Origin of the sequence: Proteiniclasticum aestuarii (assembly GCF_017368455.1) — a bacterium.
In the GTDB taxonomy this organism is placed as follows: domain Bacteria; phylum Bacillota; class Clostridia; order Clostridiales; family Clostridiaceae; genus Proteiniclasticum; species Proteiniclasticum aestuarii.
Map to the genome: position 1 here is coordinate 1 of NZ_JAFNJU010000004.1, position 57,223 is coordinate 57,223.

Annotated in this window: 55 protein-coding genes and 14 tRNA genes; 6 read left to right on the forward strand and 63 right to left on the reverse strand. The window is 49.4% G+C overall.

Annotated elements, in window-relative coordinates; translation table 11 throughout:
- Positions 1-548 precede the first annotated feature (548 nt).
- From J3A84_RS05950 to J3A84_RS05960, 3 genes are read right to left on the reverse strand one after another with little or no spacing between them, the layout of a single operon-like run.
- Positions 549-1,070 (reverse strand): chromate transporter, encoded by a 522-nt coding sequence (locus tag J3A84_RS05950; protein WP_207599103.1) that lies wholly within the window; start codon positions 1,068-1,070, stop codon positions 549-551.
- On the reverse strand, positions 1,054-1,608 hold the full coding sequence (locus J3A84_RS05955; RefSeq protein WP_207599104.1) for a chromate transporter: 555 nt from the start codon (positions 1,606-1,608) through the stop codon (positions 1,054-1,056). Before J3A84_RS05955 ends, J3A84_RS05950 begins: the two co-directional genes overlap by 17 nt.
- A 32-nt stretch (positions 1,609-1,640) precedes the next feature.
- Positions 1,641-3,368, reverse strand: coding sequence for an ABC transporter ATP-binding protein (locus tag J3A84_RS05960; protein ID WP_207599105.1), 1,728 nt, complete (start codon positions 3,366-3,368; stop codon positions 1,641-1,643).
- 245 nt (positions 3,369-3,613) lie between these two features.
- Between J3A84_RS05960 and J3A84_RS05965 the strand changes: the two genes are divergently transcribed.
- From J3A84_RS05965 to J3A84_RS05975, 3 genes are read left to right on the forward strand one after another with little or no spacing between them, the layout of a single operon-like run.
- Positions 3,614-4,336, forward strand: a complete 723-nt coding sequence (locus J3A84_RS05965) for a glycerophosphodiester phosphodiesterase (RefSeq protein WP_207599106.1) — start codon at positions 3,614-3,616, stop codon at positions 4,334-4,336.
- Positions 4,337-4,342: 6 nt separating this feature from the next.
- Positions 4,343-5,560 carry an SLC45 family MFS transporter gene (locus J3A84_RS05970; protein WP_207599107.1) on the forward strand — a complete coding sequence of 406 codons (1,218 nt, stop codon included), beginning with the start codon at positions 4,343-4,345 and terminating at the stop codon, positions 5,558-5,560.
- Between the two features lie 32 nt (positions 5,561-5,592).
- Positions 5,593-6,129 (forward strand): GNAT family N-acetyltransferase, encoded by a 537-nt coding sequence (locus J3A84_RS05975; protein ID WP_207599108.1) that lies wholly within the window; start codon positions 5,593-5,595, stop codon positions 6,127-6,129.
- Positions 6,130-6,233: 104 nt separating this feature from the next.
- On the opposite strand, the gene J3A84_RS05980 is transcribed toward J3A84_RS05975, so the two are convergent.
- From J3A84_RS05980 to J3A84_RS06000, 5 genes are all read right to left on the reverse strand, one after another.
- A complete protein-coding gene (locus J3A84_RS05980; RefSeq protein ID WP_207599109.1) occupies positions 6,234-7,076 on the reverse strand; it encodes a phosphotransferase family protein in 843 nt (280 codons plus the stop codon).
- Positions 7,077-7,090: 14 nt separating this feature from the next.
- Positions 7,091-7,594 carry a dihydrofolate reductase gene (locus J3A84_RS05985; RefSeq protein WP_207599110.1) on the reverse strand — a complete coding sequence of 168 codons (504 nt, stop codon included), beginning with the start codon at positions 7,592-7,594 and terminating at the stop codon, positions 7,091-7,093.
- On the reverse strand, positions 7,594-8,382 hold the full coding sequence (locus J3A84_RS05990) for a thymidylate synthase (RefSeq protein ID WP_207599111.1): 789 nt from the start codon (positions 8,380-8,382) through the stop codon (positions 7,594-7,596). Before J3A84_RS05990 ends, J3A84_RS05985 begins: the two co-directional genes overlap by 1 nt.
- A gap of 267 nt (positions 8,383-8,649) precedes the next feature.
- Positions 8,650-9,891, reverse strand: coding sequence for a DUF438 domain-containing protein (locus tag J3A84_RS05995; protein ID WP_207599112.1), 1,242 nt, complete (start codon positions 9,889-9,891; stop codon positions 8,650-8,652).
- A complete protein-coding gene (locus J3A84_RS06000) occupies positions 9,888-10,139 on the reverse strand; it encodes a DUF1858 domain-containing protein (protein WP_242694049.1) in 252 nt (83 codons plus the stop codon). Before J3A84_RS06000 ends, J3A84_RS05995 begins: the two co-directional genes overlap by 4 nt.
- Before the next feature lie 252 nt (positions 10,140-10,391).
- On the opposite strand from J3A84_RS06000, the gene J3A84_RS06005 reads away from it, so the two are divergent.
- A complete protein-coding gene (locus J3A84_RS06005; RefSeq protein ID WP_207599113.1) occupies positions 10,392-10,637 on the forward strand; it encodes a hypothetical protein in 246 nt (81 codons plus the stop codon).
- An 85-nt stretch (positions 10,638-10,722) separates the two neighbouring features.
- Here the strand turns inward: J3A84_RS06005 and J3A84_RS06010 are convergent, their stop codons facing one another.
- The 40 genes from J3A84_RS06010 to J3A84_RS06205 all read right to left on the reverse strand — a co-directional run bounded on the left by J3A84_RS06010 (position 10,723) and on the right by J3A84_RS06205 (position 36,479).
- Entirely contained in the window at positions 10,723-11,964 is a 1,242-nt protein-coding gene (locus J3A84_RS06010) for a glutamate-5-semialdehyde dehydrogenase (RefSeq protein WP_207599114.1), read from the reverse strand.
- Positions 11,961-12,767, reverse strand: a complete 807-nt coding sequence (proB, locus tag J3A84_RS06015; protein WP_207599350.1) for a glutamate 5-kinase — start codon at positions 12,765-12,767, stop codon at positions 11,961-11,963. The genes J3A84_RS06010 and proB overlap by 4 nt, the downstream gene beginning before the upstream one ends.
- A gap of 240 nt (positions 12,768-13,007) precedes the next feature.
- Complete coding sequence (locus J3A84_RS06020; RefSeq protein WP_207599115.1) at positions 13,008-14,243, reverse strand: dicarboxylate/amino acid:cation symporter; 1,236 nt, start codon at positions 14,241-14,243, stop codon at positions 13,008-13,010.
- 509 nt (positions 14,244-14,752) lie between these two features.
- Entirely contained in the window at positions 14,753-15,331 is a 579-nt protein-coding gene (locus J3A84_RS06025; protein WP_207599116.1) for an NUDIX domain-containing protein, read from the reverse strand.
- Positions 15,332-15,478: 147 nt separating this feature from the next.
- Positions 15,479-15,555 (reverse strand) — tRNA-Arg (locus J3A84_RS06030).
- A gap of 48 nt (positions 15,556-15,603) precedes the next feature.
- Positions 15,604-15,677, reverse strand: a tRNA-Gly gene (locus tag J3A84_RS06035).
- A gap of 1 nt (position 15,678) precedes the next feature.
- A tRNA-Gly gene (locus J3A84_RS06040) sits at positions 15,679-15,753 on the reverse strand.
- A gap of 6 nt (positions 15,754-15,759) precedes the next feature.
- Positions 15,760-15,844: transfer RNA gene (locus J3A84_RS06045), tRNA-Leu, on the reverse strand.
- A gap of 17 nt (positions 15,845-15,861) precedes the next feature.
- Positions 15,862-15,936 (reverse strand) — tRNA-Gln (locus tag J3A84_RS06050).
- 10 nt (positions 15,937-15,946) lie between these two features.
- Positions 15,947-16,022: transfer RNA gene (locus J3A84_RS06055), tRNA-His, on the reverse strand.
- A 6-nt stretch (positions 16,023-16,028) separates the two neighbouring features.
- Positions 16,029-16,105 (reverse strand) — tRNA-Arg (locus tag J3A84_RS06060).
- A 5-nt stretch (positions 16,106-16,110) separates the two neighbouring features.
- A tRNA-Gly gene (locus J3A84_RS06065) sits at positions 16,111-16,185 on the reverse strand.
- Positions 16,186-16,202: 17 nt separating this feature from the next.
- A tRNA-Pro gene (locus J3A84_RS06070) sits at positions 16,203-16,278 on the reverse strand.
- 14 nt (positions 16,279-16,292) lie between these two features.
- Positions 16,293-16,366: transfer RNA gene (locus J3A84_RS06075), tRNA-Gly, on the reverse strand.
- A gap of 5 nt (positions 16,367-16,371) precedes the next feature.
- Positions 16,372-16,447: transfer RNA gene (locus J3A84_RS06080), tRNA-Lys, on the reverse strand.
- A gap of 6 nt (positions 16,448-16,453) precedes the next feature.
- A tRNA-Gln gene (locus J3A84_RS06085) sits at positions 16,454-16,527 on the reverse strand.
- Positions 16,528-16,532: 5 nt separating this feature from the next.
- Positions 16,533-16,609: transfer RNA gene (locus J3A84_RS06090), tRNA-Arg, on the reverse strand.
- A gap of 35 nt (positions 16,610-16,644) precedes the next feature.
- Positions 16,645-16,720: transfer RNA gene (locus tag J3A84_RS06095), tRNA-Pro, on the reverse strand.
- A gap of 293 nt (positions 16,721-17,013) precedes the next feature.
- A complete protein-coding gene (locus J3A84_RS06100; RefSeq protein WP_207599117.1) occupies positions 17,014-17,712 on the reverse strand; it encodes a YczE/YyaS/YitT family protein in 699 nt (232 codons plus the stop codon).
- 36 nt (positions 17,713-17,748) lie between these two features.
- Positions 17,749-18,228: a metallophosphoesterase family protein gene (locus J3A84_RS06105; RefSeq protein ID WP_207599118.1), complete on the reverse strand. Its 480-nt coding sequence runs from the start codon at positions 18,226-18,228 to the stop codon at positions 17,749-17,751.
- Entirely contained in the window at positions 18,206-18,829 is a 624-nt protein-coding gene (gene rdgB, locus J3A84_RS06110; RefSeq protein WP_207599119.1) for an RdgB/HAM1 family non-canonical purine NTP pyrophosphatase, read from the reverse strand. The genes J3A84_RS06105 and rdgB overlap by 23 nt, the downstream gene beginning before the upstream one ends.
- On the reverse strand, positions 18,829-19,563 hold the full coding sequence (rph, locus tag J3A84_RS06115) for a ribonuclease PH (RefSeq protein WP_207599120.1): 735 nt from the start codon (positions 19,561-19,563) through the stop codon (positions 18,829-18,831). Before rph ends, rdgB begins: the two co-directional genes overlap by 1 nt.
- A 19-nt stretch (positions 19,564-19,582) precedes the next feature.
- Entirely contained in the window at positions 19,583-20,566 is a 984-nt protein-coding gene (locus J3A84_RS06120; RefSeq protein ID WP_207599121.1) for an AIR synthase family protein, read from the reverse strand.
- Positions 20,567-20,800: 234 nt separating this feature from the next.
- Complete coding sequence (gene gatB / locus J3A84_RS06125; protein WP_207599122.1) at positions 20,801-22,234, reverse strand: Asp-tRNA(Asn)/Glu-tRNA(Gln) amidotransferase subunit GatB; 1,434 nt, start codon at positions 22,232-22,234, stop codon at positions 20,801-20,803.
- 14 nt (positions 22,235-22,248) lie between these two features.
- Positions 22,249-23,694, reverse strand: coding sequence for an Asp-tRNA(Asn)/Glu-tRNA(Gln) amidotransferase subunit GatA (gatA, locus tag J3A84_RS06130; RefSeq protein ID WP_207599123.1), 1,446 nt, complete (start codon positions 23,692-23,694; stop codon positions 22,249-22,251).
- On the reverse strand, positions 23,694-23,993 hold the full coding sequence (gene gatC / locus J3A84_RS06135) for an Asp-tRNA(Asn)/Glu-tRNA(Gln) amidotransferase subunit GatC (RefSeq protein ID WP_207599124.1): 300 nt from the start codon (positions 23,991-23,993) through the stop codon (positions 23,694-23,696). The genes gatA and gatC overlap by 1 nt, the downstream gene beginning before the upstream one ends.
- A gap of 100 nt (positions 23,994-24,093) precedes the next feature.
- Positions 24,094-24,396 (reverse strand): hypothetical protein, encoded by a 303-nt coding sequence (locus J3A84_RS06140; protein ID WP_207599125.1) that lies wholly within the window; start codon positions 24,394-24,396, stop codon positions 24,094-24,096.
- Positions 24,389-26,395, reverse strand: coding sequence for an NAD-dependent DNA ligase LigA (gene ligA / locus J3A84_RS06145; protein ID WP_207599126.1), 2,007 nt, complete (start codon positions 26,393-26,395; stop codon positions 24,389-24,391). The genes J3A84_RS06140 and ligA overlap by 8 nt, the downstream gene beginning before the upstream one ends.
- A gap of 63 nt (positions 26,396-26,458) precedes the next feature.
- Positions 26,459-28,693: a DNA helicase PcrA gene (gene pcrA / locus J3A84_RS06150; protein WP_207599127.1), complete on the reverse strand. Its 2,235-nt coding sequence runs from the start codon at positions 28,691-28,693 to the stop codon at positions 26,459-26,461.
- 345 nt (positions 28,694-29,038) lie between these two features.
- Positions 29,039-29,761, reverse strand: coding sequence for a 16S rRNA pseudouridine(516) synthase (locus J3A84_RS06155; RefSeq protein WP_207599128.1), 723 nt, complete (start codon positions 29,759-29,761; stop codon positions 29,039-29,041).
- 89 nt (positions 29,762-29,850) lie between these two features.
- Positions 29,851-31,194 carry a glucose-6-phosphate isomerase gene (locus tag J3A84_RS06160; protein ID WP_242694050.1) on the reverse strand — a complete coding sequence of 448 codons (1,344 nt, stop codon included), beginning with the start codon at positions 31,192-31,194 and terminating at the stop codon, positions 29,851-29,853.
- A gap of 85 nt (positions 31,195-31,279) precedes the next feature.
- Positions 31,280-31,792, reverse strand: a complete 513-nt coding sequence (locus J3A84_RS06165; RefSeq protein WP_207599130.1) for a SprT-like domain-containing protein — start codon at positions 31,790-31,792, stop codon at positions 31,280-31,282.
- 23 nt (positions 31,793-31,815) lie between these two features.
- On the reverse strand, positions 31,816-32,070 hold the full coding sequence (locus tag J3A84_RS06170) for a metal-sensitive transcriptional regulator (protein WP_242694051.1): 255 nt from the start codon (positions 32,068-32,070) through the stop codon (positions 31,816-31,818).
- Positions 32,071-32,202: 132 nt separating this feature from the next.
- The gene (locus J3A84_RS06175) at positions 32,203-32,457 is read right to left on the reverse strand and encodes a metal-sensing transcriptional repressor (RefSeq protein WP_207599131.1); all 255 of its coding nucleotides are present in this window, start codon (positions 32,455-32,457) and stop codon (positions 32,203-32,205) included.
- Positions 32,447-32,752 carry a rhodanese-like domain-containing protein gene (locus tag J3A84_RS06180; RefSeq protein WP_207599132.1) on the reverse strand — a complete coding sequence of 102 codons (306 nt, stop codon included), beginning with the start codon at positions 32,750-32,752 and terminating at the stop codon, positions 32,447-32,449. The genes J3A84_RS06175 and J3A84_RS06180 overlap by 11 nt, the downstream gene beginning before the upstream one ends.
- 1 nt (position 32,753) lies before the next feature.
- Positions 32,754-34,403, reverse strand: coding sequence for an FAD-dependent oxidoreductase (locus tag J3A84_RS06185; protein ID WP_207599133.1), 1,650 nt, complete (start codon positions 34,401-34,403; stop codon positions 32,754-32,756).
- A complete protein-coding gene (locus tag J3A84_RS06190; RefSeq protein WP_207599134.1) occupies positions 34,403-34,696 on the reverse strand; it encodes a rhodanese-like domain-containing protein in 294 nt (97 codons plus the stop codon). Before J3A84_RS06190 ends, J3A84_RS06185 begins: the two co-directional genes overlap by 1 nt.
- A 4-nt stretch (positions 34,697-34,700) precedes the next feature.
- The gene (locus J3A84_RS06195; protein WP_207599135.1) at positions 34,701-34,865 is read right to left on the reverse strand and encodes a hypothetical protein; all 165 of its coding nucleotides are present in this window, start codon (positions 34,863-34,865) and stop codon (positions 34,701-34,703) included.
- A 37-nt stretch (positions 34,866-34,902) separates the two neighbouring features.
- Positions 34,903-35,337 carry a GNAT family N-acetyltransferase gene (locus J3A84_RS06200; protein WP_207599136.1) on the reverse strand — a complete coding sequence of 145 codons (435 nt, stop codon included), beginning with the start codon at positions 35,335-35,337 and terminating at the stop codon, positions 34,903-34,905.
- Positions 35,334-36,479 (reverse strand): pyridoxal-phosphate-dependent aminotransferase family protein, encoded by a 1,146-nt coding sequence (locus tag J3A84_RS06205; RefSeq protein WP_207599137.1) that lies wholly within the window; start codon positions 36,477-36,479, stop codon positions 35,334-35,336. Before J3A84_RS06205 ends, J3A84_RS06200 begins: the two co-directional genes overlap by 4 nt.
- Positions 36,480-36,686: 207 nt before the next feature.
- Between J3A84_RS06205 and J3A84_RS06210 the strand changes: the two genes are divergently transcribed.
- Both J3A84_RS06210 and J3A84_RS06215 read left to right on the forward strand, forming a co-directional pair.
- Positions 36,687-37,583 carry a VOC family protein gene (locus J3A84_RS06210; RefSeq protein WP_207599138.1) on the forward strand — a complete coding sequence of 299 codons (897 nt, stop codon included), beginning with the start codon at positions 36,687-36,689 and terminating at the stop codon, positions 37,581-37,583.
- 213 nt (positions 37,584-37,796) lie between these two features.
- Positions 37,797-38,786 (forward strand): leucine-rich repeat domain-containing protein, encoded by a 990-nt coding sequence (locus J3A84_RS06215; protein WP_207599139.1) that lies wholly within the window; start codon positions 37,797-37,799, stop codon positions 38,784-38,786.
- Positions 38,787-38,876: 90 nt separating this feature from the next.
- On the opposite strand, the gene J3A84_RS06220 is transcribed toward J3A84_RS06215, so the two are convergent.
- From J3A84_RS06220 to J3A84_RS06290, 15 genes are all read right to left on the reverse strand, one after another.
- The gene (locus J3A84_RS06220; protein ID WP_207599140.1) at positions 38,877-39,527 is read right to left on the reverse strand and encodes a TetR/AcrR family transcriptional regulator; all 651 of its coding nucleotides are present in this window, start codon (positions 39,525-39,527) and stop codon (positions 38,877-38,879) included.
- Entirely contained in the window at positions 39,520-43,311 is a 3,792-nt protein-coding gene (locus J3A84_RS06225; RefSeq protein WP_207599141.1) for an efflux RND transporter permease subunit, read from the reverse strand. Before J3A84_RS06225 ends, J3A84_RS06220 begins: the two co-directional genes overlap by 8 nt.
- A gap of 282 nt (positions 43,312-43,593) precedes the next feature.
- The gene (locus J3A84_RS06230; RefSeq protein ID WP_207599142.1) at positions 43,594-44,790 is read right to left on the reverse strand and encodes a DUF2812 domain-containing protein; all 1,197 of its coding nucleotides are present in this window, start codon (positions 44,788-44,790) and stop codon (positions 43,594-43,596) included.
- On the reverse strand, positions 44,787-45,101 hold the full coding sequence (locus tag J3A84_RS06235) for a PadR family transcriptional regulator (protein WP_207599143.1): 315 nt from the start codon (positions 45,099-45,101) through the stop codon (positions 44,787-44,789). The genes J3A84_RS06230 and J3A84_RS06235 overlap by 4 nt, the downstream gene beginning before the upstream one ends.
- Before the next feature lie 197 nt (positions 45,102-45,298).
- Positions 45,299-45,970 (reverse strand): ABC-2 transporter permease, encoded by a 672-nt coding sequence (locus tag J3A84_RS06240; RefSeq protein WP_207599144.1) that lies wholly within the window; start codon positions 45,968-45,970, stop codon positions 45,299-45,301.
- Positions 45,970-46,821 carry an ABC transporter ATP-binding protein gene (locus J3A84_RS06245; RefSeq protein WP_207599145.1) on the reverse strand — a complete coding sequence of 284 codons (852 nt, stop codon included), beginning with the start codon at positions 46,819-46,821 and terminating at the stop codon, positions 45,970-45,972. Before J3A84_RS06245 ends, J3A84_RS06240 begins: the two co-directional genes overlap by 1 nt.
- Complete coding sequence (locus J3A84_RS06250; RefSeq protein ID WP_207599146.1) at positions 46,814-47,197, reverse strand: GntR family transcriptional regulator; 384 nt, start codon at positions 47,195-47,197, stop codon at positions 46,814-46,816. Before J3A84_RS06250 ends, J3A84_RS06245 begins: the two co-directional genes overlap by 8 nt.
- A gap of 163 nt (positions 47,198-47,360) precedes the next feature.
- Complete coding sequence (locus tag J3A84_RS06255) at positions 47,361-47,996, reverse strand: sugar O-acetyltransferase (protein ID WP_207599352.1); 636 nt, start codon at positions 47,994-47,996, stop codon at positions 47,361-47,363.
- 114 nt (positions 47,997-48,110) lie between these two features.
- Positions 48,111-48,989 carry a mechanosensitive ion channel family protein gene (locus J3A84_RS06260; RefSeq protein ID WP_207599147.1) on the reverse strand — a complete coding sequence of 293 codons (879 nt, stop codon included), beginning with the start codon at positions 48,987-48,989 and terminating at the stop codon, positions 48,111-48,113.
- 162 nt (positions 48,990-49,151) lie between these two features.
- The gene (locus J3A84_RS06265) at positions 49,152-49,424 is read right to left on the reverse strand and encodes a DUF6429 family protein (RefSeq protein ID WP_342590944.1); all 273 of its coding nucleotides are present in this window, start codon (positions 49,422-49,424) and stop codon (positions 49,152-49,154) included.
- A 194-nt stretch (positions 49,425-49,618) separates the two neighbouring features.
- Complete coding sequence (locus tag J3A84_RS06270; RefSeq protein WP_207599148.1) at positions 49,619-52,198, reverse strand: FtsX-like permease family protein; 2,580 nt, start codon at positions 52,196-52,198, stop codon at positions 49,619-49,621.
- Positions 52,199-52,202: 4 nt separating this feature from the next.
- The gene (locus J3A84_RS06275) at positions 52,203-52,949 is read right to left on the reverse strand and encodes an ABC transporter ATP-binding protein (protein ID WP_207599149.1); all 747 of its coding nucleotides are present in this window, start codon (positions 52,947-52,949) and stop codon (positions 52,203-52,205) included.
- On the reverse strand, positions 52,946-53,662 hold the full coding sequence (locus J3A84_RS06280; RefSeq protein WP_207599150.1) for a glycerol-3-phosphate acyltransferase: 717 nt from the start codon (positions 53,660-53,662) through the stop codon (positions 52,946-52,948). Before J3A84_RS06280 ends, J3A84_RS06275 begins: the two co-directional genes overlap by 4 nt.
- A 16-nt stretch (positions 53,663-53,678) precedes the next feature.
- The gene (locus tag J3A84_RS06285; RefSeq protein WP_207599151.1) at positions 53,679-55,973 is read right to left on the reverse strand and encodes a PEP/pyruvate-binding domain-containing protein; all 2,295 of its coding nucleotides are present in this window, start codon (positions 55,971-55,973) and stop codon (positions 53,679-53,681) included.
- Between the two features lie 260 nt (positions 55,974-56,233).
- On the reverse strand, positions 56,234-57,151 hold the full coding sequence (locus J3A84_RS06290; protein WP_207599152.1) for a tocopherol cyclase family protein: 918 nt from the start codon (positions 57,149-57,151) through the stop codon (positions 56,234-56,236).
- Positions 57,152-57,223 lie beyond the last annotated feature (72 nt).

Consider the following 57,223-nt stretch of genomic DNA (forward strand, 5'->3'; position numbering starts at 1 on the left):
TCCTGAGCCAGGATCAAACTCTCAATTTTAAAGTTTGAACTAGCTATTCATTACACTAGCTTTGAATTCAATTGCTTGAATTCCACTTCCGTGATGGAAGTGTTTTTGCATCCGGTCACCCGGCTGCTCATCTTCTAATTGCTCGAAGATGTTTTCTCGATTTCTCGAAAAGGTACTTTGGTTTTTTACCTATATTCTGTTTAATTTTCAAAGAACTGTTGTTTTCTTTCTTGTCACTTGTCTCAAGCGACTTGTCTATAATAACACGGCTTCAAATCATCTGTCAACACATATTTGTGCAAATTTCTCAAAAGAATAAGTAAATTTACTACAATTTCCATACCCTTTGATTTTCAATGAAATACACATACGCATTGCCCGATTTCGCTTCATATCTCGTCCGTGTTCTTCTATAATACATGATTAACATTCACTTTACAATGAAAAACGGATTTGTTAATGGTCTATTCACTTTACATTTAAATCTGCTTCACAGAAACGCAGAAGAAGCCGGTAAAACCGGCTTCCTGCTCGTTCATGATTTCTTATCAGAATAGGATGAATCCTATGAACCCTGCGAGTACAATCATAAGAATCGGATCCATTTTCAGTTTGTAGCTGGCGAAGAACGCAGCGATGAAGATAAGGACACTTGGGATATTCACGAATACATCACCCATTAAGGAGAGCGCCGCTGCGGCGATGAGGCCGATGGCCCCAAGCCTGATGAACTTCAGAACGCTCTGCACATAGATCCCGTCCTTGTACTTCATGAACAGCCTTGCAATGACATAGACGATGATGACGGAGGGAAGGATCACACCAAAAGTCGCAAAGGCTGAGCCAATGACCCCTGAGGTCTTGAATCCTACATAGGTGGCAGTATTCACTGCAATGGGACCTGGCGTGGCCTGACTGATTCCGATGATGTTCAGAAAGGATTCTCTGGTGAGCCATCCGTTGATGTCCACCACTTCTCTCTGGATCATGGGCAGCATGGCGTAGCCGCCACCGAAGCTGAAAAGTCCTATTTTAAAGAAGGTGATGAATAGATCAATGAGTACTGCCATTATTTCCCCTCCTTGCTACTACTACAACCACTCCGATGACCATGAGTGAAAGGATCACATAAATCGGATTGACCTTCAGAAAAGCGACCAGCACCGCAACCGCTGCAGGAAGAATGAAATTCTTCCTGTTCACCTTGGCGGATTTGCCCAGCTTGATGACGGGCACGGCGATGAGCGCAACCACTGCAGGTCTGATACCCTTGAATATGCTCTCCACGATTGGGTTGGATTCAATGCCGATGAAAACCGATGCCACCAGAATGATAATCATAAAGGATGGCAGCGTTGCGCCAAGCACTGTGGATATGAGGCCAGGGATCCCTTTCACCTTATATCCTGTAAAGACGCTGATATTTACAGCCAATGGTCCTGGTGCCGACTGTGCCACCACCACCATATCCAGAAAATCCTCTTCCTTGATCCATTTCTTGTTCTTCACCACTTCCCTCTGAATAAGAGGCAGCATGGCATAACCGCCACCTATGGTGAAAGCACCGATCTTGAAGAAGGAGATAAACATCTCAAAAATTAATTTCATTTTGTTCTCCTTTTTTTCTTTACTGAACCAGACTAAACGACCTCAGAAGGTTTGAACTGAGAGTTATAGAGCTTGAAGTATTCACCCCGAAGCTTCATGAGCTCAGCGTGGTTCCCCTCCTCTTCTATGCCCTTCTCCGTCAGTACAATGATTCTCTGTGCGTTTCTTATGGTCGCCATTCTATGGGCGATGACGAAGGTGGTTCTGTCCTTGGCCAGTTCGCTGATGGATTCCTGAATCACCGCTTCACTCTTATTATCCAGAGACGATGTCGCTTCGTCAAGGATAAGGATTGGGGGATTCTTCAGGAACATTCTTGCGATGGAGAGTCTCTGCTTCTGACCGCCCGAAAGCTTCACGCCTCGCTCTCCGATATAGGTCTGGAACCCTTGGGGCATGGCCATGATGAACTCATAAGCGTTGGCTTTTTTCGCCGCTTCCATGACTTCTTCCTCCGACGCATCGAGATTTCCGTAAAGTAGATTCTCATAGACCGTACCCGTGAAGAGGAACACATCCTGCTGCACGATGCCGATATTTCCTCTCAGACTTTCCATGGTCACTTCCTGGATGTTCTGATCGTCAATGAGGATCTTTCCGCTGTCGATTTCATAGAACCTTGGGATCAGATTGCATAAGGTGGTTTTTCCTACACCGCTGGGTCCCACAATGGCAATGGTCTGTCCTGCAGGCACTTCCAGATTGATGTTTCTAAGAACCGCTTCCCGGTCTCCATAGGAGAAGGCCACATTTTCAAAACGGACCCGTCCTTCCACATCCATGAGATCCTGCGCATCTTCCCTATCTCTGATATCCGGCTCCACAGCCATGACTTCGGAAAATCTTCTGAATCCTGCCATCCCCCTCTGGAACTGCTCCACAAAGTTTGCCAGTCTCTTCACCGGCTGGATCATGAGCCCCATGTAGATGATATAGGCAAAGAGGTCCCCGGTCTCGATTTCTCCTCTATAAAGGAAATATCCACCGAAAGCCAGGGTTGTGAGGTTCAGGATATTAGAGAAGAAGTTGATGCCACCCGTGAAGATGCCCAGATGTCTTACACTTCGACCTCTTAGAATTTTGAAGCTTTCATTTCCGTGGTCGAACTTCTTTTCTTCAAATGGTTCGTTGGTGAAGGACTTCACCACACGCACACCGGATATGGAGTCTTCCAGCCCCGCATTGATGTCCGATAGCTTTTCCCGCATCTGGCGGAAGGTTCGTCTCAGTTTGCTGTTGTAGACGATGGCGAAGATCACCAGAAACGGAACAATGGAAAACACGATGAGCGTGAGCTTCACGTTGATGCCAAGCAGCAGCCCAAAGGACCCCAGAAGCATCAGGCCCGAGATGAAGATATCTTCCGGACCGTGATGGGCAAGCTCCGATATTTCATTCAGGTCGTTGACCAGTCTTGACATGATATGACCGGTCTTGGTCTCATCATAGTACTTGAAGGACAGTTTCTGGAGATGATGGAACATATCCTTTCTCATATCATATTCCATTCTCACGCCAAGAAGATGTCCATAATACCCTACAATATAATCCAGGAAAAACCGGAGTATGTAGAGAAAGAACAGGGCGATGGCGATTTTCACAAGTAGCTCCATATTGTTATCCGGTATGATATCATTGATGAATGTTCTTGTGACCTGGGGAAAAATAAGGTCTGTCACCGCCACCAGGGTGGCAGCGAACATATCCAGGAAAAAAAGCCATTTATGGGGCTTATAGTATTCTATAAATTGTCTGATCATTTCTTCACCTTCATTTCTTTTTCATTTTACGACATCTTTCATTATATCAAACCAGATTTTTATTTGTGGGGAAAAGGAAAAAACTGTTCTGGTTTTCAGGATATCTCCACTCTACACTCTGAAAATCAGAACGTATTGTAAATTCGCTGATAACTGTATCAAAAATAGAACAACAGAATGCAAATGCTAGTATAATGTAGATAGAAAGAAACAAAGGGCTCAGCCCCTTGAACTGGAGGTATCCTATGCTCATCTATGCACATAGAGGTAATTCCTCTATCTATCCGGAAAACACCATGTCCGCTTTCAGGTCCGCTGTGGATCTGGGTGTTCATGGCATTGAAACGGATGTACACCTGACAAGAGACGGCATCCTTGTCCTCACCCACGATGAGGAAATCAGCCGTGTTTCAAACGCCAAAGGCATGGTCAAGGACCTTACCTATGAAGAGCTTCTTCAGCATGACTTCGGTCTGTGGAAAGGAGAGGCCTTTAAAGGAGAGAAAATACCCACACTCTCTGAACTGCTGGATCTTCTGGAAGGTACTGAGATCATCCTGAACATCGAAATCAAGATGGGATTTCTTCTCTATCCGGGCATCGAGGAGAAACTCCTTGAAGTGGTGACGCAAAGAGGTCTTCTTCCGCGTATCCTCTTCTCAAGCTTCAATCACTACTCTCTGGCAAAGCTGAAAGAACTGAACCCTGACGCGAAGGTTGCACCCCTTTACCAGTCCGGGCTCTACAAGCCTTATGATTATGCCCTGACCTTTGGTGCCGACTACATCCATCCATACTACATGGCCATGGACAGGACCATTGTGGAAGAGTCCCACAGAAAAAATGTCAAAGTGAATCTATGGACCGTCAACGACCCCAGTCAGGTTCCCTACTATAAGGACCTGGGTGTGGATGGTCTCATCACGGATCACCCGAAAGAATTATTAAGCAAACTGAAGGAGCTGTAAGCAGGTATGGAAAACAGACTGGACTACAAAAAGACTTTCATTCTCGGTTTCGGATTTTTCGCCATCAGCATCACCTGGAGTGTCTACAACGCATTCATGCCCCTGCTTCTTGGCAATTACCTCAAGAGCGCGGCACTCATAGGTTTCATCATGACCATCGACAACTATCTGGCCTTATTCATTCAACCCACGGTGGGGTTCTATTCCGATAAGATCAATACCCGTTTCGGCCGAAGAATGCCCTTCATCATGATTGGTATGCCTCTGGCAGCCCTGTTCATGTTCCTCATCCCCAATACCGGAACCCTTTTCTCCCTGATCTTCGCACTCTTATTCATGAACCTGTCCATGAGCATCTATCGCTCTCCCGTGATTGCCCTGATGCCCGACATCACGGCAAAACCCAACCGCTCCAAATCCAATTCCATCATCAACTTCATGGGCGGCATCGGCTCTCTCATCGCCTACTTCATCGGCGGAAAGCTTTATGAGATGAACGAAGGGTATCCCTTCCTCCTTTCCGCAGTGCTGATCCTCTTCTCCTTCATCGTCCTCTTCACAAGAATCAAGGAGCACAGAGATGTGCTGCACTATGAAGCTGCGGAGGAAAAACGAAACCTGGCCCAGGGACTGGGCATCGCCTTCAAGGACAGAAGCACCCGGTATCTGCTTCTTGCCATCTGCAGCTGGTTCATCGGCTTCAACGGCGTGGAGACCTTCTTCACCAAATATGCCCAGAGCTACCTCAGCATCAGACCTTCCGAAGCAACACTGACCTTGTCCTTCATTTCTCTCTCCTTCCTGATCTTCGCCATTCCCGCCGGGCTCATCGGCACGAAGATCGGAAAGAAGAATACCATCCGGATCGGTATCATCGGTGCAGTGCTCCTCATGAGCACCATCTTTTTCCTGAATCCAGCCATGGATAACATGCTTCTCATCATGAGAATCCTCTTCCTGGGCATCGGATTTTCCTGGGCATCCATCAACATCAACTCCTATCCCCTCGTTGCAGATATGAGTCCCGTGGGTCTTCTCGGAACCTATACGGGCGTATACTATCTCTTCTCCTCCATCGCCAACATCATCTCCCCTCCTCTGCTGGGCGTACTCATCGATGCCATCGGCTACAAGGTCGTGTTCGCCTATGGCGCATTCTTCTTCGGCATCGCCTTTGTCTTCATCAGCCTGGTTCACGACAGAAGAGTGGAGAACGGAAACTAGAAACAGAAAGAACATTGGAAAGAAGGTGCGCGATGAATTACTTCGAAAGTGAGAGACTTCTCTTCAGGGACTGGAAAGAATCCGACCTGGAGATGTTTCAGAAAATGAATAGAGACCCCCTTGTGATGCGGTATTTTCCGAAAACCCTCACGGAAGCGGAGACCGCTCTCTTCTATAAACGAATCAGGGAGGAGTTCAAGCGGCTGGGACTTGGTCTCTACGCCGTGGAAGTGAAGGAAAGCGGTCAGTTCATCGGCTACATCGGGTTTCATGAAGCCAGCTTTCCTTCTCCGTTCACACCCTGCATCGAAATCGGGTGGAGACTCTCCTCATCCGCCTGGGGAAAGGGCTATGCCACGGAAGGAGCCAGAGCCTGTCTTGCCTATGGCTTCAGAGAACTGAATCTTTCTGAAGTCTACAGCTTCACTGCGAAGATCAATCATCCTTCCGAAAATGTCATGAGAAAAATCGGTATGACGAAGATCATGGAGTTTGATCATCCCAGCATTTTGAAAAGCAGTCCCCTGAAGAAACATGTGCTCTATCTCAGCAGGAATCCAGATCTGTAGAAGCTCCTTTTCCTGTGAGGATTCCTTGTACAAAGAGAACCCCGGATGTCATTTCTCTGAAATCCGAGGTTCTCTTTTTTTTTGCAATCTATTCCATTCCTGTCTCACGGAATCTGGATTTCCTCCAGGCGGCTGGAAAGCACCTTCGAAATCATCGCCTTTTCCCCTTCAGAAAGATGCTCAGAAAGCCTGGCTGCAAGCAGCACTGTTTCCCACACCTTCAGCTGCTTCGCTTCTTCCCTGTTCATCCCCTGAGGAAAGTAGCCTTTATGATGTCCCCTGAGGAGCTCTTTTCTTGCCCCATCCATCTGCTGTCTCTCTTCCAGAGAAGCTTCCGGAAGCAGCGCATACTTCAGAATCATCTGGGTTCTCGCCACATCCGCAAGAGGATGCCCCTTTCCTGCCGTCATCCAGTCCAGAACCGTGACACGGTCCTCGCTGACATAGATGTTCTCCGGATGGAAATCCATATGGCACACCGCTTCCCCTTCCGGCAGATGTGACAGGATCCGAAGAAGCACTTCCTTTTCCTTCTCCAGAAGATAAGCAGATCCGGTGATGATGCCGCGGATGCTTTTCCTGACGGAAGGAAGACTAGAAAGTGTGACCTGATGGATGTCACACTGGATTCTCCCCATGAGCTGGCCATAAGCGAAAATCTTCCCCGGATTCCGGAAAATCTCTGCAGAAAGACTTTCTCCCTGGACCCGTTCGTAGAGAAGTCCGATCCGCTCACCCAGTTTCTCCAGACCATAGACTTCTGCCAGAAAGGGCAGTTCCCGCTGAAGCAGAGACTGGATCTTATATTCACGGTTGACCTCTTCCAGAGACGCCCCAGGATAAAACAGTTTGATCACTCTGTTCTCGGACCATTCGTAGACCTCTGCCGTGCGTCCGGTACCGATCTTTCTTCCCATCATCTTCTCTCTCCTCGCTTCGCTAAACAAAGACTTTTCTCCACTTATTCTGCTCTACTTCTGGAATCCTTTCTTTCATAGATAGTAAAATCCACTTCGATGCCGGAAGCCACATCAAAGACGGTCTCTCGTTTCACTTCCGTGAAGGGTCTGATCTCTTCCACCGGGAAGAAGGTATCTCCTTCAAACTCCTTCTTCACCCAGGTGATGTAGAGTCTTTCACAGAGAGGAAGAAAATGCCTGAAGATCTCTCCTCCCCCGATGATGAACACTTCCTCGTCGCTTTCCAGATAGGGATCCACCTCACTGAAATCATGGATCAGCCTGACGCCTTCGGGCACATCATAGTCTTTCTTTCTCGTGAGCACGATGTGCTCTCTTCCTGGAAGCGGACTTGGAAAACTCTCAAAGGTCTTCCTGCCCATGATCATCTTCTTCCCCATGGTCTTCTCCCTGAAATAGCGCAGATCCGTGGGGATTCTCCAGATGAGGGTTCCTTCCTTTCCGATGACGCCCTCCTCCGTGGTGGCAACAATGAGGCTCAGCATTATACGGACACCTCCATTCTGATCTTCCCCAGATGTTCATAGCCTTCCAGTCTGATGTCGTCGATGGTGAAGTCGTAGAAGTCCCTGATTTCAGGATTGATCCAGAGCTTCGGCGCATCCGGAGCCTCTCCGCGGCGCAGCTGCTCCTGCATGCCCTCCACCTGATTCTCGTAGATATGGGCATTGTTGATCACATGGGTGAAGAGTCCTGGTTTGTAGCCGGTGACCTGAGCAATGAGATGCACCAGCACCGCATACTGGGTCATGTTGAAGGGCACCCCCAGAGGAATGTCTCCGGAGCGCTGCACCAGCATGCAGTTCAGACGATCATCCGTCACATCCCACATGGTCATGAAGGCACAGGGATACAGGGATCCGCCTTCCAGATGCGGGATCTGCCAAAGATTCAGCATCATTCTTCTGTTTTGCGGATCGTTTTTCAGGCTGCTGATCAGCTTGTCGATCTGATTGTACTCCTTCACCACCCACCCGTAGGATGTACCGATGGTCCCGTCTTCCTTCATCCACTCATCCCAGATATGGACATTCTCCTCCTGCAGCTTCAGGACGGAATTGGACTGGTCTCTGTAGATCCAGAGAAGCTCCTTCACCGCCGTCTTGAACCCCACGAATTTCGATGTGAGAATCGGAAACTCCCTGGAAAGGTCAAACTGCATGATCTTGTGAGGCAGTTTGTAGGTGCTCACTCCTGTTCTGTTCGTGTCATAATAGCCATGGTCCAGAATATCTCTTACAATGGCCAGGTACTGCTTATCCGCTTGATTCATTCTATCTTCCCCCTGTGTCTCTCAAAGTTCTTCTTCTCATTATATCCTAAATCCCCTCTGAAATTAACTCCAATTCGATATCATCCGCCCTTCTCTTCTCCGTGAGAAAAGGATCCATCACCTAAAACACCTGGTTTCAGATGAATCCAGATGCCAGACAAAGAAAAACGGCCAGGCAGAAATCTTCTGCTTGGCCATGATTTTTCCGTATTTGTTATTAAGGGGTTGGTATATCTTTCTAAACGAACTCCGGTGACTACTTGAGGCCTAGTCCGCCAGAATTCTCTTTTCGCCTTCCAGCTCTCTGATGCCCTTGACATTCTGAGTCACTTCCAGTGTACCCATGTACTTGCCCTGGTCATCTCGGATGGCATAGTAGGTGATGAGGATGAACATTCCTCTGGAATTGATCCAGAAGCTTTCCTCATCCTTTGCACCGGACTTGAAATCCTCCAGAAGCTTTTCCACTGTGCCTACACTCTGGGGCGGATGACAGTTCTGAACCGTACGTCCGATGACGGACTTGGTTCTTGCAAAAATTCTTTCCTTGGCCTGGTTGAAGTACTTCACCGTGTCTTTCTCATCGATGAAGGTCACATCCACAGGCAAGGCATTGAGAATCTTTTCCAGTTCCTTCACCGTCAGGAATCCGATGCCGAATCTTACATTTCCATCTGGTGTATCTTCCTTCTTCTTCTTGACGCCACCGATGAAGGATACTCTGTCCGGTGTCCATTTTCCTTCCGGAGAAACCAGGCAGTAGCCCACTTCTTCACTGTCATCGGCGATTTCCAGCCATTCATCTTCTGTGAATTTCTCGAGAATCATCGGAATGAGAATCTCTTCTTCCTTGAAGATCATCTCCTTGATTCTCTCAATGAGCGGATACGCCATCTTCTGCAGTTCTTCTCGATTCTCATCGATGATATGCTGCTTCATCTCCTTGATGGAGGCTCGGATTTCATCATCCACACCCCACATGACCTTCGGTGGTGCACTCATGCCGTATTTTTCCATGTACGGGAAGATGATGTTCTCTTTTCTGGAATAATGCTTGTCGATGTCCCAGAGCATGTTGATGTCCTGGAGAAGCATGTTCTTGATGGGCGCTTCAGGATGATTGATGAAGGTATCAAGCTTGGGCAGGATGTCCTCGTCCAGAAGATTTCTCAGAGCGTAGTTCTCTTCTCTCAGGACACGCACCGGATGACCGATGCTTTCCTCTTCTTTGCTTCTTGTATGCACTTCATCGATGGACCCCTTGAAGATATCCGCATGGACATCGCACAGATTCTGCACTTCTTCCACGGTCATGCCTTCATTGATGAGATTCTGCTCCATCTGAGTGATCTCATAGGAGGATACCCCTGTGAAATGCTCTCTGAACTCTTTCTTCACTTCTTCCGGGGATACACCCTGATGAAGCTTGAGAATCATGCCTTTTAAAAGTTCCTGCCTTTTGTCCCTGTTGCTGTCGCTCATTTCTCTGTTATTGATTACGTTACTCATATTCCCTCCACTTGTTCTTCATTGGTCGGATCTGCTACAGTAATTCCCTTTTCTCTGAAAGCATCGATGATTCTGTCCATGGGGATGTTTTTCATTTTAGACGCCTTGGGCAGTGTCATGAACTTCGCCATGGTCTTCAGCATCACTGGGTTCACGATCTGATCGAAGCCCAGTTCTTTCAGTACATCTGCCGATTCCGGACATTTCATGACAATCTCCTGGACGCTGTCCTTGATATCAATGGTCAAAACATTCACCCCCTGCTTTCAATCTGTCTCCATTATAATCTGTTCTTTATTGCGAAAACTTTGACCTAGGTCAAAATTCTTAAGTACTTTCTTCACAGTTCTTTTAAATCATACCATTTCACTCGGGATTTGTGAACAGGAAACATAAAAAAAAAAGCGTTTTTCACTTCATTTTAACCAAATAGACCCAGTAATCCATTATAATATAAATATAGATGGAATATTCTGATTCATTCGAGGAGGGATTATACGATGTCAAGAGTTGTATTTTACCACAGGAGATTCAAAGTGCTGCAGATCGGAAAGTCTTCCTATGTGGTTGTCAGAAAGAATACCGTGAACTACAGCGAGCATTCCCATCTATCCTCACTCCATGGAGCCATTTCCCTGATCCGTCTTCTGGATCACGGCCTCATGCCCCATTCCGACTATCTCAGAGAATCCGCCCGAAGGCTCCTTCGGGATAAGGAATTCAGTAAACTCAAGGTCTTAAGCTGATAATATCTTATAAAGAAAATCCCTGAAGGGAAAGCCTGGCTACTCCTTCAGGGATTTGTGCATTTTCTAGAATATTTTTCTGATGTTACGGTCTCACCTGACCGTTTCCGAAGATGATGTATTTCGTGGTGGTCAGCTCCTTCAGTCCCACAGGCCCCCTCGCATGAAGTTTCTGGGTGGAAATCCCCATCTCAGCGCCCATGCCCAGGGCAGAACCGTCGGTGAACCTTGTGGATGCATTGACATAGACCGCTGCCGCGTCCACTTCATCCGTGAAGGTCATGGCATGGTCGTAGTCCTTGGTGATGATGGCCTCGGAATGACCAGTCCCGTATTTTTCGATATGGTCCATGGCTTCTCTTAGATCCTTCACCGTCTTCAGAGACATGGCCAGGTCCAGATATTCCTTCGCATAATCCTCTTCTGTCGCCTCCAGAAACAGAGGGATGATCTGTCTGGCCTTTTCATCGGCCATGACCTTTACGCCATAGGGCTTCAGGGTCTTAAAAAGCGCAGGAAGAAAGGCATCGGCCACTGCTTCATGTACCAGGAGGGATTCCATGGCGTTGCACACCCCTGTCCTCTGGGTCTTGGCATTGACGATGATGTCAAGAGCCATGGAAAAATCAGCACTTTCATCCACAAACACGTGACAGTTGCCCACACCTGTTTCAATGACAGGCACTGTGGCTTCCTTCACCACACGCTGGATCAGCTTGGCGCTTCCTCTTGGAATCAGCACATCCAGGTATGCATTCATTCTCATGAATTCCCCTGCCGTCTCATAGGAAAGATCCTCTATGAGCTGTACCATGAAGGGATCATGGCCCAGCTCTTTCAATGTATCCTGCACAATCTCAACCAGCACTTTGTTGGAGGAGATGGCTTCCTTCCCCCCTCTCAGAATCAGCGCGTTGGATGATTTCAGGCAGAGGGCTGCCGTATCGATGGTGACGTTGGGTCTGGATTCATAGATGATGCCCACGACGCCAAGGGGCACGCTTTTCTTTCCGACCTTCAGCCCATTTGGCAAGGTCTTCATTTCCCTGATTTCGCCCACAGGATCATCCAGTTTCTCCACGGTCAGAAGACCATCCTTCATGGATCGGATGCGCTCTTCATTTAATAGCAGCCGGTCCATCAGTGCAGAGGATAATCCGTTTTCTTTCCCTCTTGAAAGATCCTCGGCATTGGCCGCAAGAATCTCTTCCTTTCTTTTCATGAGATTTTCACCAAGTAGAGAAAGAATCCTGTTCTTCTCCACGGTACCGAGTCTTGCCAGTTTTCTTGAAGCGGCTTTCGCCTGTCTGCCCAGATGTTCGATCATTTCTTCTTCCCCCCTAAAAATAAAGTGCCCAGCACCTTGCCGCCCAGAATCTCCTCGATGGTCTCGTTCCGGCTTCCATTGGCCAGAACCACATGGATGCCTCTCTCCGTGGCATACCTGGCCGCCCTGATCTTGGTGATCATGCCCCCGGTGCCCAGCTTTGTGGAAGAATCCTTTGCGATGGCTTCGATGTGCTCATCGATGACATCCACTCTGTCAATGAGTTTCGCCAGTGGATTGATTCTGGGGTCATCGCTGTAGAGTCCGTCGATGTCCGAGAGAAGAATGAGCAGATCCGCATCCACCAGGGCTGCCACCACCGCCGACAGGGTGTCGTTGTCTCCGAAGATGATCTCATCGGTGGAGATGGTGTCATTCTCATTGACCACGGGTACGATCTTGTTCTTCAGAAGCTCATTCATGGTGTTTCTGGCATGGTAGTTCATGACTTTGTCCGTCTCCACCTGCTTGGTCACCAGAACCTGTCCCACCTGATAGTTGTATTCCTGGAAGAACTTCTGATACATGTTCATGAGCACCACCTGGCCCACGGCAGCGGCCGCCTGCTTACCCTCAATATCCCTTGGTCGCTCCGCCAGGTGCATTCTCTGAGCACCTACACCGATGGCGCCCGAAGAGACCAGCACCACTTCGTATCCTCTGTTTTTCAGATCTGAAAGCATCCTGGCCAGATGCTCCATCCGATAGAGATTGATCAGTCCGCTTGGATGGGCGATGGTGGACGTACCCACCTTGATCACGATTCTTCTGATATTCTTAAGTTCTTCTCTTTTATTTTCCATCATACCGTCCTCATTTATTTCATTCATTTCAACCATTTTAATTTCAATGAAACCATTACGCAACACCTTTCTCCCGAAATTGCACAAAACCTCTTCGTAAACGATTTGACCTTCAGAAAATACAAGGAAACCGCTCCAAAACTGATAATTGCATATCCGCTGAAACCATCCCTTTCTTCCTGCAAAGGAGAAAGACATCCCATGGACTCCATTCCACAAGATGTCTTTCCCTGCCTCAAACTAGCTGCTGACGGATGCCGTCTCGGCCGCTTCCACTTCAGGCGCTCTCTTCACAATGTATTTATGGTAGATTTCATCCACGATCACTGCGATGGCATTGTCACCGGATACATTGGCCGCCGTACCGAAGCTGTCCTGTGTCAGGTACAGTGTCACCAGAAGCTGACCCATGGTTCCTGTAGGGTCGATGCCCACGATGGTCAGAAACGGCAGTGCGCTCATAATGGCTCCACCGGGTGCACCAGGGGCTGCCACCATGGCCACGCCAAGCATGGAGATGAATCCAGCCATGAGTCCGAATCCGTGTGGCATGCCATACATCAGAAGAACCGCTGTGACGCAGCTTGTGATGGTGATGATGCTTCCGGCCAGATGAATGGTCGCACCCAGGGGTACCACGAATTCTCTGATCTGCTTGGAAACACCATTCTTCTTTGCGCACTCCAGATTCACCGGTATGGTTGCCGCGGAAGACTGGGTACCGATGGCCGTGACGTACCCTGTCACCTGATTCTTCATGAGCATCAGTGGATTCTTTCCTGAGAAGGACCCTGCCGCAAAGAACATAAGGCTCACATAGGACAGATGCAGGATGACGACTACGAGGAATACCTTCCAGAAAATGGATAACACAGAGAATACTGCCCCGGAATAGCTGAGGTTCATGAAATTACCGAAGATGTAGATGGGCAGCCCCGGAATGATCAGTGTATGCAGAAGCTTGGTGATGATTTCACTGAAGTCCTTGAAGAAGCTGTACATCACGCCCCCTTGCCCTTTTCCCTTGAGATAGGAAATACCGATGCCGAACATGAAGGCAAATACGATGGCCCCTGTCACATCAAGGAGCGGACTCAGCGGAATGGAGAAAAGCGAAGACAGTCCGCTTCCGGATTCTGTGATCTTTTCCACCAGTTCAGGTCTGATGAAGGATGGGAAGAAGGTGGAAGCCACAAAATAGGCGATGGTTCCCGCAAGAAGCGTGGAGCCGTAGGCCAGAAAAGTCGTGACACCCAGAAGTTTCCCCGCACCTTCTGTGAGGTCTGCAATTCCTATGATCACATAACCGATGATCATCAGCGGAATGATGAAAGCCAGAAGGCTGCTGAAAATGCTGGAGAAGGTCACTGGAAGTCTAAGCAGAAATTCGGGCAGGAATTTCATCTGCCCAACGAGTACACCTAAAATAATTGCGATGATGAGTTTCGGGACAAGTCCCATTTTCTTTTTCTCCATAACTATTTACCCCTTTTATACGTATTTCTTTCTGTTCGGAGGATGTGGATCTGTACGAAGCATCCGACTGATCGCACCTGTCTTCGTTCACCGTTCATTAATAAATCAACCAGCGTTGTCCATCGTAAGACCCTACAACGATCCATATCCTAAGTTTTGTCCTTGTATCAAATACAGATGTTTCTCCAGCAAGAATATTTTGATTATACATGAGGTTTCAGAGGTTGACAACCCCTAAGTTCCCATGTTCACGTTTACAGTTTGGAAACATCTGAAAAAAGTCTGGAAATCAGATAAAAAGAAATAGTCCATGGAAATCAACTGTTCTCCATAGACTATCACTTTTCTATTCAGCTTACTATCGGTCCAGACTTACAATCTCCATGATGGGATCTTTTCCAGCTCCTTTTTGAGAGGTGGAGGATGAAACTCATCCTTCCTCTTGCTCCAGTAGGTGGTACCGCTGAGGAGTCTTCTCATTTTCTATTCCTCCAGTTATTGGTTCACCCTTAATCCCAGGAATCTTCCTCAAGCAGCATGCGCATCACTTCTGTTTCTCTTTCCAGCCATCTGCTTGGAAAACTGTCAGAGAAGAGGCGCAGGTTCCGGTGAAAAGCCTCTCTGAGCTCCATCCACTCCGGTGTGAATTCCAGTTGGGCCTCATATAAGCTGAGCCGCTGCCGTCCCATCTCCCCTTCACCCTTGCATCCATAATACCAGGAAACCATCTCAAAGACCGTCTTCTCATCATACTTGTCTACTCTTCTTTCAGTGACCTTGCCGACGAGTTCATAAACCTGCTCCACTTCCAGTCCTGTTTCTTCCAGAACTTCCCGTTTCAGCGCCTCCTCGTGACTTTCCTCCTCTTCAATGCCTCCACCCGGAAACTTCAAGTCTCCTTCCTTCGTTCGGATCAGAAGCAGAAGGTCCTTTCTTCTCACAAGCCCTCGCACCGCTTCTCTGCGAAAAATCTTTCTATCTCCTACTTCATTCTCTTCCATGCCCAACAGCAGATCAAACTTCATCGTATCCCCCCCTGCAGCTCCAGTTCTTTCTCTTTCTTCTTCCACAGCTCCTGCGGCCATCATTTTTATTCTATCACCGGATTCACCAGGGCTCTAGCCTCTTCTCTTACTATTCACCCAAAATTCATGATTCCTGAATGAAGGCGAAAAAGAGACCCTCCGAGAAGCAGATCGCTTCTCAGAGGGTCTCTTTTTGTGTTCCTGTCCTTTTGGTGCCCCATGGGCGACTCGAACGCCCGACCATTGGTTTCGAAGACCAGTACTCTATCCAACTGAGCTAATGAGGCATGATGGGCAGGTGATATGGAAAAAGCCTGCCACCAGGCAGGCTTTAATGGAGCGGGTGAAGGGAATCGAACCCTCACGACCAGCTTGGAAGGCTGGAGTTCTACCATTGAACTACACCCGCATGGAGCGGAAGACGAGATTCGAACTCGCGACGTTCACCTTGGCAAGGTGACGCTCTACCACTGAGCCACTCCCGCATGTCATGGTGCAGATGAAGGGAGTCGAACCCCCACGCCTCTCGGCGCTAGATCCTAAGTCTAGTGCGTCTGCCAATTTCGCCACATCTGCATGCTATATTCTCTTATTGGCTGGGATAGCTGGATTCGAACCAACGAATGCCAGAGTCAAAGTCTGGTGCCTTACCACTTGGCGATATCCCACTGAAAAAAATGGGGTGAACGATGGGACTCGAACCCACGACAACCAGAATCACAATCTGGCGCTCTACCAACTGAACTACGTCCACCATATATGGTGCGTCTTAAGAGATTCGAACTCCTGGCCCACGCCTTAGAAGGGCGTTGCTCTATCCAGCTGAGCTAAAGACGCATAAATGGAGCGGAAGACGAGATTCGAACTCGCGACGTTCACCTTGGCAAGGTGACGCTCTACCACTGAGCCACTCCCGCATGTTATGATATTTTAATGGTCGGGGTGACAGGGATTGAACCTGCGACCTCATGCTCCCAAAGCACGCGCGCTCCCAGCTGCGCTACACCCCGTAGGATTAAAATACTGGAGCGGGTGAAGGGAATCGAACCCTCACGACCAGCTTGGAAGGCTGGAGTTCTACCATTGAACTACACCCGCATAAATGGTGATCCACCGGGGAATCGAACCCCGGACACCATGATTAAAAGTCATGTGCTCTACCGACTGAGCTAGTGGATCATGAAATGGCTGGGATAGCTGGATTCGAACCAACGATGCCAGAGTCAGAGTCTGGAGCCTTACCACTTGGCGATATCCCATTAATTGGTGCGTCTTAAGAGATTCGAACTCCTGGCCCACGCCTTAGAAGGGCGTTGCTCTATCCAGCTGAGCTAAAGACGCGTAGTCTGCACTAGGATAAAAGTACCATTTTAAAATGGTCGGGGTGACAGGGATTGAACCTGCGACCTCATGCTCCCAAAGCACGCGCGCTCCCAGCTGCGCTACACCCCGTGGGTCGTCTTGTTTTCGACGACAAAAATAATTCTATACTAAAATCCGGTGCCCGTCAATACCTTACCTGGAAGATTTTTCGGGATTCTTTTTCCGGAAAGCTAAATCCCTTATGCCTCAATCCAAAAAGACGAATAATTATTTCCCCGTCTTCAGAGTCTACTACATGGCGTCATAGAATTATCCTGCTCCAGAAAAATGTCATTGCCGCTGGAAACTAAGGTCAATTATGATTATAACCCAACTGTCCTATTATTAAAAGTACAAAAGTCAAAAAAGACGATAATTTGCTTTTATTCCAGGGTGGATTTTTCTCCTGCAGGCACCTTACTGGATGCAAAAAGAGGCTGCGGTCTGCCAAGGAAAATCTGCACTTTCTCTTTCAGAAGGTTCGAGAAAATCCCCACGAATTTTCCGATAAGAAGAGCAGAGATCAGCGTGCCGATTCCAATACCGTCCATTCTCCTGAGAAATCCCAGCGAGAACAAAAGACTGAAGACCACCATGGTCAGATCAAAATACACTTTGATTCTGGAGAAGGGTTTTCCCGTCTTATAGGAGATGGCTTCTGTGAGCCCTTCTCCTGGAAGCGGCATGATTCTTGGAGCAATATAGAGAAAAATCCCAAGGCCGCAGAGGGCCGCACTGGACACCGCAAGCACCACGCGAAGAGCCATGGAAGAAGGCGTCGCGAAATCATGAAGCAGGAAATTAGACAGGTTCACGAAGTATCCGAAAGCGATGGATACGAGAATCTGGATACTGCTTAGAATCTTGAATTCCCTTCTCAGAATGAAGAGCTGCACCACAATAAAGGAGATGAACACCGCCATGGTGAAATATCCCATTTCGACGTCAGCGATTCTGCTCAGCACATAGGGCAGTGAACTTACTGGTGAAACGCCCAGATTGCTTTTCACCGAGACGGAGATTCCGAAGGCCAGCACAAAAAGGCCCAGCACATAGATCCCGATTTTCTTACCGATTGTCATATATGATTTCCCCCGAATATTCTTCAATTTCTTCAACTATAGATGCACAATCTCAAAGGAAAACGCCTTCCCTCTGATCTCGAGAAAAGCCATGCTTTTCTTCTGCCCGTTTTTCGGCAGCGCAGCGCTGCCGGGATTCAGCAGATGAACGCCACCAATGTTTTCTTCTCCCGCCACATGGGTATGGCCGTAGAGGGCGATCTTGGCCCCTTTTCTCGCAGCCTCACCCGCAAGAAGGTGCAGACTCCTCTTGACCCCCTGTTCGTGTCCATGGACCGCATAGACGGCGGTATCCTCCACTTCCATGTACAGGGCATGGTTCATGCCATAGGCATAATCACAGTTTCCAGGCACTCTTCGCACTTCCCGGTCCAAAATGGCCTCCATGGCATCCGCATCCTCCATGACATCCCCCAGATGCAGAATCAGATCCGGCTTCTCCATTTCAATCTTTTCACAGACCCTGTTGATGGCGCTCATGGATTTATGGGTATCAGAGACGATGGCGATCCTCAATCTTCCTCAGCTCCTTGATTAAATTCTGAAGCGCATTTCCTCTGTGGGAAACACGGTTCTTTTCTTCACTGGAGGCGACCCCGAAGGATTTCCCCAGATCATCGGAATGGAAAAGGGGATCATAGCCGAATCCGCCGTTTCCGGTCAGTCCATGAAGGATTCTTCCTTTGGCTTCCCCAAAGACTCTCAGATCCAGATCCTTGCCCAGAAGCACCATGGCCGTGACAAACTGCGCACCGCGCTTATCCTCCGGTACGTCCTTTAGCTCCTCCAGGAGCTTCTCATTGTTCCTGTCATCATCATGGGCAACTCCAGCGTAGCGGGCGGAATAGACCCCAGGGGCTCCCTCCAGGTGGTCCACCGCAAGACCTGAATCATCGGAGAGAACCAGTGTGTTCTCCTTTTCTTCCTCATCCAGGGTTTCATAGATCTCAAACGCCTTTTTGTAGGCATTCCCCATGAAGGTGTCCCGGTCTTCTTCCACCTCGATGTCGATGCCGGCATCTTTCAGGCTCAGAATCTCAAACTGAAACTCCTTCAGCATATCCTTGATTTCCTTCACTTTATGGGCATTGTTGCTGGCAATGATCAGTCTTTTCATTACAGAATCCTCCTCAGATCTTCTCCCATGATCTCCTTCACCTGGGCAAGCAGGTCCTCGTTCCCTTTGGAAGCCAGGGTCAGAAGTGCATTCATTTCCTTCGCGGTGAACGGTCTCTCTTCCCCCGTTCCCTGAAGCTCTATGAATTCACCTTTTTCGTTCATGATCACGTTCATATCCACCATGGCCGTGGAGTCCTCCGCATAGTTCAGATCCAGAATCGGACCTTCTTCGCCGATGCCCACACTGATGGCGGAAACCATGCCGCTGATGGGATAGGTTTCAAAAGGTGTCTCCTTATCGATGGCATTCACCGCATCGGTAAGGGCTACAAAAGCACCGGTGATGGAAGCGCATCTTGTGCCGCCATCGGCCTGAATGACATCACAGTCGATCCAGATGGTTCTTTCACCTAGGACATCCAGATTCATCACCGAGCGCAGACTTCTGCCGATGAGCCGCTGAATTTCCGTGCTTCGGCCATCCAGCCTGAGTCTTGAGATATCCCTGTTCTTTCTGGTCTGGGTGGAACTGGGCAGCATGGCATATTCGGCCGTGACCCAGCCCTTTCCTGTGCCTTTCAGAAAGGCAGGCACCTTCTCCTCCACGGTGGCTGTGCAGATGACCTTGGTGTCGCCCATCTCAATGAGCACAGACCCCTTGGAGTATTTTGTGAATCCTCTCGTTATTTTCAGCTTTCTCAGTTCGTCCTGGTTTCTTCCATCTATTCTCATAGCTCTCTCCTCTTACAGTCTACTTATCGTACAGTTTGTATATTTCGTCTCTCGTCGGTGCTTCCACATGGATTTCCTGGCCCTCTTTCACCAGAAAGCTGCCCTCTTCCAGCACTTCTCCGATGACATGGGCTTCGATGCCGTGCTTCTTCAGGAGCGTCAGGGCCTCTTCTTCCTTTTCCACGGTGAGCAGCATGCTGCCGGAGGAAATCAGCTTCAGAGGGTCCAGTGAAAAGGCATCGCAGAGCTTCCTTGTCACGGCTCGCACAGGAAGCCTGTCCTCATATACCCGGAATCCTTTTCCCGATGCTTCCTTCACTTCCCACAGCGCCCCCAGAACGCCGCCTTCGGTGATGTCGTGCATGGAGGAAGCAAGATTTCTCAGAAGCCGTCCTTCCTTCAGTACAGAGAGCTCCTTCGAGAAGCCCCTGGCTTCCTTCATTTCCGCCGCAGTGAGCACTTCCTTCGCTTGTTCGAAGAAGTCTGCCACCAGGATGGACGTGCCTTCCAGTCCCAGAGCCTTGGTCACGATGATCTTGTCCCCGGCTTTCGCCCCGCCGGTCCAGACCACTTCTTCACCCGGGTCCATGGTGCCGATGGCCGTCACCGATACGATCATGCGGTTCACCGCATCCGTCACTTCCGTATGGCCGCCGAGAATCATCACCTCATTTTCCTTTGCTTCCCTGGAGATGTCTCTCATGACTTTTTCGATGTCGATGAGGGAAGCCTCCTTGGGCGCAAGAATGGTCACCATGATCCCCAGGGGTCTTGCCCCTGTGGTGGCGATGTCGTTGATGTTGATGTGGAAGGCGATGTGCCCTGCACCTTCCGCCGCAGCCGTCACAGGGTCCGTGGAGAGAATCAGTTTTTCTTCCCCCAGGTTCACCACCGCGCAGTCTTCTCCCACGGCGCCGCCCTTTTCCACTTCAGGCCGTATGGCTCCCTGATTTCTTGCAAGGAGCTTTTTTAAAACATCCCAGTTCAGTTTTCCTGTTATCATTTCTTCTACCTGTTTCCTCTAAAATAAATCTATTCTCATTTTAGCACAGCTGAGGGAAGATACAAACACCTGACCCTAAGCCCGTGAAGCGCAGATTTCACGACAGCCTTCAACTGTTTCATGATACACGCTTCTTTAATGATTTCCTATGCTCCGGAAAAACCGAAGGCTGACTCATCTCTATATGGAAACAGATGCCCAGGGGCAAAGGCTCCCGGGCATCTCGTGATTCACTTATATTCTTCTGTCCAGCTCTTCCTTCACCAGCTTGTTGATGATGGCCGGATTCGCTTTTCCCTTTGTCGCCTTCATGGTCTGGCCCACAGCAAAGCCCATGATCTTGGTTTTTCCGTTTCTGTAGTCCTCCACCACATTGGGATGAGCATCCAGCACTTTCTTCACTTCAGAAAGGATGAAGTCCTCATCATTATTCTGAACCAGCCCCTTCTCCTCCACGATGACCTTGGGATTTTTTCCCTCGGCAAACATGAACTCCACCACCTTTTTGGCGATGGCTGTGGAGATGGTGCCTTCCCGAATGAGCCCCAGAAGGTCGGAAAGATCCTTCGGCGTGAACTGCAGCTCGGAAATCCAGGTGCCCTTTTCATTCATGAGCCTCGAAATATCGCCCATGAGCCAGTTGGAAGCGCCCTTGGCGTCTCCTGAAATCTTTGCGGTCTCATCAAAGAAGTCCGCCATGTCTTCCGTTAATGTCAGCACCATGGCGTCGTAGGCAGGAATGCCGTATTCGCGCACGAAGCGCTCCTCCTTCTCATGAGGAAGCTCCCTGATGCTTGCCCGGATGCCTTCGATCCACTCTTCACTGATATTGAGGGACACCAGGTCCCCTTCCGGGAAGTAGCGGTAATCGTTGGCCATTTCCTTGGAACGCATGACCACCGTCTTCTCGGCAGATTCATCCCATCTTCTGGTCTCCACCGTGAGCTTCTCCCCGTTTTCCAGAGCAGCAACCTGCCTGTCGAACTCATAGCGGAGCGCCTTCTCCAGCGCCTTGAAGGAGTTCATGTTCTTGATTTCGCTTTTCACTCCATACTCAGTAGCTCCCTTTTCCCGGATGGAGATGTTTCCATCACAGCGCAGGGATCCTTCCTCCATCTTCACATCGGATACCCCTAGAGAAAGCAGAATGGATCTCAGTTTGGTGAGATACTGGGTGGCTTCCTCAGGTGTCCGGATATCGGGTTTTGAAACGATCTCGATGAGCGGAACCCCGGAACGGTTGAAATCCACCAGTGTGCCCTTACTGGAATGAAGCTGCTTGCCCGCATCCTCTTCCATATGGATTCTCTCCAGACCGATCTTCTTCTTTTCCCCCTCGGCGGTGGTCACCTCGATGTATCCGTCGTAGCAGATGGGAAAATCATTCTGGGTGATCTGGTAGCTCTTGGGTGCATCCGGATAGAAATAGTTCTTCCGGTCGAACCGGTTGAACCGGTTGATGCTGCAGTTCAGCGCAAGCCCCGTCTTGATGGCCTTGTTCACCACTTCCAGGTTCACCCTGGGCAGTGCCCCTGGGAGACCCAGACAGACAGGACACACATGGGAGTTCGGTTTCCCGCCATACTGTGTGGTACATCCGCAGAAAGCCTTGGTTTTCGTGGATAGTTCTACATGGACTTCCAGTCCAATGACTGCTTCATAGTTCATCTTCTCTCCCCCTCCTATAATCCTGGTGTCATGTCAAGCTTCAGGCTGTCTTCCACCGCATAGGCGATGTTTAAGATGCCCTGCTCGTCGAAGTGATTCCCCATGATCTGAAGACCCAGAGGAAGTCCGTTGACCTTACCGGACGGAATGGATACCGCAGGAATTCCTGCGATGTTCACAGGCACCGTATAGATGTCGTTGAGATACATGGCCATGATGTCTTCCGTATTGTCTCCGATCTTAAAGGCCGGAGTGGGTGTGGTGGGGGATATGATGGCATCATAGCTTCTGAAGATCTCCTTGTATTCCTCCTGGATGAGCTTACGCACCTTCAGCGCTTTGCTGTAGTAGGCATCATAGTATCCCGCAGAAAGAACATAGGTCCCCAGCATGATTCTTCTCTTCACTTCCGCACCGAAGCCCTCGCTTCTGGATTTCTTGTAGAGATCCAGAAGGTCCGCCGCGTCCTCTGCTCTCTTTCCGTAACGGATGCCATCGAATCTGGCCAGATTCGAGGATGCCTCTGCGGAAGAAATGATGTAGTAGGCCGCCAGAGAATAGTCCGTCAGCTTCAGATCGATGAAATCAATCTCAGCACCCAGGTCCTTCAGCACTTCGATCATGTCCATGAGATTCTTTCTGGCGTCTTCGTTCAGCCCTTCTCCAAGAAAGTCCTTGGCGATGGCGATTTTCTTTCCACGGATGTCCTTATTGAGTCCTGTGAAAAGATCCGCCTTTTCTCTCTTGTTGGTGGTCATATCCATTTCGTCGTGACCGCTGATGGAGGTGGTCAGAAGCGCCAGATCCCGTACGTCTCCTGCAAAGGTGCCCACCTGATCCAGAGTGGATCCGAAGGCGGTGACGCCGTATCTGGAGATGTTTCCATAGGTGGGCTTCAGGCCCGGGATCCCGCAGAACGCAGCAGGCTGTCTTACGGAGCCTCCTGTATCAGTCCCCAGGGAAAGGGGCACTTCCAGAGCGGAAACCGCTGCAGCGGAGCCTCCTGATGAACCGCCCGGCACTCTATCCAGGTCATGGGGATTTCTGGTGATCTTATAGGCGCTGTGCTCCGTGGAAGAACCCATGGCGAATTCATCCATGTTGAGCTTGCCCAGGATGATGGCTCCATCTTCCTTGAGCCTTGTCACCACCGTGGCATCATAAGGCGCAATGTATCCTTCCATGAACTTCGACGCGCAGGTGTTCTGCATGCCCCTGACGGAAATATTGTCCTTGATGCCTACAGGAATGCCCGAAAGCATCCCACCGCTTCTCTTCTTCTCATCGATTTCTCTTGCTCTTTTCAGGCTTTCTTCTTTATTGACATAAAGAAATGCATCCACTTTGGGTTCCACTTCTTCGATTCTCTGAAGAAAACTGCCTACGATCTCTTCGCTCTTCACTTCCCCCTTGGTAAGAAGTTCCTTCAGCTCATGGGATTTCATTCTAAATAAGTCCATTATGCATCCTCCCTGTCTATCACGCTGGGAACCTTGAGATAATCCTCCACACGCTCCGGCGCATTCATGAGAAAATCTTCCGTGGTGAGAGACTCCTCCACCACATCTTCCCGATATACATTCTCGATGTAGAGCGGATTCACAAGAATCTCCACCTCATCCGTGTCCAGCTCCTGAAGCTTGTCCACATAGGACAGGATCATATTAAGATCCGTAACCAGTCCATCCTTTTCCTCTTCACTTATGTGGAGCCTGGCCAGCTCCTTGATATAGTCTACGTCCTTTCTGGATACCGCCATATCACACCTCCATAAATTATTCTATCTACAAGGAAAAAGTTACGACATGAGGTCATAACTTTTCCGCAAAAAACCTTATACTATTTTAGCATAACTCTTTCTAATATACATTAGACAAGAGAAAAATTAACTGAATCAGCGCGAAAACAAAGGAGAATATGCTGTACTTCATGTAGCTTGGATACTTCCTGGCATTGAAGTAGAACCTCATGCCCCAGATCAGAAGCCCCACGAAGAGGGAGATGCCGATGGGGAGATAATTCCTGAAGAGCGGCATATGAAGCACTCCGTTGAGGGTCATGACGGTCAGTCCGACAACCAGAACCGTCACCGCCAGCATGAGCCAGCCGAGACTGCCCAGGATGTTCTCAAGGGTCACCTTCTTCCTTTTCTTCTCATTCATTCTTCTCACCTGTCATGTCCAGAAATTCCTCTTCCGTCAGGGTCTTCACACCCAGAGTCTGCGCTTTCGCAAGCTTTGATCCCGCTTCCTTCCCATAGACCACATAATCCGTCTTCTTGGACACGGAGGAGGTCACCTTCGCCCCCAGAGAGAGGAGCTTTTCTTCCGCATCCTTTCGGGTGAACTTTTCAAGGGAGCCTGTGAGGACCACCGTCTTCCCGGTGAAGGGACTCTCGATGATTTCCGCTTCTTCATGGATGAGGGTCACATGCTGCAGAAGCTTTTCAATCTCTTCCCGGATCTCCTCTGAGGAGAAGAAGGTCAGAATGCTGTCCGCCACAATCTCGCCCACATCATTCACCGCCACCAGCTCTTCCTTCGTGGCCTTCATGACCTTTTCCAGTGTCTGGAAGGTGGCCTCCAGGTCTCTCGCGGTGGAGATGCCCACATTGGGAATGCCCAAGGCATACAGAAAGGCATGGAGCTCTCTTTCTCTGGATTTCTCGATGGCGGCAAGAAGATTCTCCGCCTTCTTGTCCTTCACCTTGTCCAGGGTCAGAAGATCTTCCTTTGTCAGGGTATAAAGGCTGGAGACTTCCCGGATATCCAGTTTCTCGAAGAGCTGCTCCACGGTCTTCTCACTGAGCCCTTCAATGTTCATGGCATCTCTTCCGGAGAAATGGACAATGCTCTTGATGAGCTGAGGCTTGCAGGAAAGCGTGTTCTCGCAGATTAGGTGCGCCCCGTCCACAATGAGCTCTGTACCGCAGGATGGGCAGTGCACAGGTGGAAGAATTTTCGTCACCTGCTCCTCCAGCTCCTCATCCACCACGCCCATGATCTCGGGAATCACATCATTGGAGCGCCTTATCAGCACCATGGATCCGATGGAGACGCCTTTCCTATGAATGTCATCCATATTGTTCAGGGTGGCACGCTTCACCGTGACCCCCGACAGCTCCACAGGCTCTAAAATCGCCGTGGGATTCACTCTTCCGGTTCTGCCCACATTCCATTCCACATCCAGAAGCTTCGTCACCGCTTCCTCCGCTTCAAACTTGTAGGCGATGGCCCATCTGGGAAACTTGATGGTGTAGCCCAGAAGTTCTCTCGTTCTCATATCGTCGATGGCAATGACCACGCCGTCGATATCGAAGTCCAGACCTTCTCTCTCCTCCTGGATTTCCTTGATGAGCTTTTCCAGGGTGGTGAAGTCATCCGCTTCTTTAAAATAACCGTCGGTCAGAAAGCCCTTCTCTTTGATGAAAGCAATCATCTCCCGGTAGGTCTGGAAGGGCTGGCCTTCCTTGTAGCCGATGTCGTAGAAGAACACCGTGAGGTTTCTTCTTCTGGTCTCGGCAAGGTTCAGGTTCCGAAGGGCCCCCGCGGCGCCGTTTCTTGTATTCTTCAGCGGCGTATCCGCCTTCTCATTGTATTTTCTGAAGGCTTCCTTGGTCATCATGGCTTCTCCATGGATTTCAAGCACATCTTCGGAATCAATGCGAAGGGGAACAGACCCGATGGTCTTCACCTGAGAGCTCACTTCCTCTCCCACTGTTCCGTTGCCTCGGGTGGCTGCGGTCACAAGGATGCCGTTTTCGTCATAGGTGGCATTCACCGTGAGACCGTCGAATTTCCTCGTGACGATGTACTTGAGGTCAGGGAGCTTTTCCGGATGTTCACTGTTATACTTCTCCACAAACTCCAGATTCCTCTTGTGCCAGGCGCTGAGCTCCGTCAGATCCTGGGCCTTGTCCAGGCTCCAGAGTCTGGCTTTGTGTCTATGCTTCACAAAGGAAGCCAGCGCTATGTCCCCCACTCTCTGGGTGGGAGAATAGGAAAGCACATAGCCCGTTTCCTTTTCAAGGGCCACCAGCCTGTCATAGAGCGCATCATACTCCTTGTCGGAAATACTGGGATTGTCATAGGTGTAATATTCTCTGGCATAGGTGTTCAGCTCCTCTACCAGCTTTTCAATCTCTCTTCTTTTCTCTTCCATACGAATCCTTTGGCTGCGCACCAGCCGTCTCCTTATAAAATATTCAACCCGGCCGCGTTTCTCCTAGGCCAGCTCCAGCGGCGCCAGACTCAGCATCAGGTGCTTGATGCCCATATTATCGAAGGCGATGGTGAGCTTCACATCTCCCTTGGCATCCTGGGTGCTGATGATGGTGCCCACACCGAATTTCGGATGCTTCACCTTGGCACCGGGTGTAAGATCCTCCGGCCCCATGGCCTTGTGGCCCGGTACATCCAGAATCCTTGCGGCATCCTCCAGGGCTTTCTCCACATTGTAATCCGTGTACTTGAGATTCTTGTCCTTGTACTTGATGGTATGGGGATTCACATTCTTCCTGTAGGCCTTCTTCTCGTCATTGAGATACTCCTTCAGGGCCGATGGGATATCCAGCAGAAAATCCGATGCGGGATAGTTCACGATTCTGCCATAGACCATACGGCTCTCGGCATAGGTCAGGTAGAGCTCTTCCATGGCTCTTGTGATGCCCACATAGGCGAGCCTTCTGGATTCTTCCATTTCCTTGGGGTCATTGAAGGAGGAGGAACCCGGAAACAGTCCGTTCTCCATGCCCACCATGAAGACCACCGGAAACTCCAGTCCTTTGGCGCTGTGCAGCGTCATCAGCGTCACACTGTCCGCGTCTTCATCGTAGTTGTCGATGTCCGCCACCAGCACCACCGTCTCCAGAAAGTCAGCAAGAGAGGGTTCTTCCGTCTTCATCTCATATTCCAGCACCACATTGACGAATTCCTCCAGATTCTCCACACGGGAGATGTCCTCCGGGCTTTTGGATTCCCGAAGCTCCTTGAGATAACCGGTTTCCTTCAGAATATGGTCCACCAGCTCCGAAAGCTTCAGGTCCAGCTGCTTTTCATTGAAGGACAGCACCATGTCCCGGAAACCGCGCACCGCCGAAAGAGCTCCAGCGGTAAGAATCCTGTACTCCTCCACTTCCATGATGGTGTCGAAAAGACTTTCCTCCTGGGCATTGGCATTCATCTGCAGTTTCTCCACGGTGGTGTTTCCGATCTTACGCTTGGGCACATTGATGATTCTTCTCAGGCTCACCTCATCAAAGGGATTGTTGATGATCTTCAGGTAGGCCAGTATGTCCTTGATTTCCTTACGGTCGTAGAACTTCAGTCCCCCAATGAGCTTGTAGGGCACCCCTTCTCTCATGAGGGCTTCCTCGAACTTTCTGGACTGGGCGTTGGTTCTGTAGAGCACGGCCATTTCCCTGTAGTTTCTCCCGTCTCTGTAGAGTCTTTCCATTTCACGGACCACGAAGTTCGCCTCGTCAAAATCGTCCGTGGCGCGGTAGACTTTGATCTTGCCCCCTTCATCCTTGGTCTTCTTCAGGGTCTTCTCTTTTCTTTCCGTGTTGTTCTTGATCACCGCATTGGCTGCAGCCAGGATGTTCCCCACACTCCGGTAGTTCTTCTCCAGCTTCACCACTTTGGCCAGGGGATAATCCATCTCGAAATCGAGAATGTTTCTGATATCGGCGCCTCTGAACTGATAGATGCTCTGGTCGTCATCGCCCACCACGCAGATGTTCTTGTGGTCTTTCGTCAGGAGCTGCACCAGTCTGTACTGGGCGTGGTTCGTATCCTGATACTCATCCACCAGAACGTAGCGGAACTTGTCCTGATATCTTTTCAGCACATCCGGGAACTTCTCGAAGACTTCCACGGTCTTCATGATGATGTCGTCAAAGTCCAGGGCGTTATTCTGCTTCAGTTTCTTCTGATAGAGGATGTAGGCATCAGCTACCTTGTTCAGACGGAAATGGTACTCGTTCTTCTTCTTGAAATCCAGCGGCGTCTCCAGAAGATTCTTCGCCGTGGAGATATGACTGATGATCTCCTTATCCGTCAGATCCTTTTCATCGATGGAAAGCTCCTTGGTCACCTGCTTCATGAGGGACTTCTGGTCATAGCTGTCATAGATGGTGAAATCCTTCTTGTATCCGATGGCTTCTATTTCACGTCTCAGGATTTTCGCACAGCTGGAGTGGAAGGTGGAGATCCACATATACTCTGCTGTATCTCCCACCAGGGTCTTCACTCTTTCCTTCATCTCGCCGGCAGCCTTGTTGGTGAACGTGATAGCCAGAATCTCATAGGGACTGACCCTCTTCTCCTGGATCATATAGGCGATTCTATGGGTCAGCACTCGGGTCTTTCCTGAACCTGCACCGGCTAATATGAGAAGCGGCCCCTCGGTGGTAGTGGTCGCGATATATTGCTCTTCATTCAACAGTTCTTTTAAATCCACATTCTCAACTCCTTCTTTCTCAACCTCAATTATAACACAGAAGAACCCCTTGAATATAGGGTGAATTCGAACAGATGTTTTATGTCCGGGCACAAAAAAACCTGAACGACTTGCGTTCAGGCTTTCAAAATCATTTTCTCTGAAAATTGGGGGGATTCAGAGAAAGTTTGTATAACCTATTGGGGGGTGGTTATACGACAATAAAAAGGGGCTATACATCTTTTTATTCTGTCCTTACAAGAATGATTATAGTCCATGTTTCCGTTCATTTTCAACGGTTTTCGCCAAGTTTCAGAACCTGACATTTTGAAACCTTTACATTTCACTAAAGCGAGATGTAAACCATTAATTATTTACATTTATCAGGGCAGAAAGCTCCTCTTCCGTGAGCTCCCGGAAGTCTCCCTCCTCCAGCTCCTCATCCAGTTTCAGCGGTCCGAAGGAGACTCTCTGCAGATAGGTCACTTCATTCCCTCTGGCATGGAACATCCGCTTCACCTGATGAAACTTTCCTTCCCGAAGCGTCACATGGACTTCCTTCGCATCTTCCTTGAAGATTTCAAGACCTGCCGGCATGCACTTGTAACCGTCAGAAAGGACCACCCCCTTCTCAAAGGCTTTCACATCCTCCTCCGTGGCTTCCTTCTCCAGATAGGCATAATAGACCTTGTCCACATGACTTCTGGGTGAGAGCAGCTTATGATTCATTTCTCCATCGTTGGTGATGAGCAGAAGCCCCACGGTATCCTTATCCAGCCTGCCCACAGGAGCCGGGTCGAAGGCCTTGTAGTCAAAAGGCAGAAGGTCGATGACCGTCTGGTCGTGATTGTCAAAGGTCGCCGACACCACCCCCTGGGGCTTGTTCATCATGAGATAGATGTATTTTCTGTAGAACACCTCTTCTCCTTCGATGATGATTCTGTCCTCCTCCGGGTCCACCTTGAATCCCGGGTCCGTGACCACTTCCCCCTCCACGGTGACCACCTTCTTCTTGATTTTCTCCTTGATTTCCTTCCGGCTGCCGAATCCCATATTGGAAAGGACCTTATCCACCCTTTCTTTCGCCATAATTTCTCCTCCTTTTCCGCTATGATGCATGGAAGACCCGGAAAAGCATTCCGGGTCCTTCCACCATTCATCGATCTGTTTTTTCTTCTTTACTGAAGTCTCTTCTCCAGTGCCGCTTTCAGCTCTTCATAGCCGGGCTTTCCAAGAAGGGCAAACATGTTCTTCTTGTAGTCTTCCACTCCAGGCTGGTCGAAGGGATTGATGCCCAGAAGGTATCCGCTGATGGCATTGGCCAGCTCGAAGAAGTAGACCATGTAACCGAAGCTCTCTTCCTTCTTGTCATGAAGATTCAGGACGATGTTCGGTACGCCTCCATCCAGATGTGCCAGAAGGGTTCCCTTGAAGGCATTCTTGTTGACTTCATCCATGGTCTTGCCTGCCAGGAAGTTCAGTCCGTCCAGATTGTCTTCGTTGGCTTCTATGGTGAAGCTGGAGTTCATATTTTCCACGTTGATCACCGTCTCGAAAATATTCCGTGTTCCATCCTGAATGAACTGTCCCATGGAATGAAGGTCTGTGGAGAAGTTGACCGATGCAGGGAAGAGTCCCTTTCCGTCCTTTCCGTGACTTTCACCGAAGAGCTGCTTCCACCATTCGGAGAAGAAGGTCAGCTGAGGCTCATAGTTCACCAGAATCTCAATGTCTTTTCCTCTGTTGTAGAGGGCAGTTCTTGCTGCCGCATAGGCGTAGCATTCATTGTCCTTCACAGAATCTTTGCTGTAATCTTCTCGCGCTTCTGCCGCACCCTTCATCATCAGATCGATGTCGATGCCCGCCACAGCGATGGGGAGCAGCCCCACTGGTGTCAGCACGGTGAATCGTCCACCCACATCATCGGGCACCACGAAGGTCTCGTATCCTTCTTCTGTAGCCAGGCTCTTCAGCGCACCTCTTGCCTTGTCTGTGGTGGCGAAGATTCTCTTTGCCGCTTCCTGTTTCCCGTATTTCTTCTCCAGATAGTCCTTCATGACTCTGAAGGCCACCGCAGGTTCTGTGGTGGTTCCGGATTTTGAAATCACATTGACGGAAACATCTTTTCCTTCAATGATCTCCAGCACATCGTTCAGATAATCTCCGGAGATGTTCTGTCCCAGAAAATAGATTTCAGGGGTCTTTCTCTTGTCCTTCGGCAGGGAATTGTAGAAATGATGGCTCATCATCTCGATGGCTGCCTTGGCGCCCAGATAGGAGCCGCCGATGCCGATGACGATGAGTACGTCGGAGTCCGCCTTGATCTTTTCCGCAGCCTTCTTGACCCGCTCAAATTCCTCTTTGTCATAATCTCTTGGCAGGTCCACCCAGCCTAGAAAGTCATTACCTGCTCCCGTCTTGTCATGAAGCATCCTGTGGGCAGTTTTCACCAGCGGGTCCAGATACTCGATCTCATGAGGTCTCATGAAACCCTCCAGTTTCGATAGGTCTACTTTTAACATAAATTGCACCAGCCTTTCTATTTTTCTTTGGTTCACACCAATAGTATACCATAGTGAACCCCAATAATAAGCTCCTGTCCTGTGCTTAGAACACCGCTTTTTTCGCTCGAATCTTCGCATGGCAGCATCCTGAAACCTTGGATTTCAGAATCATGTTCACGGAATCCACCTTTCTTCTTGCCGCCACCCTGCTTCCGCATTTCGAGCAGACGAGGATATACCCGTTCTTCTTCGTTCTGGGCAGGAGCTCCTTGAAATAGGTGTGGGTGGGTATGCCCAGCTCCTCACAGACTCTCTTGAAATAGGCATCATGTTTATGATTTCTGTTGTCCCTCACGTTGGCGTAGAAGTGCGCATATTCATGAAGGATGACATTTCTCACCACGCTTTCATCATAATATCCTGACAGAAGCACCTGGGCAAAGCGGAACGCATGGGCCGTGATTCTGCCTTCCTTTTCACGGAAGAGAAAGGAGCCCATGGTTTTCTCCATCCGACTGCTGACTTCCACAGGAACATGGGCACAGTCAAAGCCCATCTTCTCTCCCGTCTCAGCAAGGAGCTTGCGAACATCTTCCACATTCCATACCTTGTTCATGAAACGCCCCCCCTTCCTCAGCACTATTTGAGCTTGAAGATCAGCTCCAGCGCTTCTTCCAGCTGTTTCTTGTCGATCTCGTCCGTATCACTGAGCACACAGCTCATAAGGTTCTCCGTCACGATGAGATTGATCACCCGGTCCACGCCAGCACGTACTGCCGCCAGCTGAATGACGATTTCCCTGCAGTCCCTGTCCTCTTCGATCATCTTCGTGATGCCTCGGATCTGCCCTTCTGTTCTGCTTAGTCTGTTCATGAGCTTCTTTTTGTCTGCCAAAGTTCTGTCTCCTTTTCATCCTGTTTATTCTTTACCGTTTCTACCTGATACCATTATACCAAAGCTTACAGAAAAGTTCAGAAAAAATACACCCGAGGGTATGAACCCTCAGGTGTACAAATCTTTCGTTCTTTATCTGCTTTTGAAAATCAGTTTCAGCGCCGCTTCCACACGGTCCTTCTGGTCTTCGGCCTTCTCTTCCGCCACACAGTGCATGAGATTCTCCGTGACCATCAATGTAATGACCTTGTCGATGCCCGCCTTCACTGCGGAAAGCTGTGTCACCACATCCGTACATTCCCGGTCTTCCTCGATCATCCTGCTGATGCCTCTGATCTGGCCTTCTAATCTACTTAATCGGTTGATATAGCTTTTCTTATCTTCCAAATTCCACATCTCCTCTGTACGCGGACATGCCTCCCATTACATTAACGATTTTATATCCCTGCTGTGCAAGGTACTTGGATGCCATGGCGGATCGTCCACCAGATAGACAGATCACATGATATTCCTTGTTCTTGTCGAGTTTGTCCAGATTAGCAGGGATGGTGCCCAGAGCGATATGCTCCGCTCCCTTGATGTGTCCGGATTCGAACTCATCAATTTCTCTTACATCTATAACGTTCAGATTGCCCTTTCTTAAAAGCTGCTCGAACTCCGCCATCATTACTGAATTAAACATATTACCTGATCTCCTCTTTCTTTGCTTTACTGTATATATTGAATGCGCCATCCAGGTTCACTGCCTTAAAGCCTTTCTGCTTCAGCATTCTTTCCGCCATATAGCTTCTCTGTCCGCTTGCGCAGCTCACAACGATTGTCTTGTCTTCTGGCAGCTCGCTGATTCTGCTTCTTAAGTCATTGATGGGAATATTCACGAATCCTTCGATGGACCCGCTTCTTTCCACTTCACTCACATCTCTTACATCGAGAAGGTATGCCCCTTCTTTTCTCATTTCGTCCAGCTCATACCACTGAATGTTCTCTGAGAATCCTTCCATGATATTGGTGGCCGCATAGCCCAGCATATTCACCGGATCCTTGGCGGAACCGAAAGGTGGTGCGTAGGTGAATTCCAGCTCCATCAGATCATCCACTTTCAGATTTCCCTTGATGGCTGTAGCCAGAATATCGATTCTCTTGTCGACACCCTTCTGCCCCACACCCTGTGCGCCGTAGATGGTTCCATCTTCCGGATTGAACAGCATCTTCATATAGATGGACGATGCCCCCGGGAAGTAGCCCGCATGGTCGTTGGCTGTCACATGCACGGCCTTGTACTTCATTTCTGCCGCCTGAAGCTGTCTTTCATTGAGCCCCACAGACGCCGCGGACAGACCGAACACTCTGACGATGGCGGTACCGATGGCCCCTTTATTCTTTCTTCTGTATCCACTGATGACATCCGCCACCTGTCTGCCCTGTCTGTTGGCAGGATTGGCCAGGGGGATCATGCTGTCCGCTTCAAGAATCTGATTCTTCACGATGATGGCATCGCCCACGGCATAGACATCCTTCACGCTGGTTTCGTAGTGCTCATCCACAAGGATTCCCCCACGCATGCCAAGTTCCACACCGGCCGTCTTGGCCAGGGCGTTTTCAGGAAGGACTCCTACAGACATGACGGTGAGATCGCTTGCCAGTCTCACACCGTTCTGCAGCTCCACGATTTTTCCTTCTTCATGGAAAGCGCTGGCTGCAACGCCTGTGTAGACCTTGATTCCGTTCTTTTCCAGTTCGTCTTTCACGAAGGCGGACATCTCGAAGTCAAATGGTGGAAGGACCTGTGGAGCCATTTCCACAACGCTCACATCAAGACCTCTGTTATGAAGGGCTTCGGCCATTTCAAGGCCTATGAATCCGGCACCTATGACCACAGCCTTCTTAGGATCCGCATCTTTCATGAATCCTGTGACGGCATCCACGTCCGGAACGTTTCTCATGGTGAACACATTCTTCGCTTCAGGAAGTCCAGGTGTATTCGGTACAAAAGGTCTTGCTCCAGGAGAGAGGATCAGTTTGTCATAGGAGATGGCATATTCTCCTTCTTCGCCCTTCACAAGAATCTCCTTCTTTTCAGGATCGATGGAAAGCGCCTCTGTATTTACTCTCACGTCCAGTTCGAATCTTCCTCTCAGGCTTTCTGGCGTCTGGACCAGAAGCTTGGATCTTTTGGTGATCTCTCCGGATACGAAATAAGGAAGTCCACAGTTGGCAAAGGACACATAGGGTCCCTTTTCCAGAATGATGATCTCCGCATCTTCATTCAGTCTTCTCAGTCTGGTCGCTGCAGACATTCCACCTGCTACGCCGCCTACAATTACAATCTTCATTACTTTCTCGCTCCTTTCCACATGTTCATGCCGCCTTTGACATTGATGGCATCCACGCCCATTTTGGTCAGTTTCTTTGTTGCACTGGCGCTTCGTGCTCCAGACTGGCAGATCACATAGACCGGACCTTTGCCTGTATAGGTGTCCACCTTGGCCAGTGGAAGATTCTTCGCACCGGGAATGTGTCCGTTCTTGAATTCATAGGCTTCTCTTACATCCAGTATGGCTGGTCTTTCTTTCAGCATGGCCTGCAGTTCATCGGTTGTTACAGATTTCGTCTTATTCCAAAACATCTTATTACCCCTCTTTTTCATCTATCGGTTGTTTATACGCTTTAAAAACAGGAGGAAGCTTCATACCCCCTCCAGGTATGTTTAAATAATACCATAGGGGGGTATCGCTGTAAAGAGGTTTTTGATAAATATTTTTTAACAATCTTTCTGCCCCAGCAAAAAAGAGCATGCTTTCACATCCTCTTCCCTTTCTGATTTCTGTTTTCTCAGACTGTCCCGATCTCCTTTTTCATATAGTATCTCATGTGTCCAGGCGGACAGTTCTCCAATGTTCCGAAAACTGCAAAGCCATTCTTTTCATAGAATTCCTTCGCCTGAAAATCGAAGGTATCCAGATGCATCAGGCTGCAGTTTTCCTCTTTCGCCACTCTCTCCAGTTCCTCTAGAAGCCGCGTCCCATATCCCCTCTTTCGATACTCTTCCTTCACCCAGAGCACATCGATGGCCAGGACTCTCCAGCAGTAGATCATGCTGTTTACTCCTGCAAGGATCTCTCCTTCCTCATTTCGGATGACACGATTCACTGGAATGAAGGCAGGCTTCTGCGTGAAAGGAACCTTTCCCTGATTGTATGCCACAATCCCATCATCAATGAACATCATGTCTTCTCTTGTGCTACGCTCCATCATGCCTTCCTTCATATTATGCCTTCCATCTCTTTCACAAAGCGTTCATGCATGGATTCTTTAAGCTTCATGCCCAGAGCAGTAAAGGAGTGGTGAAGGGCTTTGAGCGTTCTATAGAGTTTCTCCTCTCTGGCGTTTTCTCCCATGTGTCCGATACGGAAGACCTGATTACCCAGATAGTCGAAGGCCCCTCCGATGAGAATCCCATGCTTTTCAAGCATCTCGTCTTTCAGCATACTGAAGGAGATGCCTTCCGGCAGCACAATGGTGCTCACGGTGCTTGCATGACCGCTTTTCGCATACAGCGAAAGACCAGCACCTGTCACCGCTTTTCTTGTGGCTTCCGCCAGAACGCGGTGACGCTTCTCAATGTCCTCCTCTTCCAGAATCACCTTCAGCGCCTCTTCCAGGGCAAAGATGTCGCTCACGGGCTGAGAATAGGGAAACCACTTCTTTTCATACCATCCCTCAAAGATCATGAGATTCAGATAGAATCCCGCAACAGGCGTTTTTCTCTCCTTCATGGCTTTCTTCGCATCGGCGCTGATGCCCACAAGGGTCAGCCCCGGAGGAGCGGAGATGCATTTCTGGGAGGCGCCTAAAACCACATCCATCTTCCACGCATCCATCTCCATGGGTTCTCCCACCATGGCGGAAACACTGTCTACAATGGAAAGAATGCCATAGCTTTTCAGCAGTGGACAGATGCGGTCCACGGGATTCGTTATGCCTGCGGGCGTTTCGCAGTGCACCAGGGTGGCAAGCTTGAAGTCATGGTTCTTTTTCAGAAACTCTGCTAGCCGATCTGCATCCAACGCTTCATCATAAGGACTTTCAAAGACCGTGACTTCCCCGCCATAAAGCTTCACGAAATCCATGAACCCGTGGCCGAATATGCCGTTATCGATGCAAAGGACCTTATCTCCAGGTTCAATGAGCGAAGCACAGGCCGCTTCCAGCCCCAGGATGCCTTCTCCACTTAAGATCAGCACTTCTTCTTCCGTTTTGTAGATTTTCTGAAAAAGCTTCTGGGTGCTCTTGTATTTCTCAAAGAACGCTTCTTCCATATCCGGATTCAGAATGGGCATGGCCATGGCTTTTCTGACTCTTTCTGTAACATAGGTAGGTCCTGGGGTCATTCTCAGGATTTCACTCATTCGATCATCTCCATTTATTAAATCTTCGTCATTTCATTCATACTATTTTCATTTACATTGTATCAGACACTGAAAGTCCTTACCAATTGTTCCTCTCAGGCATGACACAAACTTCATTGATGACATTGTTAAATTTTGATTATCAAAGAAATTTCTGCTATAATTCAGGCATAAAATCAATGAATATCTAATGAGGAGGTATTGAAAATGCAGAAAATCGTCCCTCATTTCTGGTATGACAAAGAAGCTCTTGACGCGGCGCAGCTCTATATATCACTATTTGAGGATTCCAAGCTGAATGGAACTCAGATCCTCCCAGATACGCCCTCCGGAGATGCCATGATTGTGGATTTCGATCTGGCAGGCATGAACTTCAATGCCCTCAGCGGAGGTCCTTTTTTCAGACTCAACCCCTCCATTTCCCTGATGGTCGCCTGCAGAGACAAGGAAGAAGTAGACAGACTCCATCAGGCGCTCCGTGAAGGCGGCCAGGATCTGATGCCACTGGACACCTATCCCTTCAGTCCCTGGTATGCATGGATCGAAGACCGCTATGGACTGTCCTGGCAGCTGATGCTGACAGAAGACTATGAATCTGTTCCAAGAATCAGACCAGTGCTTCTATTTGCCGGAGATGCTTTAGGGAAGGCGGAAGACTTCATTGAAACCAGTCTTTCTTTATTCCCCCACAGTGAAAAAGGAGAAGTCTCCTACTATCATCCAGAGGAGCCACACCATGAAAAAGCCCGGATCAACTATGGAGAAATCACCATAAAAGGCTTTCCTCTTGTGGTCATGGATCATGGAGAAGGTGGGGATTTCACATTCAATGAGGCATTTTCCCTGATCGTGAACTGCAAGGACCAGGCGGAGATCGACTACTACTGGGACAGACTCTCGCATGTTCCTGAAGCGGAGCAGTGCGGATGGCTGAAGGACCAGCAGGGCATCAGCTGGCAGATTGTTCCGGAGGATATGAACAGAATTCTCTTTGAAGGCACGGAGGAGGAGATCAGAAGAATCACGGAAGCATTTCTCAAGATGAAAAAACTGGACCTGATCGAACTGGACCTGGCAAGAATCGGTGAAGAAGCACTGAGATGAAACCAGTCCACCAAGAAAAAATGAACACGAAACTAGGGCTTAGGCAGGTCAGTTTCGTGTTCATTTTCACGTTCTTCTCCTCTTTTTCTCTTTGCAGCACTGAGAAACCAGAAATATATTGTCTTGAAATCCGCAAGAGCGTAAAATCAGAATATAAATATGAGTGAGATACAACTCTCATCATTGAAGGAGTGAAAGAAGATGAATCTACACTTGAAAAAAATAATCCAGATCCTTCTATCCGTTCTACTCGCCCTAGTCATCACCATGGGCTGTGCCAGCTCCTCTGAAGAAAACAAGACCCCCTCGACAGAGACTCCGGCTTCTGAGATTCCGGAGTCGGAAGAAAACGAAGATTCCCCAAATCAGGATACACCTTCTGAAGAGAAACCTCTCGTCTTTGAAGAGCCGCTGTTTCTGGAACTTCTGAAGAAGGAACTTGGAAAAGAGGAATTCTATCCCAGCGATCTTGAGCAATACACAAACATCAAGATCACAGCAGATGAATTCATCTTTCTGGCTGCTCCTGGAGAAAGCGAAGAGAGCATCATCCTGTTCAACGAGGATGCATTCGAGTATGACGGGGTTCGATATGAGGGGCACGGCACCATGAAGACCCTTGCAGACCTGAAGCACTTTCCGAATCTGGATAAGCTCTTCATCAATCTCCAGCCGGATATTGACTACAACAGCATCCCGGAAAACGTCCGAAAAACCATCCGTATCGTGCAGATCCATCAGAGCCGGCTGAAAGACATCGCGTTCCTAAAGGATTTCACGAACCTTCTCAGCGTGAACCTGGGCACCAATGAAATCTCCGATCTCAGTCCGCTCAGCGGAAAGTCCGGAATCACTACCCTCCATTTCAACTGGAACAATGTGGCGGATCTTTCTCCAGTGGCAACCCTGACCGGTCTGAAGCGGATATCCGCTTACGGAAACAGAATCAGTGACCTTTCTCCGCTGTCAGGACTTACGAATCTTGAACAGATCGAGTTCTACGAGAATCTCATAGCAGATATCACACCGCTGAAGGAGATCAGGACCCTGACGAAAATCGAACTCATCAATAACCAGATCGAGGATGTGAAGCCCCTGGAAGAATTTGAATCCTTTGAAGAACTTCGACTTTCCGGGAATCCCATCACCAACATCGAGGTTCTGGACCATATCGATAATCTGGACTATACTCCGACTTACTGATGAGCTGATGCTTTATCTGAAATGAAAACCCACCATGGTCTCCTAATGGATTCCCTGGTGGGTCCTGTTTTGTATTATGGTCATTCTACTCTAAGACAGCGTCTTCAGAAGCAGCTTCAGTGTTCTGTCCTTCAGGATGATGACTTCCTCCTTCACCTGATCTTCAGTGAGCTGTGGTCTCCGGATTCTGCATTCCGTGACTTTCAGCTGGATCAGTTCATGGACATAGGCCATGAAGAATCCGAAGGTGGTCATTCTCACATCCTCCAGCGTCATCTCTTCGGCAATCTGCCCTTCCTCTTTTCCACGGATCATGGCCCGCTCAACCTGATAAAGCACGATACTCTCCATCTGCATCATCATCTTTTCATCCATATAGGACCCGCTTTTCACTTTTTCCTGCTTTTCTGTGAACAGCATGAGAAAGATTCCTGTGAATCGTTCCTCCAGGCTTTTTTCCAGATAGTCCAGCGCATTTCGGGCCATGGCCTTAAAAGTCGTTTCCTTGAATACTGACTCCGTCAGCTCCATGAAATTCTGCTTCAGGTGATAACCCAGGGCTTCTCTTATGATTTCCTCCTTGCTGGAGAAATACTCATAGGCTGTACTCTTGCCCATGCCGCAGGATTCCGCGATGTCCGCCACCTTCAGTTCATGAATCTGTCTTCCTTCCCTGAGAAGGGTCATGACCCCTTCAAAGATCTGGATCTGCTTCTGTGAATACTTCTCCATATTATGCATGGGTCTCCTCCTCTCCAAGAGCAGGTCTGTTCTCCTCCACATCTCTTTTCTTTTCCCTGTTCAGGATGTCATAGAGTATGGGCACGATGAACAGAGTCAGGAATGTGGCGTAGGTAAGACCGCCCACTGTAACCACGGCCATAGGCTGCATCATTTCCGCACCGCTTCCATAACCCATGGCAAGGGTGGTCATGGCAAGAACTGTCGTCAAGGCCGTCATGACGATGGGACGAAGCCTTGTGGTTCCCGCCTTCAGCAGGGCTTCCCGCTTGCTGTATCCTCTTTCTCTCAGCTGATTCACATAATCCACGAACACGATACCGTTGTTGACGACAACGCCGGCCAGCACCAGGAATCCAAGCATCGCAATGACCGATAGCTCCATCCCCAGGATGAACAATAAGAGGAATCCGCCGGTAAAGGCCAGCGGCAGTGTAAAGAGCACAATGAACGGGGACAGGAGATTCTGGAACTGTGCCACCATGATGAGATAGATGAACACAACAGCCAGAAGAATCATGAGGATCAGATCGCCCATGGTGTCCTGAATGGTTTCGTTCTCTCCTTCCAGTGTCACCACATACCCTTCCGGCACGTCCAGCGTGCTCAGCTTCTCCTCGAAGTCTCTGCTTACAAGTCCGATGTTGTAGCCATCTGCGATGGAAGCGGACACCGTCATGTACCGGCTGGAGTTGATTCGTCTGATGGACATGACGCTTTCCGTCACGGAAATATCGGCGATATCTTTCAGAATGATGGTTTTCTCTGTTCCATCTCGTAAGGTCACATCCATGGAGAGGTCCCCGATGGTTTCTCGGGAAAGACCATCCATGCCAGGCTTCAGAAGCACAACCGGATAGCTGGTGCCCATTTCCGTAAGCTGCGTTGCCGTGATTTCCTCGCTGAGCGCGGCGGATACTTCCGCAAACACCTGGGCTACGGTGAGTCTTTCCACGATGGCTTTGTCCTTGTCCACTTCGATCCGGATTTCTTCCCCTGCATCTTCAAGGCCCGTTGTTACTTCGTCGGTTCCTTCCGTATCTTCCAGAAGAGCCGCCGTATCCTTGGCGATTTCCGCCATGGTGTCCAGGTCGAATCCCTTGATCTCCACGGCTATCCCGCTGCCGCCAAGGGCAGACAGATCCATGTTCGATGCCGATACACTGATTTCACCGTCCATGTCTTCCATCACTTCATAGATCATTCTTTCCACATCGCGATTGGTCATCTCTCTCTCATCCTTCAGCAGAATGTAGAAGGTGCTTGCATCAGCACTCTGCATGCCGCCGCCTCCGCCGAATCCCATGAAGCCTGCTCCGCCGCCACGCATGACGCCTACAGTCTCCACCGCTTCAATGGATCGGATCTTCTCCACCACTTCATCGTTCAGCGCATTGACTTCACTGGTGGAAAGTCCGTCCGGCGCTTCATAGGTCGCAGACATCTGAGGCGAATCCACTTCAGGAATGAATGCCGTACCGATGCGCGTGACGCCGAAGATGCTGATCCCCAGCATGCCCACGGCGAAAAGTATCACCAGCGGCTTGAATCTCAAGGCAACAGCGAGCGCCTTCTCATAGGCACGGGTCGTGCCGTCGAACCACTTGTGGGGCTTCTCGCTGGTCTTTCGAAGAATGGTAGCCCCCATGGATGGAACCAGGGTCAGCGCCACAATGAGACTGGCAACCAGGCTGTAGGCGATGGTCAGCCCCATATCCGTAAAGAGCTGCCTGGAGATTCCTTCTGTGAATACAATGGGCAGGAATACGGAAATGGTTGTCAGCGTGGAGGCGAAAATCGCTCCGGATACTTCCTTGGCTCCCTGAATGGCTGCCTCATCTGCAGGCATGCCTTCTTTCCGAAGTCTGTAGATGTTTTCGATGACGACGATACTGTTGTCCACCAGCATCCCGACACCCAGTGCAAGACCGGACAGAGAGATGATGTTCAGGGTCACATTACTGAAGTACATGAGCACCACAGCAAAGGTCAGACTGATGGGGATACTCAGCGCGATGACAAAGGTCGGCTTCAGATCGCGCAGGAATACGATGAGAACCAGAATCGCAAGAATTCCTCCGAAGAGCAGATTCTGCATGACACTGTTAGTGGTCATGTCGATATAGTCCCCCTGGTCCATCATGGCTGTGATGCTGAGCCCTTCATGCTCCCCTTCCAGTCTCTCGATTTCCGCTTCTATGGCATCAGAAACCTCCGCCGTGGAAGCAGTGCTCTGCTTCTGGAATGTCAGAAGGACGCCGTTGTTTCCATTGATTTTGGTATAGAGTTCTTCGGAATTGTCTTTCTTGCCCACTTCAGCCACTTCATTGAGATAGACATCTCCAATGGGTTCCATGCTGAAGAGCACCAGTGTGCTGATTTCCTGAGGCTCAGCAAAACTATCGCCCACTTTGACCAGAATCTGGTCATCTCCCTCGGCGATGTATCCTGCAGGCATGCTGAAGTTCTGCGCCTTCAGAATATTCCCGATCATCTCTTCTGTCAGGATGTTATTGAGATCAGCGCTGCTCAGCGCTTCCTCTCTGGATTCTTCAAAAGCGGCCAGTCCCTTATCCAGTTCCGCCATACCGTTTTGCATCTGCACTTCCGCCTTGGCCAGTTCCACGGCCATGGTGATCTTCCCCGCTTCCAGCTGCTCATAGGCGCTTTTCGCCTCACTCAGTCCACTTTCCAGCTGGGGCTTCATGGCGTTCAAGGTCATCTGGCGGATGTTTATGCTCTGAAGATCCAGTTCCACGGCAATCAGCGTCTTGATGGCTTCGGCCGCCTGATCAGAGAGCTGTTCCAGCCCCTCCTGGGTCATGCCTTCCATGCCTTCAGGGGCACCAGACTGAATGCTGTCAAGAATGGCCTGGAAATCCTCCGGCGAGAGATTTTCCGCACCATCCGGGAAAAGGCTTTCAAAGACGGCGTTCATGTCCAGAATGCTTCCAAGCTGTTCTCTTGTGGCTTCCAGAGCCGCTTTTTCCGCTGTAAGGCTGGCTTCTTCCGCCAGGAGGGCATTGAGATTGCCCATGGCGCTGTTTAGCTCCGTACTGGCTTTTGCAATCTGCTGCTTCTGGTTTGTGGATTCAGATGCCAGCGTCTTCTGTCCGGATGCCAGGGCTTCCTGTGCATCCTTCAGCTCATTTTCCGCTTTGGCCAGTTCCGTCTGGATATCACCTTTCACTTTATCATTAAGGGCTGCGATCTTTTCCGGTACCAGGGCGATCTCAAGCCTTGATTCCACCAGGCCGCTTCCAGTAACCGCTGCAACACCTTCCTGTCTTTCAAAGGATGGCATGACCACTTCTTCGGCGAATTCCGAAAGCTCATCCAGCTCCATGCCTTCCACATCCACACTGGCGACAAAAATAGGCAGCATATCGGGACTGATCTTCATGAGGATCGGAGAACCGACCCCCTCATCCATGGCACCTTTCACCTGATCGATGCTTCCAGAAAGCTCGATCATGGCACTGTCCATATTCGTTCCCTGGACATACTCCATGAAAATCATGCTGGAGTTCTCGCTGGAAACGGACTGAATGCTGCTGAGGCCACTGGACGTTCCCAGCGCCGCCTCCATGGGCCTTGTGACCAGCTGCTCCACCTTCTCGGGACTTGCGCCTGGATAGGGGGTGAGGACCACAACAAATGGCAGATCGATGGTGGGCAGAAGATCGGTCTTCATCCCCATAAATGAGATGACCCCTAGAACAATGGTGAGTATCACCGCCACCACTACGGTATATGGTTTTTTTACACTGTATTTCGAAAACATGTCATTATCCTCCTCGGAACACTCCGACCGAACGGTCGGTCGGAAATCTTTTTTCATTTTAGCACCATATAATAAGGCTGTAAACAAAGAAATTCTTATGTTTTCCTTAACCCTAGACCAGACTGATTACTGAAGCCTCTTGTCATGGGACTTCTCTCCATCATTATGCCTCTTCTCCTTGGCAGCCTCTATTTCATTCCGACGTAAACAGCCCAAACAAGAAACAGAACCCCGGATTTTCATCACGGAGTTCATGGTTTCCTTATAGCAGGACAGAATCCATCACATTTTCTCTTTCTGATAGTTTCTTAAGGTGTCATAGATCTCATCAAGATGAGCGGACAGGTCTTCATAGCCGTGATACCGGACATAGAGCACACTTCGCCCGATCCGCCCGAAGAACATCTGTGTATCTTCACTCTTCACCAGAATGGCATCATCAAAACCGTCGATGAAAAGCTCCTGATGCTGGATGGGTCTGTATCGGTGAAACTCCAGTGCATCTTCCATGAGCTCTTTGACCAGAGGATTTCCAAGGAAGGCAAACCGCACTTCATAATACTCGCTGCTCAGGTAAGGAGAATAGGTGCCCGATCCATCTGCCCACATTTCCCCCTTCACCTCACCACTCTGATGGAGTTCGTAGATCACCGGAGCAAGCTCCGTCCAGTCATAGCGGATTTCCTCATTTCTGTACCCGTCCTGATCTTTGACGAATCCTTCCGTCTGCTCGATATCCGTAAGCTGAATCATGGGGATGGGCTCAGTGATCTCTGCCAGATTCTTCTCCCATCCTCTGGTCATCATGAGAACAGAGTTGATGATCATGATCACACCGAACAATCCCAGAATCCCGTTGATGACATAGGGACCATAGTTTTTCCGGTATGTACGCTTCCTGGGTAATTCTTCTCCCTTCTCCAGACCGTCCAGAAGCAGTTTCAGCTTCTTTCTGCTTGCATGAATCTGATGAAACAGAAATGCATAGAGAATCAGCAACATGACCTGATAAGAACTGTTCCCGTAGCGCACAGCAAAAAGAAGCGGCTGATCCATCTGAAACACAGGCAGTAGAATCAGGACTACCATAATCGGAAGGGACAGGAGATAGACTCGGCTGGATAGCTTCAGCTTCTTTTCAAGATGGGAAAAGGCATAGCTCTGGGTCACAGGGTCCGTATGCAGCTCCCTGTAGTCTTTTTCTTCCGTGCTGTAGATATGGAATCCGTTCGCGATGGTGCATACATAGTCCCAGCCATAGTCCTTATAAGCTTCCATCTGATCCTCTCGGGGCATCTTCTCGTCCCTCATAAGTGGTTCCATCCGGTAGAGGACTCTTCTGGGCTCCCCTTCCTCAAAGTGTCCATATGTTCCGACCTTTCTCAGGAAAAGTCCTTCTGCTGCCATATCGCCGAGATAGCTCTGCATGGCCGGTATGTCATAGACATCCACGGGAATCATTTTCCTTTTCATCTTCATGGTGTTACCTCACTTTCCCCGTCCATAACGCATTTCTTCAGCCTATACAGTTCCTCCTGAAAGAGTCTTTTCCCTTTCAGCGTAACCTGATAGGTCCGTTTTCTTCCTTCCACTGCTGTTTCTTCGATGATTTCTTCTTCTTCAAATCTTGCCAGAATGGTATAGAGGGTTCCGGGACCCATGACCACCCTTCTTCTCGTCTTGTTTTCAATGAACTCCACCACATCCGTACCGCACATCTCCTGCTTCTGAAAAGCCATGAGAACGTAGTACATGCTTTCGGTCAGACCATCCAGCGCTTTCTTCGCCAATCTCAACACCTCGCTTCAATATCAACTATCGATATCATATAAGGATATTGTAATATCGAGGATTGATATTGTCAACAGATTCCCTTATAAAGAGAATAAGAGCATTTTTTAGAAACTGTATTTATTGTGAAAACAGAAAATGGAACCTCAGCATGTTATGCCAGGGTTCCATATCAGTTTCTACAAATTGATCCTATCTAGAATTCTCTCTTCTTGTACCATCTGCTGGAAAAGGAGAAAGAAAGGTACATGATTCCAGTCCAGATGAGAAGGGCTGCTCCTGCCACGACAATCTGATTGGTCTCTATGAAGTGAAGGACTGCTTCCAGCTTTTCAAAAGGAATGGATTTCCCTGCATTCACGGCGATGATCACGATTACGCTCAAAAGCAGGAAAGGCAGATAGGCCACCGATTTCGCCTTGGCATATCCAAGCTTGAAATACAGTGGAATCTGGAGTGCTTGCACAATGGTGAATATCATCAGGACCACCAGAAGAATCAGCACATATTCACTCCAGATGATGGGAAGATCAAGAATCAGTGCCAGTGCGATGGAAATGATGCTGCCAAGTATCAATCCGATGACATTCATGAAAAACGCCCAGAGATACCGCCCAAGGACCACAGTGCTCCGATCCAGACCCAGGGTGATATAGAGCGGATCGATTCCGTTCTGTTCGCCCACTGCAAAGGGATAGCTCATATACAGTGTTATGAACGCGATGACCATGGACAGCGGTGCCATGACGGATTTGTTGCTGTAGGCGAGAAATGTTGCCACGCCAAGGACGATGAAGAGATTCTTCAGTGTCAGATAGGGCTTTATGGTCATGAAATCCAGTTTCACGAAATTCATTACTTTATTCATTACAGTGCACCTCGATTAAAGAAAATGATGAGCTTTTCAAGTGAAATAGGCTCCATGATGAGCTGCTCCTTCAGATGAGTCGCATCCTCTTTCAGGATCACAGCCTCAAATCCCGTAGCATGGGTTCTGAGTCCTATGAGCTTCTCCTGATCAAGAGACTGAAGCTCCTTCTTCCCGCCTTTAATCAACAGGTAATTTTCCATCAGCTGGTCCTTTTCACCCTTATAGACAATCTTTCCGTTGATGAGAAAGATGATGTAATCCGCAATTTCCTCCAGATCGGAAGTGATATGGGTGGAGAAGAATACGCTGTGCCTTTCATCTCTCACAAACTCCTGGAGGATCTCACAGATTTCTTCCCGCGCCACCGGGTCCAGCCCGCTGGTCGGTTCGTCCAGCACCAGAAGCTCTGCGCCATGGGAAAGAGCTGCTGCAATCATGAGCTTCACGGTCATGCCTCGTGAGAGCTCCTTCACCTTCAGCGTCTCATGAATCCTGAAGCGCTCCAGATACTCATGAAAGACAGCGGAATCCCAGTTACTGTAGAATGGAGCAAGACTTTTCTCCACATCTTTCACAGACCAGTCCTTCACGAGAAATGCTGCGTCCATGACCACACCGATTTTCTCAAGGTAGGCATTGCTCTCCTTCACCTCTTCATCCAGTACTTGGATTTTTCCTTCATCCGGTCTGATATAGGATAAGATCGACTTGATCGTTGTGGTCTTCCCTGAACCATTGGGGCCAATGAATCCTGTGATGTATCCCTTGGGCACATCAAAAGAGATGCTGTCCAGAAGAAACTGTTTATATTTCTTTTTTAGTCCGTTTACTTTGATTGCGTTATCCATTTCTGTTTTCCTCCATGATGGTTCTGATCACATCCAGAAGTTCTTCATCGGTCATAGAAATTCTGGACTGCAGCTCGAATATATCAAATAAATGTCCTTCGATTTTCTGCATCACATTCTCAAAATTCAGGTTCTCATTCTTGGGTAGAACATAACATCCCTTCCCCTGGACATTGACCACATACCCTTCTTCCTCCAGATCCTTATAGGCTCTTGTTGTGGTAATGACACTGATTTTAAGATCTTTGGCCAGCTGCCTGATGGAAGGAAGCAGGTCATCCTCTTTCAGTTCATCCGTAAGAATCGCTTCAATAATCTGATTTTTAATTTGTTCGTAAATGGGTGTATTGGAACGATTCGTTATGACAATTTTCAACCTCATCCCTCCTCTGTGTTATAGACACATATATACAGTACAATCAGTATGAACATTTGTCAATGATAAACAGAAAATAACAGTATTTCCAGAAAAGGAACCGATCTTTTCTCAAAGACTAAAAAAACCGATAACGCATAGATTCAGGCGTTATCGGTTCTCCTTATTTCTTCAGCATTTCCTGAATCTCGTTCCAGGACTCCTCATCATAGGTACGATCTTTATAGTAGTAGGGTCTGTCCTCTTCCGTGATCTCCCGGATGATTCTCAGGGGATTGCCCACAGCAATCATGTTGGCAGGCACATCCTTGCCAACCACACTTCCTGCCCCGATGACCACATTGTCACCGATGGTGACACCAGGAAGAATCACCGTATTGCCCCCGATCCATACATTGTCGCCGATGGTGACGTTGATGCCATACTCATAGCCTGTATTTCTCATCTCAGCATGGAGGGGATGTCCAGCTGTGTAGATGGCCACATTGGGCGCCACCTGCACATTGTCTCCGATGAGGACCTTCCCCACATCAAGAACCAGGAAATTATAATTGGCGAAGAAGTTTTCGCCCACCTCTATATTGTATCCGTAATCGCAATGAAACGGCGGCACTATGTTCACCGTTTCGCCTGTCTTTCCGAGCAGCTCCTTCATCATCTCCGGAAGCTTCTGATGCTCTCTGGGATGAAGATGATTGTACTCGTATATTTTTTCTCTGCAGAGCATCCGCTCCTCTTCCAGTCCATCCATCCAGGCTTTGTAGGGCAGCTCGTTCAGCATTCTTTCTTTATGATTCATCTGATTATCCTTACCTTCCATATTATTCTTCATGGTTTTCTTATACTTATCTTTCTGGAAATCCATCAGAACACGATTCATGACTCTTCCAACTGAACACCAGAATCCAGGGACTTACAGGTTATTGTTGTAGTCCACCATTTCAATGGTCTGGGATGCCAGTTCAATCTCTCCATGATGCTGTTCCAGCTCTTCCAGAAGTTTCGTGAACAGCTCATCTTTTGTGATTCTTCTCTTTTTGATGTCCACCACATAACGAAGGGACAAGGTGACCCAGTTGTCATCAAAGGTCAGGAAGATCTGATTTTCAAGGGCCGCATCCTCCAGCCTGAAATGCTTGCGCATCTCAAACCAGGCATTCTTCGCGCTGACGGAAACATCTCCCAGGACCTCATCGGATATTCTTTTGATGATGCTTCTGGCAAGTTTAATGTCACTGCCGAATCGGATGGGAATATGAATCTCATCCCATACAAACTGAAAGCTGGCCGAGTAATTGTACACTGGAGACGTGAAGATGAAGCTGTTGGCCACTCTTACGATTCTCCCGTTGTACTGGTCTCCATCCACCCAGTCTCCGATTTCCATAAGGGTTGTACGAAGAATCCCCAGGTCAATGACATCTCCCTTGATTCCTCCGAGAAGCACCCGGTCGCCCACCTTGAAGAAGTCACCGAAGAGAATGGCGAACCAGCCCGCAAAGCTTACAATGACTTCGCGAAGGGCAAAGGTGATGCCTGCTCCAGCCAGGCCAAGAGTTGTATAAAGGCCCTGGAACTTATCACTGAAGGTGAAGACGAAGATCAGAAAGATTACAAGGTAGATGGTATTCATGACGATCTTCTTCGTGAAATACCACTTGTTCTGCTCCTGCAGAGTAGCATAGAACCGGTTCAGGATTCTCTTGGCCGACACATATAAAATGATGGCCGCAAGAAGAAATACGCCTGCTCTTACATATAAGGGATTCATGGAATCAAAAAACTCTCTCATGGTTTCCTCCAGTTCCGTTCTATCTGTTACACGTCCTATCTTCATGATACCTGAATTTTCAGATTTTCTCCACAGTAAGCTTTCCCACTTATTCTTTGTCGTAATAATCCAGTCCTCTTTCCAGAATGTGATCCGGAAACAGAAACCGTCATCGGCATTCCATCATTCTTTCCTTTCCTCAATTCCGTACTGCTCAAGAAGTCTTCTCGCCTGCGCTACCCCTTCCGGTGTGATCCAGACACTTTTCGATCTGGACGGGTGTTTTCCCTGACTGATGAAACCCTGATCCGAAAAGCTGTTGAGCACCGTAAACGGATATCCCTTCCAGGACAGATTTTCCGTAGTGAATCCTCCCTCCTTCTCACTGAATCGGGTCAGGTAGAGAAGAAGCAAGGTCATCTCCTCCACTGCTTCACGGGCATTCTTCTTATCCACTTGTAAAAACCTCCTTTCCTTCTGCTATGTCGATCACTTCTACTACCAGTATACCGCTGAGCCGGTCAGATATGAAGAAAAATGACTGCACAGGTTTTCCCCATACAGTCATAACACTTCCTTTTACAGCATTTCATCGATACTTTTGCATCATCTTCTCTACCCTTTACCTTCAGGTTCTTCAATCACCCTGCTCACTCATAATGGATGGCAGAAAGCATCGGTGTTCTGGATGCTTTGACCGCAGGAAACAGAGCTGCCAGAAAAGCCGTCACAAGGGAGACCAGAATACTCATCCAGATGGCCTTCACAGGCATCATGAATTCCAGCTGATAGCCGGACATGGCCCCCATGGCCTGAAGAAGAATCCAGGTCAGAAGAATGCCCAGGAGAAGCCCCAAAGCCCCTCCGATGATTCCGAGAAGCCCTGCTTCCGACTCGATCATCTTCACAATCTGAAACCGGGTCATCCCCATGGTCCGAAGCATGCCGATTTCCCTGGTTCTTTCCATGACACTCATGGTGAGGGTATTGAGCACCCCAAGAGCCGCCACCATGACGGAAAGAACCCCCAGCACGTCAAACATGCCAAAAGCCTGGCTCATGAGCCGGTCCGCCAGCTCCTTCAGCGTCACATTGGATTCGATGAGAAAATCATAGTCGTCTCTGAAGGTCTCCTTCATCTCCGACGCCACCGCCGTCACATCGGATCCCTCCACGGTCTTCAGAGAAAAGCTGTTCCCTTCCCCGACGCCAAAGAAGGTTTCAAGGTCCGTGAGGTTTCCTGTGACCACAAGACCCTGGCTGGAAAAATCCAGCACAACGGCAGACACCTGAAACGCTCTGACGCCTTCCTGGGTTTTCAGTGAAATCTCATCCCCCGTCTGTACATCGTACTTGCTGGAAATCACTTCGGAAATGAGCAGGTAGCCCCCTTCTTTCAGCTGCTCCAGCACCTTCTCCTCCTCCACCTCCTCTTCCGTGAAGACAAATTTCGTCACTCTGCTGTAGGCTTCCGGATCGATGCCGATGAACGTCACGTCCTCCTCTTCCCCATCGTTTAACCAGACCACTGGATGGGCTGCAGAAGGAGATACCACCTCTACGCCAGAAATGGCTGCCATCTCCTCTCGGACATCCAAAGTCACGGGTATGGAAGAGTTTATGAAGATGTCTCCACCGAGGTAGGCATCCATCCATTCCATGAGATCCGCTTTGAAGGATCCCGTGATGCCCTGGGTGGCCACAATCATGGACACCCCGACCATCAGCGCCGCCACAGTGAGCATGGTTCTGTTCCTGGAGCGCTGAATGTTTCGGATGCCGATGTCTCCGATGCCACCGAAAAGCATCTTGAAGGGCCATTTCACAAGAACCTGCCAGAGGGAAAGGGTCACAGGAATCAGCAGGGTAGCACCCAGAAAAAGCATAAAGACCGTCATGCTGCCCAGCCTGAACTGCACATCATAGGGAAAGGGATTCCAGAGGAGAATGCCGATGGAAGCAGCCAGAAGAAGAAGGCCCGGAATCCATAGAAATCTCTCCATGGCTTTCTTTTTCTTCCCCTCGTTCTTTCTCATCGCTTCCAGGGGCGAGACTTTTCCTGCCTGGATGGCGGGAAGCACCGCCGATAAAAGCGTCACTGACAGCCCTACCGAGATGCTGAGGAGAATGAGCTTCGGTGCAAATCCGCCCTTTTCAATGGGGCTGCCCAGAATGTTCTCCATGATGCCCGAAAGTCCATCCGACAGCAGGATGCCCAGCAGCACTCCGAAAACAGAACCCAGAAGGCCCAGAAGAAGACCCTCGAAAAGAATCTGCCCGGTCATCTGCCCTCTGGTCATGCCCACACAGCGGAGCACGCCGATTTCCTTTTTCCGTTCCGCCACCGTCATGGACAAGGCGTTGTAGATGAGAAAGGCGCCTACAAACAGAGCAATGCCAGCCATGAAGTTCAGACTGATCTGATAACCACCCAGCATCTGACTGGTATCCTCTCCCTCTCTGCCGGGATAGTTCACTAGAACCCCATCCCCAAGCTCTGCCTGGAGTCTCTCCTTCAAATTCTCCAGTCCTTCTGTATTGCCCACCGGCTCTGAGGAAATAAGATCAATCCTGGTGATCCGGCCTTCCTTCCCCTGGATCTTCTGCCCATAGGCTAACGGAATGATACCGAACTTCCCGAGATTCGTCATGCCGGCTCCTTCCTTTAGAAGAAGTCCGGATACCAGCATCTCTTCCACCCCATGCTCCATCTGGATCCTGATTCGATCCCCGGTTCTGATCTCCTTCTCCATGGCATAATCATAGACGAGGAGAATCTTCGCCTCGTCCTCTGCCTGGAACATCTCTCCCTCCTTCAGGATATAGTCTCTCAGCTCCCGGTCTTCTGAAGGATGGATGGCATGCAAAGTGAACCCCTCCTGTCCCAGACCGGAGAAGCCTATGGATAGGGGTTCTTCCTCCTCTTCCCCGCTCCTTATGAGCGCTGTGGTTTCCAGGATGGAGACGGCGGTCTTCACTCCTTCCGTTTCTCTCACTTGAATCAGAACCTCTTCCTCCAGGGTCTCGCCCAGAGATGCACTGGCAATTTCCAGCTGCACTTTTCCTGATGTCCCTTCAAAGAATTCCGTCAGGGACTGAAAGGCCTTCTCATTCACGTGATTGATGGAGAAAATGGCGGCAACACCGATGATGATGCCGAAAAGAGTCAGAATGCTTCTGGATTTCCGTTTGTACATGGAACGCAGGGTCACAAGTCTTAAAAGCCTCATACCATCACTCCCAACTCTCTATTCGGCTGAGCACGCTTTTCACTTTCTTCTGCATGCTTCGGATGCCGGTAAGTGATATTTCTTCTCTGATTCTTCCGTCCTGAAGAAAAACCACCCTGTCCGCATGGGCTGCCGCCTTAGGGTCATGAGTGACCATGATGATGGTCTGATTAAGATCTCTGGAAAGCTCTCCCAGAAGCTCCATGACCTGATTCCCGGTTCTGGAGTCCAGATTTCCCGTGGGCTCGTCGGCCAGAAGCACCTTGGGCTGGGTGATCAGGGCCCGGGCAAGAGACACTCTCTGCTGCTCTCCACCGGAGAGTTCACTGGGCCGATGATCGGCCCGGTCCGACAGCCCTACCCTTAGGAGCAGCTCCTGGAGACGCTTTTCATGGTCTCTTGGTTTCTTCCCGTCAATGATGAGAGGCAGGAGGATGTTCTCTTTCGCACTGAGGGTCGGCAGAAGATTGTAGAACTGAAAGACGAAACCGATGTTTCGTCTGCGAAGAAGCGTAGCCTCCTGGTCCGATAGAAGGGACACCTTGATGCCTGCCAGGGTGATGTCGCCTCCACTGGGCTGGTCCAGTCCTCCCAGAAGATGAAGAAGGGTGCTCTTTCCGCTGCCGGAAGGCCCCATCACCGCAACGAATTCTCCCTCTTCCACCTGAAGGCTCACGCCATCCAGGGCATGGACGTTCTGCTTGCCGATTTCGTATATTTTCCTCAGATCACTGGCACTGAGCACGGTCATAGGGATCCCTTCCTTCCTGCTTCATTCTCCATATGTTTTCTTCTGGAAACATGCTTCATCATATTCACCACATGCTTCGTATCAAAACTGTAGCCAGCCTTTTTGTACCGGAGAAACTGCATCGTCTCCGGGAGCTGCCCCAGAAGATACAGAACCGTCATGGCCACAGCAAAGCCCGTTTCATAACTGAGCACGCCTTTGGTCATCATGAACCAGGGAATGGTCATGGCCACCCCTGCAAGAAACGTGAACACGGGAAACCTCATCCCGATGAGCATCCCGGACACCTGGGTCACCAGAAATCCCAGGGGACTTGCCGCAAGGATCATCCCCAGTGCAGAGGAATTTCCTCCTCCGCCCCGGAAGCCATGCCAGATGGGCCACAAATGACCAATCAGCACGAAGAGACCCAGGAGCAGATGGTAGGGCATTTCGGGATAAGCCACCTTAAGGAGCGCCATGGGGATGAAGGATTTCAGAAGATCCAGAGACATGGTCGTCAGTCCCCATTTCCTGCCCAGACCCATCATGACATTGGTCGCTCCTACGGCATGAGAGGTGATCGTCACCTCGCCGTCTGTGGACACGGTTCTGATCCGTGGGGGCTCTTCTCCCGGCCTCTTCCATGCGAAAATGAGCCGCGCAAAAGAAATGGAACCGATAAGGTAACCTGCGCCCCCAGCAAGGAGCAGAATCATGAATTCTTCCGTCATTTCGTATTCCTCCCCTTCACTGCTTTTCCACAAAGATGTTTCCGCTGTACCCATCCACTGTGACACGCATCCCATCCGGTATTCTGCAGGCACCCGGTACGGAAACCACTGCAGGAATCCGGTATTCTCTGGCTACAATGGAGCTGTGGGAGAGAATCCCTCCGGATTCGGCGATGACCGCTCCTGCTCTGGCAAAAAGCGGTGACCAGCCCACATCGGAATAGGGAATGATGAGAACATCTCCTTCCAGCAGTCTTTCAAAATCCGAAAAACCGTTCAGCACCCGTGCGGGTCCGCTGTATACACCAAGGGAGGTGGGAATGCCCCTGTAATCCTCACAGGTGTCCTCCTGGCAGGGTGGCTGCTCCTTCCCTACGATGATCTCCGGAACACTCCTCTTCTCATAGCCCGCAAGCTCTTCCTTCCGCTGCCTGACAAGCTCCTTCAGCGGAAGCGTCTTCTTCTCTTCGATGAGCTCCACCAGCTCCTTCCAGTAGAGATAGTAGACATCCTCCTGATCCTCCAGGAGCCCTTCTTTGGCCAGCGCACTTCCGATCTTCACGAAGACATTTCGGAACTGTCCATAGCCGAAGGTGTAGAGAGAGCTGATGGATTCGCGCAGCACCGCATAGCGACTGGTTCTTCTGTAGAATACGCCATAGAGGCCTCTCTTGCCCATGGGCAGCTTCAGTTCATCAAACCGCATTCTTTCGTCTTCCTTCAGCGGTTCCGCTGCCATTTCAACCATTTTCAGGATCAGCTCCGGCGTTTCCCGCCACGGAATCTTCGAGCAGTCATTGCCACTGTCACTGAAGTGCCCGAATCGTTCCAGGAAGACGGAAATGTCCTTTTCCAGATTCTCTTTCTCCTCTATCGTCAAGGAGGCTTTGGGCAGCTGGTATTTCTTCTTGAGCTCTGTCAGATGGTAATGGGGGCTGTACTTGTTGGCCGCATCCTCCACCCCTTCAAGAAGGAGGTTACGGATGTCATAGCCTTGCTTTCTGAGAAACCCTGCCAGCATTCTGTGATGCATCATCAGCTCCATGGGTAGCATGATATTGAAATAGGCCACATCCTCCGTTTCTTCAGAAATCCTTCTTGCGATCATAAGATCCTCGTCCAGGGAGCCGCTTCGGCTAAGCTCCTCCCTGATGTCCTCGTAGACCTTCCATTTCAAAGGCTCCATTTTCCGGTATCTTTTTTCTGCCGTCAGAAAGCTTCTCGAGATTTTCACAAATCCAGGCAGCCTTTTCACAGCCTTCATACCAGGTTTCATGTGGGGCTTTCTGGGACCATCCTGTTCCAGTCCCAGCAGAAGCTCCAGCCCTTCATAGGGAATACCCAGGCTTTCAAAGACCTGCCCGAAAAGAGCCATATTGAAGTAGGCTCGTCCATAGTAATAGCCTGTGAGCGTTTCCGGGTTTATGCCGGTATCCCCTGTGAGCTGTACCAGAATCTGCGTCCAGATCTTATTGATCATGGTCGTGTTCACGGACCACACCAGGGGCTTGATGATGCCTGGAAGCATTTCTTTGGTGATGCGGTTGGAATAAATGGGGATATCCAGCTGGGTGATGGGACGCACCTGGAGAAAATAGAGCCTTTCCCCGTCGTGAGCCCATTCCAGATCCACGGGTTTCCCATAGGATTTCGCAAGGTTATGGGCGTGCTCAGCCAGTTCTTTCGCGAAGGATTCCGTGATGATGTGCTCCTCCGGCTTTTCGATCCAGTTGCCCCATTTGGACACCCATCGCTCCGGACTCGTCCTGGCCCGCACCTGCTCATCGCCGTTTCCTTCTCCAGCTTCAATGATGATCTCAGACAGACCGGTGATGGGATTTTTGGAAAAAATAACCCCAGACGTTCTGGCATCGACCATTTCCTGAATGATCACCGCCATAAGAATCGACTGGGTGTCTATATGGTTGGTCACGCAGTAGGCCCGAAGCTTCTCCTCATACAAGGACTGCCAGACCTTCATGATAGAGGTGATGATTTCCTCTTCTCCCCGCACATTAAGATAGCTCTGAAAAAGACCAGCACAAGAAAACTCGCTGTGGTCTTCTATGGATGCAGACGAGCGAACCGCATAGACCTTATCCGGCTGTATGTATCCTCTGAGCTCCTCACGGATCTCCATAAGAACCGATTCTCCCAGAAGGAGATAGTCCGATAGCGCATCCCAGCTCAGGACACATCCTTTGGGTACAGCATAGTTTTTTCGGATCAGATAGCGCAGGTTACTGGACTTGGATCCTCCTTTGATTCCGATGGAAGAATCCTCCAGGGCATACAGGTACTTCTCTCTCATTGGGATCCCCTCATTTTTATTTACATTAAATCTTTGCATCGGATTATATTACAACAAATATGATTGCATAATCGGTTTATGTATTATTCGACATAACCCTATTCTATTCTATAGCTGTATTATAAACCCTGCTGGTTATTCTCACTACACAGCCGAATAACTTTGACAAAATATTCATAACGTTTCCATATTATCCATGTCATGTGAAAAAATATCAGGGCTTCCACTCCAGATGAAGCGAAAACCCTGATTATAGAGTTCTAATAGTGCACATCTATGGATGCCCTTTCGGTTTCAAGGAGAATCAGATCCTTTCCGTTTTTCTGAAGACGCACATCCATTCTCCCATCCAGAGATTCCTTGATCTTCGCCTTCATTTCTCCATGGTGCGGAGAGGCCAGCGCCAGAGGATGAGCCTGCTTTGCCCGGATAACCACGCTGTATGCCCCTTTGGTGAGGACAGCCACAAAGGAGTCCTCCCGCACTTTGAAGCGACGCATCCTGCTTCCCTCTATGCTGGAGAATCTGTATTCTTCTCCTTCATGATGAAGCACGAGAAAGAACCCTTTGGCGTGCTTTCCCAGGACAGGCACCGTGGCATAGCTGAAGGCCACGGAGCTTTTTTCCCAGTCATTGGCCTGGACCCATACATATTCTCTGGGAAAACCTGTTCCCCAGTCCTTCTCCATGTACCCGGGGGCCTGTTCCACTGTCCAGTTTCTTTCTCCGATCCGGAGGTTCCCGTTGACCTCATGGTCCATGCTGATGATGGCATGGTTGCATTCATTTGGAAAGGGCGTTAGCCATCCCATGATGCCAGGTTTCAGAAAAGATGTTCGGATAGGTGTGAATCTGCTGAAGTAGAATGTGCCTTTCACCGGATTTCCATTCAGTATAAAATCCAGAACCATCTCCTTTTCCGACAGACTGTTCTTTCCAATCCGAAGAACGAAGGGATCCTTCTCGAAGGAGAAGGTCTCTATGGGATAGCGGATATAAGACGTCTTCTGATCCAGGCTGCTGGTGAACTGTAGAAAAGCATGCCGGGTCTCTTCATGGGTCGTATAGCCCCATATGACGGAAAACATCAGATCGTTTTTCCGGTCATCCACTTTACAGAACCATCCCTCAAAAGCGTCTTTTTTCTTCATCCCTACCCTGATTCCGAACTGATTCATGCTGCACCTCGTTTCTTTGCACTGATTTTTTTCATTATCTCATGAATCGGAAGATGATGCATCGGTTTATCA

Excerpts from the sequence above, each read along its gene's own strand:
- J3A84_RS05950 (WP_207599103.1), bottom strand. The coding sequence starts at position 1,070 with ATGGCAGTACTCATTGATCTATTCATCACCTTCTTTAAAATAGGACTT.
- J3A84_RS05955 (WP_207599104.1), bottom strand. The coding sequence starts at position 1,608 with ATGAAATTAATTTTTGAGATGTTTATCTCCTTCTTCAAGATCGGTGCT.
- J3A84_RS05960 (WP_207599105.1), bottom strand. The coding sequence starts at position 3,368 with ATGATCAGACAATTTATAGAATACTATAAGCCCCATAAATGGCTTTTT.
- J3A84_RS05965 (WP_207599106.1), top strand. The coding sequence starts at position 3,614 with ATGCTCATCTATGCACATAGAGGTAATTCCTCTATCTATCCGGAAAAC.
- J3A84_RS05970 (WP_207599107.1), top strand. The coding sequence starts at position 4,343 with ATGGAAAACAGACTGGACTACAAAAAGACTTTCATTCTCGGTTTCGGA.
- J3A84_RS05975 (WP_207599108.1), top strand. The coding sequence starts at position 5,593 with ATGAATTACTTCGAAAGTGAGAGACTTCTCTTCAGGGACTGGAAAGAA.
- J3A84_RS05985 (WP_207599110.1), bottom strand. The coding sequence starts at position 7,594 with ATGCTGAGCCTCATTGTTGCCACCACGGAGGAGGGCGTCATCGGAAAG.
- J3A84_RS05990 (WP_207599111.1), bottom strand. The coding sequence starts at position 8,382 with ATGAATCAAGCGGATAAGCAGTACCTGGCCATTGTAAGAGATATTCTG.
- J3A84_RS05995 (WP_207599112.1), bottom strand. The coding sequence starts at position 9,891 with ATGAGTAACGTAATCAATAACAGAGAAATGAGCGACAGCAACAGGGAC.
- J3A84_RS06005 (WP_207599113.1), top strand. The coding sequence starts at position 10,392 with ATGTCAAGAGTTGTATTTTACCACAGGAGATTCAAAGTGCTGCAGATC.
- J3A84_RS06010 (WP_207599114.1), bottom strand. The coding sequence starts at position 11,964 with ATGATCGAACATCTGGGCAGACAGGCGAAAGCCGCTTCAAGAAAACTG.
- proB (WP_207599350.1), bottom strand. The coding sequence starts at position 12,767 with ATGGAAAATAAAAGAGAAGAACTTAAGAATATCAGAAGAATCGTGATC.
- J3A84_RS06020 (WP_207599115.1), bottom strand. The coding sequence starts at position 14,243 with ATGGAGAAAAAGAAAATGGGACTTGTCCCGAAACTCATCATCGCAATT.
- J3A84_RS06025 (WP_207599116.1), bottom strand. The coding sequence starts at position 15,331 with ATGATGGCCGCAGGAGCTGTGGAAGAAGAAAGAGAAAGAACTGGAGCT.
- J3A84_RS06100 (WP_207599117.1), bottom strand. The coding sequence starts at position 17,712 with ATGACAATCGGTAAGAAAATCGGGATCTATGTGCTGGGCCTTTTTGTG.
- rdgB (WP_207599119.1), bottom strand. The coding sequence starts at position 18,829 with ATGAAAAGACTGATCATTGCCAGCAACAATGCCCATAAAGTGAAGGAA.
- rph (WP_207599120.1), bottom strand. The coding sequence starts at position 19,563 with ATGAGAATAGATGGAAGAAACCAGGACGAACTGAGAAAGCTGAAAATA.
- J3A84_RS06120 (WP_207599121.1), bottom strand. The coding sequence starts at position 20,566 with ATGATAACAGGAAAACTGAACTGGGATGTTTTAAAAAAGCTCCTTGCA.
- gatB (WP_207599122.1), bottom strand. The coding sequence starts at position 22,234 with ATGAACTATGAAGCAGTCATTGGACTGGAAGTCCATGTAGAACTATCC.
- gatA (WP_207599123.1), bottom strand. The coding sequence starts at position 23,694 with ATGGACTTATTTAGAATGAAATCCCATGAGCTGAAGGAACTTCTTACC.
- gatC (WP_207599124.1), bottom strand. The coding sequence starts at position 23,993 with ATGGCGGTATCCAGAAAGGACGTAGACTATATCAAGGAGCTGGCCAGG.
- J3A84_RS06140 (WP_207599125.1), bottom strand. The coding sequence starts at position 24,396 with ATGAATGAGAAGAAAAGGAAGAAGGTGACCCTTGAGAACATCCTGGGC.
- ligA (WP_207599126.1), bottom strand. The coding sequence starts at position 26,395 with ATGGAAGAGAAAAGAAGAGAGATTGAAAAGCTGGTAGAGGAGCTGAAC.
- J3A84_RS06155 (WP_207599128.1), bottom strand. The coding sequence starts at position 29,761 with ATGGCGAAAGAAAGGGTGGATAAGGTCCTTTCCAATATGGGATTCGGC.
- J3A84_RS06160 (WP_242694050.1), bottom strand. The coding sequence starts at position 31,194 with ATGTTAAAAGTAGACCTATCGAAACTGGAGGGTTTCATGAGACCTCAT.
- J3A84_RS06165 (WP_207599130.1), bottom strand. The coding sequence starts at position 31,792 with ATGAACAAGGTATGGAATGTGGAAGATGTTCGCAAGCTCCTTGCTGAG.
- J3A84_RS06180 (WP_207599132.1), bottom strand. The coding sequence starts at position 32,752 with ATGTTTAATTCAGTAATGATGGCGGAGTTCGAGCAGCTTTTAAGAAAG.
- J3A84_RS06185 (WP_207599133.1), bottom strand. The coding sequence starts at position 34,403 with ATGAAGATTGTAATTGTAGGCGGCGTAGCAGGTGGAATGTCTGCAGCG.
- J3A84_RS06190 (WP_207599134.1), bottom strand. The coding sequence starts at position 34,696 with ATGTTTTGGAATAAGACGAAATCTGTAACAACCGATGAACTGCAGGCC.
- J3A84_RS06195 (WP_207599135.1), bottom strand. The coding sequence starts at position 34,865 with ATGCTCTTTTTTGCTGGGGCAGAAAGATTGTTAAAAAATATTTATCAA.
- J3A84_RS06200 (WP_207599136.1), bottom strand. The coding sequence starts at position 35,337 with ATGAAGGAAGGCATGATGGAGCGTAGCACAAGAGAAGACATGATGTTC.
- J3A84_RS06205 (WP_207599137.1), bottom strand. The coding sequence starts at position 36,479 with ATGAGTGAAATCCTGAGAATGACCCCAGGACCTACCTATGTTACAGAA.
- J3A84_RS06210 (WP_207599138.1), top strand. The coding sequence starts at position 36,687 with ATGCAGAAAATCGTCCCTCATTTCTGGTATGACAAAGAAGCTCTTGAC.
- J3A84_RS06220 (WP_207599140.1), bottom strand. The coding sequence starts at position 39,527 with ATGCATAATATGGAGAAGTATTCACAGAAGCAGATCCAGATCTTTGAA.
- J3A84_RS06225 (WP_207599141.1), bottom strand. The coding sequence starts at position 43,311 with ATGTTTTCGAAATACAGTGTAAAAAAACCATATACCGTAGTGGTGGCG.
- J3A84_RS06230 (WP_207599142.1), bottom strand. The coding sequence starts at position 44,790 with ATGAAGATGAAAAGGAAAATGATTCCCGTGGATGTCTATGACATACCG.
- J3A84_RS06240 (WP_207599144.1), bottom strand. The coding sequence starts at position 45,970 with ATGAATAAAGTAATGAATTTCGTGAAACTGGATTTCATGACCATAAAG.
- J3A84_RS06245 (WP_207599145.1), bottom strand. The coding sequence starts at position 46,821 with ATGGATAACGCAATCAAAGTAAACGGACTAAAAAAGAAATATAAACAG.
- J3A84_RS06255 (WP_207599352.1), bottom strand. The coding sequence starts at position 47,996 with ATGAATCATAAAGAAAGAATGCTGAACGAGCTGCCCTACAAAGCCTGG.
- J3A84_RS06260 (WP_207599147.1), bottom strand. The coding sequence starts at position 48,989 with ATGAGAGAGTTTTTTGATTCCATGAATCCCTTATATGTAAGAGCAGGC.
- J3A84_RS06270 (WP_207599148.1), bottom strand. The coding sequence starts at position 52,198 with ATGAGGCTTTTAAGACTTGTGACCCTGCGTTCCATGTACAAACGGAAA.
- J3A84_RS06275 (WP_207599149.1), bottom strand. The coding sequence starts at position 52,949 with ATGACCGTGCTCAGTGCCAGTGATCTGAGGAAAATATACGAAATCGGC.
- J3A84_RS06280 (WP_207599150.1), bottom strand. The coding sequence starts at position 53,662 with ATGACGGAAGAATTCATGATTCTGCTCCTTGCTGGGGGCGCAGGTTAC.
- J3A84_RS06285 (WP_207599151.1), bottom strand. The coding sequence starts at position 55,973 with ATGAGAGAGAAGTACCTGTATGCCCTGGAGGATTCTTCCATCGGAATC.
- J3A84_RS06290 (WP_207599152.1), bottom strand. The coding sequence starts at position 57,151 with ATGAATCAGTTCGGAATCAGGGTAGGGATGAAGAAAAAAGACGCTTTT.